The 57,671-nt window shown below is 55.7% G+C and carries 48 protein-coding genes (1 of these 48 running past the window's edge); 33 read left to right on the forward strand and 15 right to left on the reverse strand.

The genetic code is table 11. The features are described from left to right. The 3 genes from VN577_18445 to VN577_18455 all read left to right on the forward strand — a co-directional run. On the forward strand, positions 1–210 hold a 210-nt coding region (locus VN577_18445), incomplete at its 5' end, for a hypothetical protein (protein HWR16813.1). A 226-nt stretch (positions 211–436) separates the two neighbouring features. Further along, positions 437–1,882 carry a neutral/alkaline non-lysosomal ceramidase N-terminal domain-containing protein gene (locus tag VN577_18450; GenBank protein HWR16814.1) on the forward strand — a complete coding sequence of 482 codons (1,446 nt, stop codon included), beginning with the start codon at positions 437–439 and terminating at the stop codon, positions 1,880–1,882. Between the two features lie 24 nt (positions 1,883–1,906). Continuing rightward, positions 1,907–2,809 carry an EamA family transporter gene (locus VN577_18455; GenBank protein ID HWR16815.1) on the forward strand — a complete coding sequence of 301 codons (903 nt, stop codon included), beginning with the start codon at positions 1,907–1,909 and terminating at the stop codon, positions 2,807–2,809. Between the two features lie 12 nt (positions 2,810–2,821). Here VN577_18455 and VN577_18460 read toward each other — a convergent pair whose 3' ends face one another. Beyond that, on the reverse strand, positions 2,822–6,418 hold the full coding sequence (locus VN577_18460) for a polysaccharide lyase family protein (GenBank protein HWR16816.1): 3,597 nt from the start codon (positions 6,416–6,418) through the stop codon (positions 2,822–2,824). A gap of 97 nt (positions 6,419–6,515) precedes the next feature. Here VN577_18460 and VN577_18465 point away from each other — a divergent pair, with 97 nt between their 5' ends. From VN577_18465 to VN577_18480, 4 genes are all read left to right on the forward strand, one after another. Next, a complete protein-coding gene (locus VN577_18465) occupies positions 6,516–8,537 on the forward strand; it encodes an alpha-glucuronidase family glycosyl hydrolase (protein ID HWR16817.1) in 2,022 nt (673 codons plus the stop codon). A gap of 123 nt (positions 8,538–8,660) precedes the next feature. Beyond that, a complete protein-coding gene (locus VN577_18470; GenBank protein HWR16818.1) occupies positions 8,661–10,823 on the forward strand; it encodes a DUF5916 domain-containing protein in 2,163 nt (720 codons plus the stop codon). Positions 10,824–10,849: 26 nt separating this feature from the next. Beyond that, entirely contained in the window at positions 10,850–12,928 is a 2,079-nt protein-coding gene (locus VN577_18475; protein ID HWR16819.1) for an alpha-glucuronidase family glycosyl hydrolase, read from the forward strand. Positions 12,929–13,184: 256 nt separating this feature from the next. Next, the gene (locus tag VN577_18480) at positions 13,185–14,120 is read left to right on the forward strand and encodes a hypothetical protein (protein ID HWR16820.1); all 936 of its coding nucleotides are present in this window, start codon (positions 13,185–13,187) and stop codon (positions 14,118–14,120) included. A 220-nt stretch (positions 14,121–14,340) separates the two neighbouring features. Here VN577_18480 and VN577_18485 read toward each other — a convergent pair whose 3' ends face one another. Then, positions 14,341–14,517, reverse strand: coding sequence for a hypothetical protein (locus VN577_18485; GenBank protein HWR16821.1), 177 nt, complete (start codon positions 14,515–14,517; stop codon positions 14,341–14,343). A 627-nt stretch (positions 14,518–15,144) separates the two neighbouring features. On the opposite strand from VN577_18485, the gene VN577_18490 reads away from it, so the two are divergent. The 5 genes from VN577_18490 to VN577_18510 all read left to right on the forward strand — a co-directional run bounded on the left by VN577_18490 (position 15,145) and on the right by VN577_18510 (position 23,682). Continuing rightward, entirely contained in the window at positions 15,145–18,402 is a 3,258-nt protein-coding gene (locus VN577_18490) for a TonB-dependent receptor (GenBank protein HWR16822.1), read from the forward strand. A 348-nt stretch (positions 18,403–18,750) separates the two neighbouring features. Next, complete coding sequence (locus VN577_18495; GenBank protein HWR16823.1) at positions 18,751–20,724, forward strand: hypothetical protein; 1,974 nt, start codon at positions 18,751–18,753, stop codon at positions 20,722–20,724. Between the two features lie 381 nt (positions 20,725–21,105). Beyond that, entirely contained in the window at positions 21,106–21,411 is a 306-nt protein-coding gene (locus VN577_18500; protein ID HWR16824.1) for a hypothetical protein, read from the forward strand. Continuing rightward, the gene (locus tag VN577_18505; protein HWR16825.1) at positions 21,408–21,809 is read left to right on the forward strand and encodes a tyrosine-type recombinase/integrase; all 402 of its coding nucleotides are present in this window, start codon (positions 21,408–21,410) and stop codon (positions 21,807–21,809) included. The genes VN577_18500 and VN577_18505 overlap by 4 nt, the downstream gene beginning before the upstream one ends. A 988-nt stretch (positions 21,810–22,797) precedes the next feature. Next, positions 22,798–23,682: an OmpA family protein gene (locus tag VN577_18510; protein HWR16826.1), complete on the forward strand. Its 885-nt coding sequence runs from the start codon at positions 22,798–22,800 to the stop codon at positions 23,680–23,682. Between the two features lie 1,545 nt (positions 23,683–25,227). Here VN577_18510 and VN577_18515 read toward each other — a convergent pair. The 3 genes from VN577_18515 to VN577_18525 all read right to left on the reverse strand — a co-directional run bounded on the left by VN577_18515 (position 25,228) and on the right by VN577_18525 (position 28,135). Beyond that, positions 25,228–26,226, reverse strand: a complete 999-nt coding sequence (locus VN577_18515) for an NAD(P)-dependent alcohol dehydrogenase (protein HWR16827.1) — start codon at positions 26,224–26,226, stop codon at positions 25,228–25,230. Positions 26,227–26,354: 128 nt separating this feature from the next. Further along, positions 26,355–27,278 carry a DMT family transporter gene (locus VN577_18520; GenBank protein HWR16828.1) on the reverse strand — a complete coding sequence of 308 codons (924 nt, stop codon included), beginning with the start codon at positions 27,276–27,278 and terminating at the stop codon, positions 26,355–26,357. A 23-nt stretch (positions 27,279–27,301) separates the two neighbouring features. Beyond that, positions 27,302–28,135 carry an AraC family transcriptional regulator gene (locus VN577_18525; GenBank protein HWR16829.1) on the reverse strand — a complete coding sequence of 278 codons (834 nt, stop codon included), beginning with the start codon at positions 28,133–28,135 and terminating at the stop codon, positions 27,302–27,304. A gap of 146 nt (positions 28,136–28,281) precedes the next feature. Between VN577_18525 and VN577_18530 the strand changes: the two genes are divergently transcribed. The 3 genes from VN577_18530 to VN577_18540 all read left to right on the forward strand — a co-directional run bounded on the left by VN577_18530 (position 28,282) and on the right by VN577_18540 (position 29,868). Then, positions 28,282–28,665, forward strand: coding sequence for a hypothetical protein (locus VN577_18530; GenBank protein ID HWR16830.1), 384 nt, complete (start codon positions 28,282–28,284; stop codon positions 28,663–28,665). A gap of 325 nt (positions 28,666–28,990) precedes the next feature. Continuing rightward, a complete protein-coding gene (locus VN577_18535) occupies positions 28,991–29,179 on the forward strand; it encodes a plasmid partition protein ParG (GenBank protein ID HWR16831.1) in 189 nt (62 codons plus the stop codon). Further along, the gene (locus VN577_18540) at positions 29,179–29,868 is read left to right on the forward strand and encodes a recombinase family protein (GenBank protein ID HWR16832.1); all 690 of its coding nucleotides are present in this window, start codon (positions 29,179–29,181) and stop codon (positions 29,866–29,868) included. The genes VN577_18535 and VN577_18540 overlap by 1 nt, the downstream gene beginning before the upstream one ends. Positions 29,869–30,099: 231 nt before the next feature. On the opposite strand, the gene VN577_18545 is transcribed toward VN577_18540, so the two are convergent. After that, positions 30,100–31,242, reverse strand: coding sequence for an ATP-binding protein (locus VN577_18545; GenBank protein HWR16833.1), 1,143 nt, complete (start codon positions 31,240–31,242; stop codon positions 30,100–30,102). 27 nt (positions 31,243–31,269) lie between these two features. Further along, positions 31,270–32,766: an ATPase domain-containing protein gene (locus VN577_18550; protein HWR16834.1), complete on the reverse strand. Its 1,497-nt coding sequence runs from the start codon at positions 32,764–32,766 to the stop codon at positions 31,270–31,272. Positions 32,767–34,231: 1,465 nt separating this feature from the next. On the opposite strand from VN577_18550, the gene VN577_18555 reads away from it, so the two are divergent. Genes VN577_18555 through VN577_18570 form a run of 4 tightly spaced genes read left to right on the forward strand, consistent with a single transcriptional unit; the run spans position 34,232 to position 36,724 of the window. After that, positions 34,232–35,134, forward strand: a complete 903-nt coding sequence (locus VN577_18555; protein HWR16835.1) for an RNA polymerase sigma-70 factor — start codon at positions 34,232–34,234, stop codon at positions 35,132–35,134. A 40-nt stretch (positions 35,135–35,174) separates the two neighbouring features. Continuing rightward, complete coding sequence (locus tag VN577_18560; GenBank protein ID HWR16836.1) at positions 35,175–35,756, forward strand: glycine/sarcosine/betaine reductase selenoprotein B family protein; 582 nt, start codon at positions 35,175–35,177, stop codon at positions 35,754–35,756. Between the two features lie 54 nt (positions 35,757–35,810). Beyond that, positions 35,811–36,155: a hypothetical protein gene (locus VN577_18565; GenBank protein HWR16837.1), complete on the forward strand. Its 345-nt coding sequence runs from the start codon at positions 35,811–35,813 to the stop codon at positions 36,153–36,155. Then, on the forward strand, positions 36,152–36,724 hold the full coding sequence (locus tag VN577_18570) for a hypothetical protein (GenBank protein ID HWR16838.1): 573 nt from the start codon (positions 36,152–36,154) through the stop codon (positions 36,722–36,724). The genes VN577_18565 and VN577_18570 overlap by 4 nt, the downstream gene beginning before the upstream one ends. Before the next feature lie 238 nt (positions 36,725–36,962). Here VN577_18570 and VN577_18575 read toward each other — a convergent pair whose 3' ends face one another. Further along, the gene (locus VN577_18575; GenBank protein HWR16839.1) at positions 36,963–37,343 is read right to left on the reverse strand and encodes a hypothetical protein; all 381 of its coding nucleotides are present in this window, start codon (positions 37,341–37,343) and stop codon (positions 36,963–36,965) included. 741 nt (positions 37,344–38,084) lie between these two features. Between VN577_18575 and VN577_18580 the strand changes: the two genes are divergently transcribed. The 7 genes from VN577_18580 (at position 38,085) to VN577_18610 (ending at position 43,054) form a co-directional block, all read left to right on the forward strand. Beyond that, positions 38,085–38,336: a GlsB/YeaQ/YmgE family stress response membrane protein gene (locus VN577_18580; protein HWR16840.1), complete on the forward strand. Its 252-nt coding sequence runs from the start codon at positions 38,085–38,087 to the stop codon at positions 38,334–38,336. 188 nt (positions 38,337–38,524) lie between these two features. Continuing rightward, positions 38,525–38,935: a YidB family protein gene (locus VN577_18585; GenBank protein ID HWR16841.1), complete on the forward strand. Its 411-nt coding sequence runs from the start codon at positions 38,525–38,527 to the stop codon at positions 38,933–38,935. 50 nt (positions 38,936–38,985) lie between these two features. Beyond that, positions 38,986–39,711, forward strand: coding sequence for an aquaporin Z (aqpZ, locus tag VN577_18590; GenBank protein ID HWR16842.1), 726 nt, complete (start codon positions 38,986–38,988; stop codon positions 39,709–39,711). An 11-nt stretch (positions 39,712–39,722) separates the two neighbouring features. Then, positions 39,723–40,319: a hypothetical protein gene (locus VN577_18595; protein HWR16843.1), complete on the forward strand. Its 597-nt coding sequence runs from the start codon at positions 39,723–39,725 to the stop codon at positions 40,317–40,319. 65 nt (positions 40,320–40,384) lie between these two features. Further along, complete coding sequence (gene mscL / locus VN577_18600; GenBank protein HWR16844.1) at positions 40,385–40,792, forward strand: large conductance mechanosensitive channel protein MscL; 408 nt, start codon at positions 40,385–40,387, stop codon at positions 40,790–40,792. A 659-nt stretch (positions 40,793–41,451) separates the two neighbouring features. Continuing rightward, entirely contained in the window at positions 41,452–41,811 is a 360-nt protein-coding gene (locus VN577_18605; GenBank protein ID HWR16845.1) for a helix-turn-helix transcriptional regulator, read from the forward strand. After that, the gene (locus VN577_18610; GenBank protein HWR16846.1) at positions 41,753–43,054 is read left to right on the forward strand and encodes a HipA domain-containing protein; all 1,302 of its coding nucleotides are present in this window, start codon (positions 41,753–41,755) and stop codon (positions 43,052–43,054) included. Before VN577_18605 ends, VN577_18610 begins: the two co-directional genes overlap by 59 nt. A gap of 333 nt (positions 43,055–43,387) precedes the next feature. Here VN577_18610 and VN577_18615 read toward each other — a convergent pair whose 3' ends face one another. Next, complete coding sequence (locus VN577_18615; protein HWR16847.1) at positions 43,388–43,774, reverse strand: cytochrome c; 387 nt, start codon at positions 43,772–43,774, stop codon at positions 43,388–43,390. Continuing rightward, positions 43,774–44,637, reverse strand: a complete 864-nt coding sequence (locus VN577_18620; GenBank protein HWR16848.1) for a hypothetical protein — start codon at positions 44,635–44,637, stop codon at positions 43,774–43,776. The genes VN577_18615 and VN577_18620 overlap by 1 nt, the downstream gene beginning before the upstream one ends. 511 nt (positions 44,638–45,148) lie before the next feature. Between VN577_18620 and VN577_18625 the strand changes: the two genes are divergently transcribed. Next, on the forward strand, positions 45,149–45,592 hold the full coding sequence (locus VN577_18625) for an ester cyclase (GenBank protein ID HWR16849.1): 444 nt from the start codon (positions 45,149–45,151) through the stop codon (positions 45,590–45,592). A gap of 210 nt (positions 45,593–45,802) precedes the next feature. On the opposite strand, the gene VN577_18630 is transcribed toward VN577_18625, so the two are convergent. After that, the gene (locus VN577_18630; GenBank protein ID HWR16850.1) at positions 45,803–46,480 is read right to left on the reverse strand and encodes a methyltransferase domain-containing protein; all 678 of its coding nucleotides are present in this window, start codon (positions 46,478–46,480) and stop codon (positions 45,803–45,805) included. Positions 46,481–46,700: 220 nt separating this feature from the next. Here VN577_18630 and VN577_18635 point away from each other — a divergent pair, with 220 nt between their 5' ends. From VN577_18635 to VN577_18645, 3 genes are all read left to right on the forward strand, one after another. Next, positions 46,701–47,237 (forward strand): TetR/AcrR family transcriptional regulator, encoded by a 537-nt coding sequence (locus VN577_18635; protein HWR16851.1) that lies wholly within the window; start codon positions 46,701–46,703, stop codon positions 47,235–47,237. A gap of 736 nt (positions 47,238–47,973) precedes the next feature. Beyond that, positions 47,974–49,581 (forward strand): PAS domain S-box protein, encoded by a 1,608-nt coding sequence (locus VN577_18640; GenBank protein ID HWR16852.1) that lies wholly within the window; start codon positions 47,974–47,976, stop codon positions 49,579–49,581. A gap of 733 nt (positions 49,582–50,314) precedes the next feature. Next, positions 50,315–51,337, forward strand: coding sequence for a hypothetical protein (locus VN577_18645; GenBank protein HWR16853.1), 1,023 nt, complete (start codon positions 50,315–50,317; stop codon positions 51,335–51,337). On the opposite strand, the gene VN577_18650 is transcribed toward VN577_18645, so the two are convergent. After that, positions 51,334–52,290, reverse strand: a complete 957-nt coding sequence (locus VN577_18650; GenBank protein ID HWR16854.1) for a hypothetical protein — start codon at positions 52,288–52,290, stop codon at positions 51,334–51,336. The two genes, VN577_18645 and VN577_18650, sit on opposite strands and share 4 nt — an antisense overlap. 289 nt (positions 52,291–52,579) lie before the next feature. Here VN577_18650 and VN577_18655 point away from each other — a divergent pair, with 289 nt between their 5' ends. Continuing rightward, entirely contained in the window at positions 52,580–53,080 is a 501-nt protein-coding gene (locus VN577_18655) for a VOC family protein (protein ID HWR16855.1), read from the forward strand. Positions 53,081–53,110: 30 nt separating this feature from the next. Here the strand turns inward: VN577_18655 and dinB are convergent, their stop codons facing one another. Both dinB and VN577_18665 read right to left on the reverse strand, forming a co-directional pair. Further along, positions 53,111–54,178 carry a DNA polymerase IV gene (dinB, locus tag VN577_18660; GenBank protein HWR16856.1) on the reverse strand — a complete coding sequence of 356 codons (1,068 nt, stop codon included), beginning with the start codon at positions 54,176–54,178 and terminating at the stop codon, positions 53,111–53,113. A gap of 11 nt (positions 54,179–54,189) precedes the next feature. Then, positions 54,190–54,516, reverse strand: coding sequence for a DUF2200 domain-containing protein (locus VN577_18665; GenBank protein ID HWR16857.1), 327 nt, complete (start codon positions 54,514–54,516; stop codon positions 54,190–54,192). Positions 54,517–55,052: 536 nt separating this feature from the next. Between VN577_18665 and VN577_18670 the strand changes: the two genes are divergently transcribed. Together VN577_18670 and VN577_18675 are read left to right on the forward strand one after the other, a co-directional pair. Beyond that, entirely contained in the window at positions 55,053–55,427 is a 375-nt protein-coding gene (locus VN577_18670; protein HWR16858.1) for a hypothetical protein, read from the forward strand. A gap of 27 nt (positions 55,428–55,454) precedes the next feature. Further along, positions 55,455–57,278, forward strand: a complete 1,824-nt coding sequence (locus VN577_18675) for a TonB-dependent receptor (GenBank protein HWR16859.1) — start codon at positions 55,455–55,457, stop codon at positions 57,276–57,278. 123 nt (positions 57,279–57,401) lie between these two features. On the opposite strand, the gene VN577_18680 is transcribed toward VN577_18675, so the two are convergent. Then, positions 57,402–57,671, reverse strand: partial view of a hypothetical protein gene (locus tag VN577_18680; GenBank protein ID HWR16860.1) — the 3' portion only. The gene runs 36 nt beyond the window's last position; only the last 270 of its 306 coding nucleotides appear in the window; the start codon falls outside the window, past its right edge; the stop codon is at positions 57,402–57,404.

Consider the following 57,671-nt stretch of genomic DNA (forward strand, 5'->3'; position numbering starts at 1 on the left):
ATTCTGTATAAGGTCGTAATTTCTCAAACAATGATCGTTCATCGATTATTGTTTGAGGTGAGGGGATACGGTCGTTTTGAAAGCAGAGCCTTGGAACATTGCAGCAATGCGCTTCTCCTCGGGTCTTCCCTTCGGGCGTTGGCACAAAAATCAAGCTTGTGGGCACCGAAAGGAATTCATCCGGCCCTGTGTTGGCCGGAGCTGCGGTAACCGGCGCGAACGTTAATGCCGGCGAGGCTAGGAACAAGTGTTCAACTTACGATACGGTGTTGCCGACGACAATAGTAGTTGAGGTGAGTTTCGGACTTAGCCGGCTCAACCAGGTCTATCAGCAGAGAAGCGAGATGGCTGTTGCCCGAAGCGGCCGTTGCCGCGTGCCAACCAAGAAAGGGCTGCGTATGCAGCCCTTTCTTGTCACTTAGGGAGCTTATAAATCATGGACCGTTCTCATCAGCATTCGAAAAACGGAGTCGGTTTGATAGCAGGGACAGCTCGAAGGAATATCACGCCACCGGTAGGCGCTCCGTTGCTCGGCACCATTCAAAGATGTACGGGGATTCATGATGAATTGTATGCACGCGCACTTGTACTTGGGGATGAGTCGCAACTCGTCGCGTTCATAAGCTTGGATCTGATCGGAATGGACTTCGGTCTGGCAGATGAGATCCGTGAAGCAATCCGCAAGTCCGCTGGAATTTCGATGAGCCTGGTTCACTGCACCCACAACCATTCGGCGCCGTTCACGATTCCATGGAGCGTTTTAGGGCCACGCTGGCTCGCAGGCCCCGGTCGAAAGTGGCGGGATTCCTTGCCGCAGATAGTTGCGGAAGCAGTTGCAGAAGCGAAACGAACTGCCATGCCGACGAAACTTTCGGCGGGACGCGCACCGGTACAAATCGGTTCCAACAGACGGCTTCGGACCTCTGAAGGCGTAGTGATGAAGCCGAATCCCGACGGCTCGGTGATTCCGTGGGTTGACGTGCTTCGAATCGAACGAATTGATGGAACCAAGACTGTTTTGTTCAGTCACGCTGCTCATCCCGTCATCATTCACGGGTCCAGTCGATTGATCAGCGCAGAATTCCCGGGATTCGCAGCAGGGAAATTAGAAAGTGTTCTGGGCGAGGGAAGTATCGCCCTTTTTGGCCAAGGGTTCGCTGGAGACATCAATGGGAATCCTTTGCGGGGCGGAATTGATGCGGCCAAGAGCGCCGGTGAAGAACTCGCTCGTGCCACACTCGCTGCTCTAGAAGACTGCGAGCCCATTACCGAATCTTCTTTCCAGATCAGGTCTGTGCGGATCGATATTCCGCTTCAAGCGTTGCCATCCCGTAGCGAGTGCGAAAAGTCCCTCAAGGAAGCTGAGGAAAAGCTTGCTCAGTGCAATCAAGCGGATTTAGCGAGCGACGAGCGCCTCTGGGACCTACAGGATTTGGTCGGAGTTGCGAAGAGCCAGGAAGAATCCTCGGAAGCCGACGACGTCCAACCGATGGAGAAGCAACCGTGGTGGCGAATGGATACTGTGCTTTGCCTTCAGGACTTGCTGTTGAAGGTTGATGCACGGGCCGAAACGCCACTTCGCTTTGAGGCGCATGTGCTGCGAATTGGAGATGATTGGGGGTTGCTCGCGACCACTCACGAATTGTTCTCGGAATACCAGTTGCGGCTGGAAGAAAACGTTCCTACGAAACACAAGATGATGCTGGCATACACGAATGGTTGTGAAAGCTATATACCGATGGACAAAGACCTGTCGCTCGGAGGGTACGAAGCTTCCAGTTTCCCAGAAGACGGTGCTGCATTACGTTACCGGCACCGCCGTGCCGTTCGGCCAGGATGTGAGCAGAAGGTGATGGAAGCGCTGCGGGCGGTGTGGAAGTAAGCGGAAGAGCACATAGGAGGCTTGATGGTCATCGGCTATCTCTATGCAGTCCTGGCGATGTTGAGCATTGGCACTCTCGGTATTCTGAGCAAACTGGCCGATAAATGGCGCTGCACGCCGCTGAACACAACCCTGGTGTTGTTCGGGGGCTCGACTGTCTTCATGGCAGCGTATGTTGCTTTTGTTCAACAAGCATCTCTGGTACCTCCTTTTGCGGTAACGTCGACGGCTCTCTTTTTCGGGGCGCTGGCGGTCCTGGCCTTCTGGGTTTTTCTGTACGGCCTCCAGTTTGGAAAAATCACCAGCAGCTGGATTTTCATGAATCTTTCTGCAGTCGTTCCCGCCACGCTTTCGACGGTGCTTTATCACGAGAAAATCAGCGCGCTGAAAGCACTAATCCTCCTGCTGGTGGTCGCTTCCATCATTTTGCTGTGGAAAGACAAGCAGCAAGAGAGCAAGGCTGCGGAGAGCACGGCGGATGTTCCTGTGCGTTCGAATGTGAAGATTTGGATCACCGCGATGTTGGCTGCGTTCTTCCTCAACGGCATCTGTCCTTTCGGGTTGCGAGTTCTCGCAGGACGCGGATTGGCGGAGCAATATACTGCACCTTACCTGGTGTATTGGTATCTGGCAGGATTCCTGTTCGGGCTGCTTGGACTAATCCGATCGCGTTCAACGTTGTCGAGACCAAATTTGCTGATCGGGCTCGTAATGGCGGTCGCGAGTGTGGGCGGACAGTTCTTCATGGGACTTGCGCTCTCGCACGGAGTGCCGGGCAGCGTTGTGTACATGCTCGGAATGGGCGCAAGCATGTGCGTTGTGGTTTTCGGCGGCGCCATCTTCTTTCGCGAACGGATCGGAGCATTGGCAAAGGTTGGTATTACCGTTGGGCTCGCGGCAGCCATCCTGCTGGGAGCCGCGGGATAACGCTACTGCACGTTAGTTGGCAGGGCCCTTAGATAGTTCTCTCGTCGATAGGACGATGGTTTTGATCTGGTAGCGCTGCAACGGAACCGTGAAGGAATTGTCGTGCCACTCAACTGTTCCTAAGTAGTTTCCCAAAACGGATCCTGCAAACGCGCTCTTCAGGTGCACTCGTGAAAGCACAACCTTCGCAGTCACCGCTTCCGGCGTGAAATTTTGGACGCGAATCAGGTACTTCCCCGCTTCGTCCATCGGCGTCATTCCGATGATTGCCACTCCTCGCGGTGAAGCGGACATGAATCCAGTTCCCGAGGCCGGAAGGCTTGGCGTCCATCCCATGTTGTAATGGCGAAGCACAGTGAGTGGATTGCGTTCTTCGGCAGCGAGAGAAAAGGCGTCAGCCGCGACAAGATCTTTACCGCTGCTGATTGCGTAATGGAATTGGAACTGTCCACCTTGATGGCTGGGAGTGTCGGTGTACCAGTAATTGTTCATGGCGTAGGAGAAGACTGTGCTGCGATCGATTTTGATGGATTCCGGCCACAGCCCGCGATTGATGTCTTGCAGTGTGACGAGCGGCGCCTCTCTGGTTGCAAACGCAACGTTTATGTTCTTACCTTCTGCCCAGACGCCACCTTGCGTGGCGAACCATTGGCGGTTCGCGCCCGGCAACATGTCACGTTCTGGGTCGACCCAAGCCGTGGCCCCTTGATACATCATGCGAGGCTCTTCTAGCGCGAAGGGAAACGCAAAGTAAACTGCTTCTTTTTGTAACGTGTCCTCTTTCTCAATGCTGTTGTCGAAAATGATTTTCTTTTCGTTGCTCGGCAGGGTGATGGTGGTTTTGATTGCGGGCGTATTAGTGTTCTTCGCAAGGGTGGTTACAACGATGCCCCACGGAAAACGCACTGCAGTTGGTGCCCTTATTAACTTGGGCTCATGAACTTGAAGCTCGGGAAGGGGAAGCGTTATGTCAGCTGCGAGGATGCGATTGTCCTTCAGACTCCCCGGACGGAAGTTGCCAGGATCCCCGCCTGTTACGTAGAGATGCTCGTTGAGCTTATACGCCGAGGCTGGATCGACAAGGTCGGCATTCGTCGTTTTGTCGATCAGATCAACAATGGCGCCGCTGGTCGAATCCAGTTTTACACGATAGAAGTCGTTCTCAATCATTGGAGATCGCGGATCGAGGTCGAGTGGCTCGCCATTGGGAACAGAGCCCTTGGCGATCGGATAAAACCTGTACCCTACACCCGGAATGTCGCTCGCCCAGCAGCGCACCTGCTTGTATCCGAACGATTGCTGAATAGTGCCACAGGGAATCGGCCTCGAATTAGTGGGATCAACCAGCATTTCATCCATTTCGAGTTCAAAGTCGAAAAGGTCGCTTCGTGTCCAGCTTTCGCTGTTGAACACTACGGCGCCGGGCCGCCGGTCATCAATCAATTCCGCGATTTTGTCCAACGCGATTAGGCGAAGATCGCTGGAGGTCTGGTTTGCTGATTCTGCCCAGGACCGATGTGCGGCTTCGCCTCCGAGGGTTCTATAGCTGTAGGGGCGACGGAAGGAATTCGCATCGCTCCAGACGTATGAGTCCGCCAGCAGGATATTTCTCCATGTGGATTGGAACGGTTGCTCCTCGAATGTCAGATCGGGATTGAGCCACTGAGAAACACTCTCAAGTTTTTCGGCAGCAACGATCTGTGTCTGTGCTGCCCGAATTGTTGCCGCTGTGCGGGCGTCCGCTCCCGCTTCGTCTTCCCAATAAGAACCTGCGTCACCGCGGAGCGTTGTTATGCTGTCGCTGAAATTCTTGGTGATGTGGGTGAAGAAGTCGCGTTGCGTGCCCGCGATCATCTTCGGGAACTCATACTCCTTGTTCCATAGGTTCAATACATCGGCATCGCCCCAATACCGCATCGGGATCTCGTCGTTGTGGAGTCCGAACAGAAGCACGGCGTCGAACGGAAAGTCGGCGCGCTCGTACTGTGACAGGAACAGCGGTAAGGATCTCGTCATTCCGAAGAGCGAGGGAGCATATTGTCTTCGCTGCACCGATTCTTTGTTCCAGCCACCCCAGGTGATGTCGTCCACGGCCGTATAGGAAACGCCACTCCAGACGAGGATTTTGGATCCGGTGGGACTCTCCCAATAAAACGGTGACTTGAAATTCAGGAGACCAATGGGATTGAGCGCACCGCGAATGGGATCGCTGCCGTTGGTGAAGTATTTGATGCCGGCGTCGGCCAGAATCTGGGGTAGTGCCCATGTGACCGACGGTTCGTCCGTTTGCGATGCGGAATCCACGGGAAACCCATGCGTTTGGCCCGCACGCAAACCGAAGTCGAGGCTACGGAACAGTTCTTCTGCTGAGCATAATCCAGTGAAGAAGTTCGCATACAGTGCGTTGATTCCCCACTTGCCGCTTCGTAGATAGTCGAGGACCTGGCTTGATTTGTTCGCTGGCCTGGTCGCGAGGTAAGACTCAAGGTTCGCAGACGCGTCGAGCGTATATGAATAATCAGGGTAGGCCTTTTGAATCTCGAGCGTTTTGTCGATGAACCGGTTTTCCCATTCCAGGGTGCGCGCAGGGAAGTCGTTGTAGCCGAAGTCTGCCTGTTCCATCGGCAGCGCGTAAACCTTCCATTTGCGTTTTGGCTCGAAGGTGCCTTTCCAGACGGGCTGCGAATATCCAGAGAGGGTTAGCGTTGCTGCCGATGGTTTATCGAGGTCAGGTACCTCGACTGAAATAAAGACATCGCCGGGTGCACTGTGCTGGAATTGTCGTTCGACCTGCAAGGAATCTGCTTTCAGCGTGAGTTTTCTGCTTCCTAACTTTTTCTGGCTTCGAATCCGTATGTCTACCAGTTCCACCAACCCGCCCCCACTCTTCTTATAAAGCACACTCGGAGTGACTTCGGCTGTCACGACTGAATCGAGTTCTTGCGCCGAGTTGTTGGACAGTGACAGATAGTCGAAGTAGATGCCGAAGCCGTCCTCAAAACTCATCGTGAGGGTATTTCGCCCGGCTTGAAAGAGGCCTGAACGCAGTGGCAAATCTAGCGATTCATATCCGAAGTACTGAAGATTGCCGTCTCCTTCACCGCCGTTTGGCCACCACAGCTCCGGAGCTGGACGAGGGTTCAGCAGGTAAGTGCCTGCTGATTGTTCATTAATCACTAAAACGAGCCTGGGTGTGGCCGCACGCCGATACCGAAAAATCATCCCGAGGTGGAGCGTGAAAGTGCCGCGAGCAGCCGTGAGTTTGAATGTGATCGTCGACTGATGCGTGCGTCCGGTTTGTTCGTTGGCGCTCCTCGATACCCAGCCTTCCTGCATTGTGCTGGCGCGAACCTGGTTGTCCAATGATCCGGGCTGGTAAGCCGGCCAATATTTTGCCGAGTTATTCCCGACTTCGAATACAACATTCCCCTGCGGAAGGTTGGCAGTGTCGAACTCGCGAAAGGATCCGTCTTTCACGCCGATCGTGAAGACTTCGTGATTTGTCGGAATCGCGGGTTGGCTTCCAGCAAGCGAAGGGTTGCCGAGGAGAACAACCATGAATAAGATGCCGAGACTTATGCATCCGAGCCGAACACGATGATCGATCATAGATCAGATTCTACTTGCAATGTCCTGTTAAATGAAGTACAAAGTCGCCTACATCGGTTCATGATCGTTCAAACAAGAGTAGTTTGGAGCAGGCTCGATGGTCAGATCTCTTCCACGCCGTTCGTTATTCGTAGTCGTTGTCGTGTGCGGCCTCCTGTGTTGCTCATTAGAAGGACAGACGAACAGCCAGAAGTTGGTTCTGTCGGAAGCGACAGTTCGAGTGGATCCGAGCGAACCGAGCTATGTGCAATACGCAGCAAAGGACCTGACTTTGTACTTGTCCGGTATCACCGGGCAGTCTCCCAAACGCAAGAATGAGAAGAGCGGCGGCATAACGATCATTTTGGGGGAGAAAGCAGGGCGGAGTGCCGGCGTGGATCTCGGTTCACTGGATGATTTGGGCAACGAGGGGTTCCTGTTGCGGACCGTCAATCAGCGCGGCTCCAACTATCTAGTCGTTGCCGGACATGATCCCCACGGCACCAATGCCGGAATCGCAACGCTGATCCAAATGATCCGTGCCGATGGCACAGCTCCCTACGTAAATGGTGCTTTGGATGTGCGTAGCAAGCCGCAGTTTGCTGTCCGTGGTATCCACCTTAATGGATGGCCGCTGAAATACCCGTACGCCTTTCGCACATGGAAAGAAGAAGACTGGAAGCGATTTATTGACATCGCATGGGCGCAGAACGTCAACCTGTTCTATCTATGGCCTTTTATGGAAGTGATTCCTTTGCCCCTCTCCGCAGAGGACCGCGCATACCTTGAGGAAGTGAATCGTGTGGTCGAGTACGCGCAGAAGGAACGCGGAATGCAGGTCTGGATCATGCAGTCTGCAAATCGCATCGGCGTTACTGATTGCGGTTCTGCCGACCCAAGATATCGGACCTACTGGGTTGTTCCTGAATGTCAGAAGGACATGAATCCGGCAGACCCGAATGATTTCGCGTACATCATGAGTCATTTCGAGGCGCTTTATAAGGTGGTCAACAACGCCGACGGCTTCTGCATGATCGACTCTGATCCGGGCGGATGGCCAGGCAGTCCGCTGAGTGATCAAGCCAAGATCTTCAATGGGGCTCGGAAGTTGTTGAACCAGTACAGCGTTCATAGAGAACAAACAAAGTTGATCGATTGGATGTGGATAGGGTGGGGACGGCATCCGACGGGCGAGGATAGCGGCAAGAAGGCTGTCGATTTAATGCAGGACACGATTAAGAACTTTAAGAATATGGTGCCGGAACCATGGGAACTGATCGCCGGAATATCTCCGTACCTGGAATCTGCCAAGAGGGAATCGGTGTTGGATAAAACGACGTTCCTGGAGTATGGAGCGATCGAAATGGAGCCCGCGTTTCCCGCGACTAATACCGGGTTCGCGCCGGTCCAAAAAGTATTCGAAAAGGCCGCGGAGTATCCCGAGTTGAAAGGAATCATGGGGAACAACGAACTCATGGTCCTGCAACTGCCGCGAACTTTCTACTTCTTCAAAACGGCATGGGATTCCGGTTACAAAAAGCGCGATGAACGAGATGTCCTGCTCGACTTGGCTGAACAACTCTATCCCGGTCAGAAGGACCTGATCGCCGATGCCTTTGTAGGTCTGCGGGAATCCGACCCAGTAAAAGTTAACGCTGCCTTGACGGGCATTTCGGGTCTTGTGAATGCGCCCAGCGCAGTTCGCGCGGGAGCACTGAGTCGCTTCCTATTCCCGGATGCGCTGGCCGTCGCGAGAAATCTGGAAAAGCAGCTCCAGATCAGGGCCGCTCGTCAGGACTTCATCAAGGCCATGGACGGTACTCCCTCCGTACAGGAATCCAAACGCCTTCTGGAAGCGTATTTTGATCGATTGCTGGCGTGGAATCATGAGACGGGCTGGGACAAGATGATCGACATCACCATCTGGCGAACGCCGATTTACGAGCAGGGCAACGATCTCACCAAAGCGATGACGAAACTTAAGAAAGTGCTCTCGCAGGGCAAGTCGTACACAACATATACGCAGATCGATGACTTCCTCGCAGTCATAAGCGGAGATTTGACGAAGAAGTACGGTCGGGATTCGGTCATGATCGGTTGCGTTGAACCGTTCAAAGTATCGATGATTCAAGGATGGTAAGCGATGGTTTCCTGGCCTTCGAAACGCACTTTCAGTTTCCTGTTTTCTCAGAACGTCGGAGGAGTTCTGGCGACTCTCGCGTGCGTTTTTGGATGGTCTGGAACTGCGTCCGCACAGACTGAGATGCCGGCCCCAACGCTCGTCATTCCCCATGTTACTCATGCTCCAACGCTAGACGATTATGCCACTGGTAGACCGCGCGAGCGGGAGGTTGAGATCACTGAACTTCGGCAATGGACTCCGGGTGACGGCGACCCAGCAAGTCAGCCGACCAAAGTCTATTTGTCGTACGACGATAAGAAGCTCTTTGTTGCTTTCGTCGCGAAAGATGATCTCAGTAAGGTTCGTGCTCACAAAACCAGACGTGATGACATCGGGGATGATGATTACGTCTGCGTAAACACAGACACCTTTCATGATCATCGCCGTGATTATTTCTTCTGCAGCAATCCTCTGGGCATTCAGATGGATGGCATCACAACGGGTAATGAGGATGATCTTAGCTTCGACACGGTGTGGAGTAGCGATGCGCGGTTGGTTGAAGACGGATTCGTCGTCTTAATTACCATTCCATTTCGAAGCCTGCGATTTCCCGGAGTGGAACAACAGCGATGGGGCATCTCTTTGGGGCGGGCAATTATTCGGAATAATGAGACAGTATTCTGGCCTTACATCACCCAGCGCATTCCAACTTTCCAGACGCAGTTCGGTCACGTGGAGGGAATCGAGCGGGTATCGCCTGGACGAAACTTTCAAATCAATCCGTATGCGCTATTTTCCGCATCTCGAATCCTTGATACTCCACCGACCGGACCGACATTCCGCACTGGAACAGACTCCCGAATTGGAGTGGATTTGAAGGCTGTGGTCCGTGACGCGTTCACTTTAGATGCCGCGATCAATCCCGACTTCAGTCAGGTCGAATCCGATGAGCCGCAAGTCGCGGTGAACAGGCGATACGAAGTCTATTTTCCCGAAAAGCGACCGTTATTCTTAGAGAATGCCGCGTTTTTCGCTACACCAGAGCAGCTCTTTTTTTCTAGGCGAATCATAGATCCAGAAGTCGGGGCACGCTTTACGGGTAAGTACGGTCGTTGGGCATTAGGATTTCTCGGCGCGGACGACAGAGCTCCCGGCCAGTTACTGGATCGTTTGGATCGTAATTTCGGGCGACATGCTCTCAATGCGGTTGCTCGCGTTAGTCGCGAGTTCGCGTCCGATTCGCACTTTGGAATGTTCCTGTCGACATCTCAGTTTCCTGTGTCGTCGAATACGGTTGCCGCCGTCGATGCTCGATTAAAGCTGACATCAAACTGGTATTTCGACGGCCAAGTCGCACGTAGCAGTACCAGTAATTCGGGCTTACAGACTAACGGGTACGATTACGTTGCGAAGCTAAATCACGACAACCGCCACGGCTGGTCGCACACCAGTTTTTTCGATCGCAGCCCGCGTTTTCAGGCACAACTGGGGTTCATTCCACGAGTCGACGTTAGACAGATACAGCAAAGCTTCGGATATTCATGGCGTCCGGAACGCAAAGTTTTTCTTAGCTATGGCCCGCGACTGAATGCTCTCGTCAATTGGGACCACGCCGGACATTTACAAGATTGGGAAGTAGCACCAGAATTCTCCGTCGAACTACCAGGGCAAACATTGCTTGGAGCAACGCACGCCGAGGCCTTCGAGAGGTACCAGGAGGTTGGCTTTCGCAAGCGACTGACCTCGTTCTATGCGTCGACTCAAACAACGCGGTGGTTAGCGTTAAGTTCCGCATTCAGCTATGGAACCGGAATCAACTACTATCCAGCGGCTGGTCTGTCTGCATGCTCCGCGAAATCGTCCGATGGGGCCCTTCGGCTCACCGTGCGCCCGAGCGCGCAATTGAAGCTTGAGCAAACGTATCTGTACACTCGTTTGGCCGAGACTCCGTACACCACGCATGTTCCAGGGTCGCCAGCGCAGGTGGTGTTTTCGAACCACATTGTTCGTTCCAAAGCAAACTATCAACTCAGTCGAGAGATGTCTTTCCGGCTCATTCTGGACTACAACGCCACTTTGCCGAATTCCAACCTGGTGTCTCTCGAGAGATCGAAACGATTCGGGGGGGATTTCCTTTTCACGTACCTTGCCCATCCCGGTACCGCTATATACGTTGGCTACACCGATATTTACGAGAACCTGTTGATCAGCGCTGCGCAACCACAAATAACACGGCGTGCTTTTCCGGGCACCGGGGTGGAACGCCAGTTCTTTCTGAAGCTCAGCTACTTGTTCCGGATGTGATTCGCGAACTTGGGATCGCCTGCATCATGACATTAAGAAGAATCCTTTCGACTGGCATCGTTACGGCAAGCATTGTCTTTAGTTGTTTGACAATTGCAGATGCCGCTCAACCTTCTACAGCACGCATCAGTTTGGCACCCGCCCAATCCAACATTCTGGTCGATACCGCGGAACCATCGTACGTTCAGTACGCGGCGAACGATCTTGCTAATTACCTGCAAGAGATCGGCCATGTAGCTGTAGCGGTGAGGGCGAAACGCGGTACAGCCTCAAATAAAACCATTATTGCAATTGGCCGGGCGATGGCTCACCAAATCGGACAGGACGCCGGAGTGTCGTCGGAATTGGGTGACGAAGGTTACGTGATCCGATCTTTTCAAACCGATGGCACAGCGCAAATCATCGTTGCCGGATACGATCCGCACGGGACGAATGCCGGCGTCGCGGCACTCTTACAGATGATCCGTGCGGAGAAGAATGTGCCGTTCCTAGACGGTCCCGTAAATATCCGCAGCAAGCCCAGTTACCCAAAGCGCGGTATCCATCTGAATGGATGGCCGCTGAATTATCCTTATGCATTTCGATCGTGGAAAGAAGCGGATTGGAAACGATTCGTCGATATTGCGTGGGCGCAGCGGATTAACCTTTTTTATCTATGGCCGTTCATGGAGATACTTCCCGTTCCGTTATCCAAGGAAGATGAAGCTTACCTGCAGGAAGTGCAGCGGGTCGTCAATTACGCCAAGAACGAACGCGGCATGGAAGTGTGGATCATGCAATCCGCAAATCGGATTGGTACTTCAGATTGCGGAACACCTGATCCTCGGGTTCGCCCCTACTGGGTGAATGAATGTCAGAAGGATATGAACCCCGCGGACCCACAGCAATTCAGTCGAATCATGACGTCGTTTGAGGCGTTCTACAAAATCGTGAACAATGCCGATGCCTACTGCATGATCGATTCGGATCCTGGTGGCTGGCCGCAAAGCCCCATCAGCGATCAGGTGAAAATCTTGCAGGGTGCCCGCAAACTTCTGGATCAGTACAGCGTTGGAAAATCGAAAACGAAACTGGTTGACTGGATGCACGTCGGTTGGGGGCGACATAAGTTTTTCACCTCGACCGATTCTGTGGTCGCTGCTTATGACTGGACTGACAAGAACCCGGATGAAAGCGACGTCGCGTTCATGGGCGAAACGATTCGGTATTTCAAAGCTCATATGCAGGAGCCTTGGGATCTGATCGCCGGCCAACCTCCGTACTTGTCCGTGGTTCAACAGGAACATGTGCTGGGAAAAGCAGTTTATCTCCCGTATGGCGCCATCGAACACGAGCCTGCTTTCCCCGCGACGAATCTGGGCCAGGAATCAGTGAAGAAGGTGTTCGACAAGGCAAAGAGGTATCCCGGCCTGCTCGGAGTGATGGGGAACAATCAACTAATGCTGCTTCAATTCCCGCGCACCTTCTATTTCTTTTCGACGGCGTGGGACGCAGAGTACGAGAATCGGCCTGAAGCGGAAGTGATGCTCGATCTCGCCGGCCAGCTTTATCCCGAGCATCAACAATTAATTGCGGATTCATTCCTGGCCCTACGGGAAACCGAAGTCGCAAGAATCAACGCAGCATTGAAGGGTGTGGATCAACTTCTTCAAGCGGGCGACGCAGGCCATGCCGGAGCGTTGGGAAGACTTCTGATACCAGATCATCTTTCGATTTTGCGCAATTTGAAGATGCAACTCGAGATCAGAGCAGCGCGCCAAACTTTATTAGAAGCAATGCGTGGTAAGCCATCAATCGCTGAAAGCTCTGCTCTCGTGGAGGACTATCTCGACAAGCTTCTCGCCTGGAACAAAGAAACCGGGTGGAACAAGATGATTGAGATTACCGTGTGGCCTCGCCCCATCTACGAAAGCGGAAAGGATTTCACCGAGGCTATGTACCGCCTGAAACAATTGCTTGCTCAAGGCGCTCCATATACCAGCTACGCCAAAGTGGATGCATTCTTTGCAGGCATTAGCAAATCTCTCCTCGAAAAGTACGATCAAGACTCGGTGATGGTCGGATGCGTTGAACCTCTCAAGGTGGCCGTGCTCCAAGGTCAATAGTCGCCCTATGAAAAAACAATCGAACCTTATCTTTTGCAGACGCGCAAAGTGGCGGGGACGTGCAGCTTACGAACTGGGTAACGGAGCTCTTTCGTTAACCGTCCTGCGTGGTGGGGGGCATATTGCTGATTTTCGCCTTGTACACGGACCGGACGTCAGCCCTCTGTGGGTTCCTCCTTGGCAAACGATTGAACCCTACGAATACTCTGAAAGAGCGCATAAAGAGAAATATGGCACCATCACGGAAGGGAAACTGTTGTCCGGGCTTGTAGGCCACAACATCTGTCTGGACTATTTCGGTTCGCCTTCCCCAGAGGAGTCGAAACTGGGACTTTCACAGCACGGAGAAGCGCCATCATCGAAGTGGAGCGCGACAAAGGTATCCGCTACAGGGGATACCGCTGCACTCGAGATGTTTGTGAGGTTGCCGATCGCCGGCTTGGACTTCAATCGCCAAATTCGTCTTTCGAAAAGCGAAAACGTCATCTATTTCACGGAAACTGTTCGTAATCTTCGAAAATCGGATCACTTCTTTCATTGGACGCAGCATGTCACGTTAGGGCCGCCGTTTCTTTCGGCTGAAATGGCTACCACTTCAATTCCCGGCAGGAAGGCGATTACTTTTCCGCATGGATATGACGAGGGCAAGGCGCTGCTTGCGTCAGCGGAAAAGTTTGAATGGCCAAAGGCGCCCTCGATGGAGGGTCCAACGATCGACTTGGCAAAACCGTTTTCGCACGATGGTCTCGGGTTTGTAGTTGCCGTGCTGCTGAATAAGAACCGCGAGTTGGGCTTTATTGGTGCCGTTAACCATGATCTGGGCCTTTGTCTTGCTTATTGCTTCAATCGAAATGATTTTCCCTGGGTTGCGGTTTGGGAAGAGAACCTCGGCATTGAGGCCGCTCCATGGAAAAAACGAACGAAAGCACGCGGACTTGAGTTCAGTACTACACCGCTTCCAGTGCATCGCCGGGAATCCTTTCTATCGGGGCACGTCCTGGGCGAGCCGACGAACACTTTCATTCCGGCACTTGGAACAAAGACCGTAAAGTACGCAGCTCTCCTGACGCGAGTACCGCAGGGATTTGTTCAACTTAAAGATGTTGTCATAGAACGTGATCGCGCTGTCTTGTTCGGCAATGGGCAGTCCGTCAGCGTCGACGCTTTAGGTATCGACTCTCACCTGCGTTGAACGCCACTCAAACATCCACGAGGAAATCTTGCACCCAATCCGCAACGGCTTTGCTACTGAAAAACAGAGAATCGTCATCGTCCTCGGCCCACCCGGCTCGGGCAAAGGGACACAATGCAAGAGGCTCGCGCAATTTCTGAGAGTCCCTCACCTGTCTACTGGTGATCTGCTCCGTCAGCATGTCGAGTCTCGTACGAATGTCGGCAGAAAGGTCGAGGAGTTACTGAAGCGAGGTGTGCTCGTTCCGGACGAAATAGTGATGAAAGTACTGCGTGATCGTGTCACTCAGGCCGATTGCCTGGGCGGAATGGTACTGGACGGCTTTCCACGAACCGAACGGCAGGCACATCTTCTCGACGATTGCCTCCATGCGACGCGTGGCGGAACTTCTATGCATGTTTTCAGGCTGATTGTTCCAGAAGCGGTGATCATTCGGCGTATTGCGGGACGGCGAACGTGTCCAACCTGCGGGTGTATATTCAGCGATTGTTCAGACAGGATTGAGAACGATTTGAAATGTGATCGCGATGGATCTCCACTTCTCGTGCGAGAAGACGATAAGGAAGAGACCGTCAGGTATCGGCTCCAGATTTTCGAACAAGAGATTTCAGCACTAGTGGGTCACTTTGCCAAGAAGGAGAAAGTGATCGAAATCGAGGCCGATCGGGCCGTGGAGCAAGTCACTCAAGCAATATTTGCCAGATTTTGTCCGACCGCATGAATTGATCGAGGGGTCCCGACAGAACTATATGAGCGCGGCATGTTCCTTTTCAGGAGCTTCTCACAGTTTCCCAGTTGGATTCGCCTTCTACTACTTACCTTCCCCGCTCTGGAAAATAGGACCGACATCATCATCGCATGAATAATAATCTATCAATAGTATCTTAGCGCTTGACAAGATTTTCCGGTTCTGGGTAAATATTGTAGTGATTGATGATCGTTCATTGTTCATATTAATGTAATTTCCGGTTCCTGCTGATATCGGTCTAAAAATCGTGATTCTTGAACATCGAGGAGGGCTCCAATGCTCTTGGGCAAAATAGTTGTCCCCTTGTTTCTTTTGATTTGCACCCCTTTTGTTTTGCTGGCTCAGGAGGCCGGAATTGTCGGAACTGTCACCGATCAATCGGGTGCCGTGGTTTCGCAAGCTACGGTAACTGTGACGAACCAGGGAACTGGCGAGTCCCACCAGACGAATACGAACAACGTCGGACAGTACAGAATTCCCAATCTCGAGGTGGGTAGCTACGAGGTTGTAATCGACAAGGCAGGATTTCGTCGGGGCGTTGTTGAGCGAGTCCGGCTTGAAGTCCAGTTGATCAGCCGCGTTGATTTCACTTTGCAACTCGGAGAAACGACGAACGAAGTCAGGGTTACCGCCAACCCAGGCTCTCTTGAGACAGAACAATCTGCGATAGGGACGCTGCTGGATAACAAGATGGTCACCGAGACCCCGCTGAACGGTCGAAATTTCCTTCAGTTGCAGACTTTGTTGCCCGGCGTTACTCCCGGCAGGAACGGCTTCTTCTCCGCTGTGAAGATCGACGCCCAGACGACCGATATCGGAGGAGGAGCGTTCTCGGTGAACGGGCAGAAGCCAATCTACAATGACTTTCTCCTGGACGGGGTCTCTTTCCAGGAATGGGAAAACAACACCAACGCCTTCAACCCTTCCATTGACGCGATCGAAGAGTTCCGAACGCAAGGCAGTAACTACAGCGCTGAGTTTGGCATCAACGCCGGCGGTTTAGTCAATATGGTGATGAAGTCCGGCACGAACCGCTTCCACGGCAGCGCGTACGAGTTTATTCGGAATGACAAGTTGGACGCAGCCAATTACTTCACTAACTTCTTCGGCCAACCAAAACCTCCGCTCCGGCGCAACCAGTTTGGAGGCACTCTGGGTGGCCCAATTGTGCGGGACAAAACTTTCTTTTTCGCCAGCTATGAGGGCTTCCGTGAGGCACGTGCCCAGACCCTCAGTGGCACATACCCAACAGCCGCAATGAGAACGGGTGACTTTTCCGAGTTGCTGAATCTGCCGAGCCCGATTACGATCAGCGACCCAGTAACCGGTGTTCCTTTCCCAGGAAACATTATTCCGTCGAATCGTATATTGAGTTTTTGGCCGGCATTCCTGTCCAAATATATTCCCCTTCCGAATCGTCCGGGCCTCGATCAAAATTACGTTATCGCTCAAACTCATCACAACGACATCAATCAAGGGATGGCGCGCGTCGATCATCGATTGAGCGGGAAACTCTCACTGGATGGGCATTACGTCTACAACCAGGTGACGGACTTGCCGGTATCGCTCAACCCCACGTTCGGTTCGTCGCAGAACAGCCGAGCCCACAACGTCATGCTGCATGCTGCATACGTCCATAGCCCCAATACGATCATCGACTTCCGCGCCGGCTACTTGCGGTTTTGGCAGGACCTGAAGGGTAATCTCGAGGGTACAAGCCCATACATTGCGCGTGACGTGATGGGAATCCACGGAATACCGAACGATTCCCGTTCCTCCGATGCCCCGTTTTTTAGCGTAGCTGGCTTCGATGCTCTCGGATCTTCCAATATTTCGTTGCCTCGAAAATGGATTAACGAGCGGTACGAATACCGCTTCAGTGTCTATTCCCACCACAATCAGCACGACCTGAGCTATGGCCTCACAGCGACGCGGCTGCATAATACCTTTCAAGAGAGGATCATACCCAACGGACTGTATTTCTTTAACGGTATCTTCAGTGGCTACGCAATGTCCGACATGCTGCTTGGAATTCCGAACACCTGGATAGGTGCGCCGGATGAGTTTGATCCGAATTTTCGCGCGTGGTCGTTCTCGCCCTGGGTTCAGGATGATTGGCGTGTAACCACGAATCTCACCTTGAATATTGGATTACGTTATGAGTGGATTGGACATCCATACTCGGCAAATGACGAAATCTCGAACGTTCGTTTGCCACCGGGCGGAGGTCTCGCCACAGTAGTAATGCCAGGCCAATGTATACCAGAGCTTCCCAGCCACCAGTGTTATCTAGGTGGTCTAACGGTGAACAAGCCCGCAACTCGCAGCACCCTTGCTAACAACAATAAGAACTTTGCACCTCGCATCGGCTTCGCCTATCGCCTGGGTGACCGAACGGTAGTGCGATCGGCATACGGCATCTTCTTCCAAAAGGAGTTCATGGGGAGGAGCACGATATTGGCAACGAATCCTCCTTTTGTTGGCGCTTTTACCGTCAACAACACACCGGAGACGTTCCAAAACTTCAGCTTTACTGATCCCTACGCGGGCCTTTCGCAAGGTGGAAAGCTCGGGTTTGAATACATTCCAGAGCATACTCCGAACGCATACCTGCAGTCGTGGAATCTCGCTGTACAGCGCGCGTTGGGAGCGGGGATAAACGTAGAGGTAGCTTACGTCGGCAACAAGGGAACTCACCAGGAAGCAAACACCGTTCCTAACCAACCACGTCTTCCCGGTCCAGGGGACCTCGATTCCAGACGACCGTACACTAACGTATCGGGAATTGCTGGCGAGGAATCGATAGGGAACTCGTCCTATAACGGCTTACAGATCAAGGCAGAGAAGCGGTTTTCGAACGGTCTGTCTTTCTTGTCGTCCTATACTTGGTCGAAAGCGTTTGCTTCCGGTTGCGACTTCCAGTTCACTGTCACGCCTGGTGGTGGTTGTGTTTCGAATCAGTACGATCCGCAATCCGCCCGGGGGCTGGATCAGAACGATCAGCGGCATCGCTTCACGCTGAGCTGGTTGTATGCACTTCCTCTTGGCAAAGGACGGTTTTTCTTGTCGAATGCCTCGGGTGCCGTCGGCAAGATCGTCTCCGACTGGCAGCTCGGCGGAATTGTCGCGGCCGCATCTGGGCAGCCCCTCACTCCGATCCTTACCTTTGATAATCCAAATGTTGGTGCGCAAATCGCGCTCCCGGATGTCGTTAGCAATCCGAACAAAGGGCCCAAGACGATCGAGGAATGGTTCGACACGAGTGCTTTCCAGACTCCGGCCCCCTTCACGTTCGGAAGCGCTCGGGTTGCCAGCATCACTGGCCCCGGGTCGGTGAACGTGGATTTTTCGATCTTCAAAAGCATTCCCATCTCAGAAAGTTTGAAGCTTCAGTTCCGCTCTGAATTCTTCAACCTACTGAATCACACTAATCTCGGAGATCCAAACACCACGTTCGGCACACCGCAGTTTGGAAAGATCTTTGGCGCCGGACCTAGCAGGGAGATTCAATTCTCACTTCGGCTAGAGTTCTAGTGCCGTGATCGCATGATCGAGTGGATTTTGACTCGGCTTGTTGTGGATGAAATTCCACGAACCGTGTGATCGAAACGAAACTGAGCCCGAGTGTCTCTCCCAGAGAAACTCGGGCATTCATAGCGAGATTCCGACCTGCAGGCCTTTCAGCGGCTTGTATCTCCAGATTGGCAGAAGGACCAGCGTCAACAAAAACACCGGAGGATTGTGATGGACAGGACACCGTTGCTGAGACGTGTCGTACTTACATCGATTCTGGTTTTCCAATGCATCTGGAGCGTCTCCGCGGTTTGCGGTGAGGGGAGCACGTTTGAGTCCCGGATCTTTCTGGAAAGCGGAAGTATTCTGGTGGACACATCCGAACCTTCTTACATCCAGTACGGAGCCAACGACCTTGGCGCCTACTTAAGTGAGATCAGTGGAGGCAGTTTCACTGTCGTAACGACCGAACCCGGCATTCCGAAGAGCAAACTTATCATCGTGATCGGTCAAAAGATGTCCAAGAGACTGGGAATCGATTTAACACATGAGCCCGAATTGGGTGATGAAGGTGCAGTCATTCGTGCGGTAAGACGCGATGGATCGTACGTTGTTTTCGTCGCCGGATCCGGCGCGCGAGGCACTAATTTCGGGATTGCGACGCTTCTAAGGCTCGTGCATGTGGACGGTCGAGTGCCCTATCTTGAAGCCCCGTTGAATCTTCGTAGCAAGCCTAAGACCTCGGTTCGTGGGTATAACTTCTCTAATGGCGCGGGAAACCTGAAGTATCCATACGGATTTCGAAATTGGGGAGAGCAGGATTGGAAGCGGGTCATCGACATTGCATGGGCAGAGCGCGCAAATCTTATCCTTATGTGGCCCTTCATGGAGATCATTCCGGTGCCCCTGTCTGCAGAAGACAAGGCCTATCTTCAGGAAGTTCGTCGCATCGTTGATTACGCTCAGACCAAACGAGGAATCAGGGTGTGGATTATGCAGGCGGCAAACCGCGTTGGGATTTCTGATTGTCACAGCCGTGATCCTCTCAAGCGCGGATATTGGGTAAAAGGCTGCCAACAGGACATGAATCCTGCTGATCCCGAGCAGTTCGAGAGGATTCAGAAATCCTTCGAAGCCCTTTATCAGAACGTCGATAATGCAGACGGCTTCTGCATGATTGACTCCGACCCCGGCGGCTGGCCGCAAAGCCCGATAAGCGAGCAGACTAAGATCTTTCGCGCCGCCCGACAAATTCTCGACCGCTATAACGTCCACGGTAGAGAGGCGGTGTTGGTTGACTGGATGTGGGTTGGATGGGGACGGCACTTTCTTGGTCCAACCGAGGAGTTTCCAGCGGGTTACCAGTGGACGACGAAGGATCCCACCGAGCAGGACGTGGCGTTCATGGTGGAAACCATCCGTAAATTTAAGCAGGACGTTCCCGAGCCATGGGAACTTGTGGACGGTATGTCACCCTACCTCAAAGCTGTTGAGGCTGAGTCAGTGCAAGCAAAGACGACATATCACCCGTTTGGAGTGCTGGGGAACGACGTTTTTCCCGCAACTAACCTGGAATTCGCGTCGATTCGCGGGGTTCTCAAACAGGCATTCAATGTTAAAGGACTGAAGGGGCTCATGGGCTACAATCCGATTGCACTGCTTGAGTTCCCAAGCACGAACTACTTTTTCGCGAACTTGTGGGACCCGGAATATGGAAATCGTACACAAGAGCAACTCTTGGCGGACATCTCCGAGTTGCTCTATCCGGAACGCAAGGAAATCATCGCCAACTCATTTCTAGCCCTGCTGGAGACGGAGCCTGGCAAGATCAAGGACGCGCTACTGCGGCTCGAAACCCTCATCAAATCGGGCGATCTCGGTCGTCCTGGAGGTCTCGGCCGCTTTCTTTTTCCCAATCGTGCCGTCGTTGCCAGAGATCTGGCTGCCCAAGTCAGAATCCGCTACGCCCGGCAGAATTTCATCCAAGCCATGCAAGATGGCAAAGTTGACGCAAATGAGAGCTCTCAACTGGTACACCAGTTTTTTAACGAACTCTTAAGCTGGGCCAAGGAAACCGGCTGGACAAGCGGTGGCCAACCGTTCTATGACGCGGCCTTGTTGCGGGAATGCGGGTGCCAGAACCCGGAACTCATGAAAGCAATGTCTCGATTGAAACATATTGTCTTGGAGAAAAACATCGGACGAACTGAAGAGAGCAGTTATGCCCAAATCAGCGCTTTCTTTGATCCGATCGTTAAAGATCTCCTGAAGAAATATGACGAAGACTCGGTAATGATGGGCTGTGTTGAACCGTTCAAACTCGCTTTGATCCAGATACCTTAGCCAAAATCATTCCCGCACGCTCGTGCGTTCGAGGAGATTGCGTGGAATCTTCAGCCCGTCCATTTCAAGTCGTAGCCGCTTTTTGTTCAGTTCAGGGCTCCTCACGACCTCCGAGTTAGTCATATCGGGGGTCGTATTGTTTGTTTTCGTAACGTTGTAGCCGGCGAGCGTTAGTTCGCCGTCAGGAACGCAAGGAGAACGGCGATGAGGAGATGGGATCGGTAGCAGGATGCATACATGGAGGAGTACCGGGCCCGGGGATAGAGCGAATCGAGCGCGTCGTGTACGGAGTCGCGGCTTTATCGGTGGGGACGGTGGCTAAAGAAGCGGCGTCCGAGAGTTGCGATCGAGCAGATCGACGCGATAACGATCACGCGATACATGGCCAGTCGCACTAGCTTTCGTTCGAAGGCAACGGTGTACGGAACCCTGAGCACGATGCGAGGTTTTGGTGACTACCTGGTGCGACAAGGCCTCTGGAACGTCAACCCACTGCGCTGGATGAAGGGGCCGAAGGTCACGCCTTACGCACGATTGCCGAAGCGCATCGATCACGCGCACATGGAAGCCCTGTGGCGTGCCGCTGCGAACCGCGGCGGTGACTATAGTTCGCATCTGTGGCTGACGATCCTCGCGATGTTGTACGGCACGGGCCTGCGTCGCGGCGTAATGGCAACGTTGACTTGAAGGCGTTGACGATCACCGTCACCGGCAAGGGTGGACACCAGCGCACGATTCCACTGAACGAGGAACTGGCGGAAGTACTCCGTGTGTATGTGGAAGCGCGAGGTGCGGCGCCCGGCCAGGCTCCATTCTTCCGGTCACGCTTCGGACGGGCCCTTTCGCGCGGCGCTATTTATGAGCGCGTTCGCACGTGGGGTCAGCGCAGCCGCATCGGCATTCCACTGTCACCGCATCGCATGCGGCACACGTTCGCCACGCACCTGGTGCGGGCGGGAGTGGGATTGGTCACCATCCGTGACTTGCTCGGACACCGCCTCATCACCAGCACGCAGATCTACCTGCACGTGACTGCCGATGATCTGCGCAGCGACAGCCCGTCATCCGATCAGCCGGTTGCTTGACACGGTGAAACATCTGATCGTACCCGGACGCCTGCCATTCCAGAAAGCGCGGCCGTTCTACGGAAGCGGATAAAGAGTTCCGCTTCCGCAGATCGCATCTCTTCTAGTCGTTTTATTCCCACCATCAGTGCTGGTGCCGGACAGGTGTATTTCCGTGAGCGGAAGTAACTGCCCTGATAGGTAAAAGTGTTGGCTGGGAGCACTGCCGGGAGTACTGTCGGAGCGATGCTAGACTCGAAAACATTCCGTTCGACTACTGTCGGAGTTATCGCATGAAACCGCAGCAGCAACGGGCTCTGGACTCGAACTAAATATTACTATGACGAACTCGGAAACTTGTTCGAGGTCGGCCGAAGCGGGGAATTGTATTCCAGGGAAATTTTTGGGGCGGCGGCAAAGCCGAACCCCTTGCAATTGCTCGAATGTGCAGGGGACTTTCACGTATGACATGCGCGGCCGTGAACTGAGTGGCGGCGGAAGAACATTAAGTTGGTCGCAATTCGATTTGCCGGAGCAAATCAGAACAGATACGGGTGTAATCACGCAATACAGATACAACGGGAACGGTAACAGAGTACAAAAGAAACTATCGTCACCTGACGCTTCAACGATCTACTTTGGCGGTCTGTATGAACAGCGAAACGACTTCTCAGGAGAGTCCGAATTTCTTACGGTTCAGGGGGATGGATTCAGGAAGGGCACAAGATTCGCGTTCGCGAGTTCTACGGGTAACTGCGCGGGCGACAGACAGCTTGACACATGATCACTGGGCGTAAGCACCTTGATTCGCCAGACTTCTCATCCGCCTGCGACCTGTGGTAGCCCCTGATGATGAGTACACGTTGCCCCCAACACACTATCGCCGCAAGATCGCGGTCGCACTCTGCAGGGCATCACCCATGACATGCAAGAGTCCACTCGTTAAACTTAGCCTCGAAGTAGTTTCGGTTGGTTGGCTGGATTTTGACTTCCACGCTAACATTGACGGATGGATCCTTCACCCGAGGAGCGGAAGCCGGAGGGGCGTAAGCTTGGGGACGCACGCGCCAAATCGCAAGGGAAGTTGGCGCTGGCGTTGGGATTGATTGCCGTCGCGCTTAGCTTGGGGTTTGGGATTGCCTGTCTAATCTCGGTTGGTCGCCTGGAGCGGCGTCTGGATGGTCAGGTCGCACGGCTCAATCAGCAGATGGAAGACTTCGGACGCGTGATCACGCGTTCACAGGAGCAATCACAGGCGTCGGCTCAGCAGGCTTCGCAAGCGGCAGCGAACGCCCTGGCAGCCGCGCAGCAGCGCGACTTAGCCAAGCAGGATCAATCGACCGCGGAAGCACAGGCGCAACTCGCCCAGCAGCAGGCCGCCGCCGAGCAGCAAAAGGCCAATGAGGCCATACAGCAGGCAGAGCAATATCGAAAAGAGCGTGAGGCGCAACTTGCGCAAATACAAAAGGCCCTCGGGCAAATTGCCGAAACGCGTCGCACCGCCAACGGTGTGGTCATGACGCTGGACAGCAAGTCGATCCGCTTCGACTTCGACAAGGCCGACATAAAGCCGGAATATCGCGACATACTCAATCGCATTGCGGGCGTCTTGATGACCCTCAAGGGGTATTCGATCGCCATCTACGGATATACGGACAGCGTCGGCACGCCGTCGTACAACTTGCAACTTTCACAGCGTCGCGCCGAAGCTGTCCGCAATTTTTTCGAGCAAGCCGGAATTTCTGCATCCATCATGAGCACGAAGGGGTTTGGCTCATCCGACCCGCGCGTGCCGGGCGAAAGCGAACTTGCGCGTGCTGCCAACCGCCGGGTCGAGATCGCCATCATCGACTCGAAGCTCATAACGAACCGCCCTCTCGTTGTGCCCGAGTGAATCCCGCGCAAGCGGAGTTCAAGATCCGACTCGCCGCAACAAGGCGAAGCCTCAAAATGAGAACGAGCAAGACCGCGGCGCGCTCGATGTTGCTGAGTACCAGTCGGAGGCCTCAATCGCCAGTCCTGCCCAGAATTCGAAGGCTGACCGGCACTCTGACCCGTGCCGGATCCACTCCTGGTGGACCCGCTCACCTTCCTACCCTGCATGCTGGATTGATGAATGAATTGGACGGCGGCTACCCTCGAACCGGTAATCTGTTGTGTCATACGCCTGGTGTGAAATGGCGAGATCGGAGCTGTCTGCGCATTTCGGAAGCACGCGATACGAAACATCGCCGCTAACGCTGAACGGTCTTTCGCGATGAAGATGAACGCCTCCGTCCCGTAGCATCTCCCCTAACTCGCTTTGAATCCGCTTGAGATCGTAGCGGGAAAAGGTCCATCTAGTTGGCTCCAGCTCCGCGAAGATCTCTTGTGCCTGAGCTGCTTTACCCGGTTCCTTTTTGAACGCCAACAAGAAAGTTCCAAAGTATGTCTTTGTTCCAGTCGAATTTCAGATATCACCCGCCCTTATGACAGCAAACAGCGGCAGGATCAGAGTGAATTGAAGAATCACCCTCCCTCCGTCTGAGGGCGCTTCACCGGTTCACCGTTTCCTCTCCCGACAAATGCCTGCGGAACCGGAGAAGCTGCCTTGTTCCATTTCCGTTGACAAAGGGTTTTGTCGGCGGAGCCTTCCTCAACTCACTTACCGCCGTATCAGGATTAGCAGAATCGCGCAGCAGTTTACGACCGATCGGGACAACTGGAGGCGGCGCAGGAATGCCGTGGTTGGTCCAAAAGACGACACCAGGGAGTCGCCTAGTGGTTTGGGTTTGCCGATCACGCAACTGGGGAAAATGTGGAAATGAGGAGGCAACTCGCTTAGGCGTGCCTGCGGAGCTTCTCGGATTTCAATTCCAACAATCGTTTCCTCAACTTCTCTAGGTGCTCTTCAATCGCGGCTGTCGATCCTAACGGGCGGCATAGTTCCTGAAGCCGCTCTAGTTGAATTATGCGCGTGAACAAATCGGACATCTCAAGAATACGCGGGTCCATTAACTCCTCGGGGTACTCTAAGCTCGCATTCTGCGCAACTACGGCAGTAAAAGGCAGTGAGGAAAATCACAAAAACCAAAAAATGCCCCGCCGACGGGGCGGGGCAGAATCGCTGTCACTAACGAATTTCGTTAGCGAAAGGCAAACTCTAGCTGAAAAGGAGCAGGGTTTCTATCAGGCGAGTTACTTATAGGAAATTCCGATTTGCTCGAATCGAGTTACAATTTCTACGTGCGCGTCCAACAGTCTCAACGGACGATGATCCCCGTGGTTTGTTCGCTCAAGTTCATCCACGGGTATAGGTGTTCTGCTTGCACTTGGGGCAAGCTACTGCCGGAATGCTAGGCTCGTTGGAGCGTTCCTTTTTGCGCACGAACTGCTAAGAATCTGCTCCTCAGCCAATCGTTCGGCTGGCTAGCATTACCAGACGGTCTCAATCGAACGCCTAGCTCTCGAGAACGAGAGCCATCTCAACATCTCTTCTCCGGACCCTCTCGATGGCCTCGTTCACGCGAGAGAGCGGCATGATATCAACGACGGCTTCGACGCCATGCGTTGCCGCAAAGCCGAGCATCTGCTCGGTCTCAGACCGGCTACCGATGTAGTTCCCGTAAATGGATCGCCGAGAATTGCTCAATTGGCCACAGCTAAGCGACAACTGTTCCAACGGCGAGGCGACCAGGCACAACCGTCCCTCCGGTGTCAGCATTCTCACAAACAAGTCGAGGTCGAAGGGAACATTCAGCGTCGAGAGAACGAAATCGAACGCCCCTTGGTACTCCATGAGTCGCTTGGGGTCTGAGCTGTCCGCGAATGCTCCTCCGAGGCGCTCGATCAACCCTCGCTTGCGGGGCGATTGCGAGAATGCCATCACGCTGTGCCCGCTCTTGTGGAGGAACTGGATCGCCAGATGACCAAGCCCTCCTGCGCCAAGCACCGCCACTCGAGAGCCGGTAGTCAGGTGGGCGCGAACAATCCCGGCGTATACGGTCAGTCCTGACGAGAGCAAGGGGGTTGAGGTGGCCGAATCAAGCTGCGGTGGAAGCCGGAAAGCAAAACGACTGTCGACGACGATGTGTTCGGCCAGGCCGCCGTAGCGGTCGACGGCGATGACCTTTTGATTGGCGCAGAGTTGCTCGATGCCCTGTCTGCAGAAGGCACATTCGAAACACGCCTCCTGTTGATAACCGACACCGACACGGTCGCCCGTGTCCAGGTCGGCGACCTCTGAACCGGCCTCTTCGACGACGCCGACGATTTCGTGACTCGGGACTAACGGAAACCGCGTGTCACCCCAGGCGTTATCGATGAACTGAATGTCACCTCTCGCCAAGCTCCGATGCGTGATTCTCACGAGAACGTCACGGTTGCCGATTGTCGTCTCATACAGAAAGGGCTGTGCCGAACCGCCCCTCTCGTTGATCGCGTAGGCTCTAATTTGCATATATGCGGACTCCAGTTCCCGGGGTATTTCTACCGTCCATTACCGTGATGAACGCGTTCCGTGTGGGATTCAATGTCTCAATTCGTTTCAAGCAGGTCTCGACCGCTTCGACGGGCGATACTGTTTGTTCACGAATTCGTCTGCTTATTTCGCCAATGCAGTCGTAATACATTTATGGTCATCCTTTTGGGCTCGACTGCCGGTGCAGAGCGGCCCGTGGCCATGCGCGATCCGCAAAGGATCAACACGAACGATAACGCGATGCGTGCGTTGAAAGGCTCAGATAGCATCGCGACGCCCGCGGCGACGGCGACGGCCGGTGCGACGTAGGTGATCAGAACGGCACGCTCGGCGCCGGCCTCTCGAATGAGGAGAAAGAAGGATGCGAACGCGACCGCGGTGCAAACGATACCTAGGCCGAAGATCGCTGCGATGACCGACGTCGACGGCACCGAATGCGGCCAGGTCATGAACGCTGGCAGTAGGTAACACGTGGAAGCGATGGCCAGGCACGCCACCGTCATCGGAATCACGGGAACATTCTTCAACCATCGCACGGCGATGATCGATCCACCCGCATAGCACGCTGCCGCGAGAACGATCTCAGCGATCGAGCCGAGGTCGCCGCCCAACTCGGGCGCCGCCAATACGCTCACGCCGGCGAACCCTAAAGCCAGCCCTGTCCGGCGCAAAGGTCCGAGTATCTCAGTGCTACCGAACACTTTGCCCAGGATTACGGTAAGGATGGGAGTTACCGCGATGAGCAACCCAGCGGTCGAGCTATTCAGCCGGACTTCACCATGCGAGAGCAGCCCCCACGGGATGATCATTTCGACGAGCGCGAAGCTCACGACAGGAATCCAGTGACCGCGAAGGGCGGTGAAACCGCTGTCGCGAAGGGCGATCGGAAACAGCACGGCTGCACCCACAGCCGATCGTGCGAAAACGAGGAACGGAACGGAGATTTCCGCCACCGCCACCTTGATCAGCCAATAGGGAACGCCCCACACAAGGCTCAGCAGGACGAAGAGTGCCCAGGCACGACGACTCATTCGGTGGACCGACAGCTCCTCCATCATGAGGCGAGGGGAATCCACAACGTCAATCCACCCTCTCCAGTGCGTGGGTCGAAAGCTGGGTTGTGCCGCTCGATGACCGGGGCGTCAGCCACGGCTCGGCCAGTAGCAGGGATCGCCTCGTTCCAGATGCTGCGGTAGGTCTCGAAGATAGTGGAAACGTGCCCGGCGTGCTCGAACACCGCGTACTGCCGCTGAGGAATCTCGAGGTGGAGTAATTGGGGCAAGCGCTCCCCAAAGCGATGCACCTCGGCGCCACACATGTACAAGAACTGCCCGTCGTCGTCCGCGCTGTAACAGACCCCGATTGGGATGTGATCGTGCTTGTAGGGGATGGCATCGTAGCACTCCATGAATCGCTGCCATTGTGCCGGAATGCTGACGGTGGTCTCGAAGGAGCAGCGCTCCGCGAGGCCAACGACGCGCATGCTTTGACCGTCTGTGATATGAGGTGGATCGAGGCGAACATTGGCGCGGGGCCGCAGCTCAAGCGGGTCAACGAGCGCGAGGCCATTGACACTGCGGCGTTCGCGTACGCCCTCGGGCGTCTGTCCGAAGCGGTCGCGGAACGCGCGTGTGAACGCTTCGTGTGACCCGTAGCCCGCGTCTAGAGCGACGGAGAGGATGTCGGGCGCGCCGAATGCGAGCGCCCTTGCTGCGACAGTTAGACGACGTGCACGCACGTATTGCATGACAGACACGCCGGTCGCAGTCCCAAAAGCGTGGGCCAGGTGCGACCGTGCGACCCCGCACGCCGCCGCGATTCCGTCGAGCGTGAGCGGTTGGGTAGAGTTGCGCTCAATGATCCACAGCGCCTTGTCCGGTAACGACATCTTCAGTCTCCTACTCCCAGAGCCTAACAACGCACGACGGCTCGGCGCTTGATAATTCGTCCGGTAGCTGCCGTCCTGAGGATGCAAACAACGATCTCACACCCAGGGAGTTGCTTCTAGCGCTAAACCCAACCGATATCTTCCGTTTGAGTTCCAGATTCTCCCTTCCATCCTGTCACCAAACGCGCAACAGCCTTGTCACCATTTGCGCAACGCCGTTGTCACCAAACGCGCAACAGGCGTTGCTGGAGTACGGAAAATCCCGTGGGAACTGCGGCGAACTGTCGTTGCTGCTGGCGTTCCTTCCCGCGCGGGTGCGCGAGGCTTGTTCGCCAGCAAGGACGAAGAGACCGGGTCTTGCCGGTGCCGGTCGGGCCCAGGAACAGGAGGACTGCGATGGGGCGGGGTTGGGATCGTTCAACCCAGCCATGTACGACTGGATGACATTGGTGACGATCTTTGCCGCCTCGAACAGTCCTTTGACTTTATGGTTTAACGAGGCCTCGAACTCGGCCGCGTCGGTATTCTGAAGCGTGGGGTCCAACACCATGGGTGAGCCAGCGCGTCGGTTTCGCTAATGAACAGGATTATTACTGTTCTGGGGAAGGGTATGACAAGGAAGGTGGTTAAAAACAGAAAGCAAGGCTATCCGGCAGGAGGCGAGACCAGATTCACGTATTCAGGTTGCGCAGCGTTCTCCGCGTCTCGATTGCGTCAGGGCTTCGGATTTTCAACGATACAGCGCCGGGCCTTTTCCTTTTGGACGGAACATGTACGGCGGCGTTGGATCTTTGCAAGGATTGATCCTTCTAACCTCATCACTTCACCGCGCGGCGGAAAGGAGGTGAGACGGACATGCCAGCCAACGTGGCTTCCGGAAAGACAACCCGTATGAATCTGAACGTGCCTTCTGAACTGCACCATGCTTTCAAAGTGTCGACCGTTCTCCAGGGCAAGGATATGACCACCGTCCTGATCCAGTTCATCGAGCAGTACGTGGACAAGCATTACCCGAAACAACTGCCGAAGAAGGGGCGCCGCTAATGAAACGCTGCGCCTTGTATCTCCGCGTCTCGACTGTCGATCAGCATCCTGAAACGCAACTGCACGATCTGCGCAACCTGGCCGCCCAGCGCGGCTTCGAGATCGTTGCCGAGTACACCGACCGAATTAGCGGCGCGAAGACCAAGCTTCCGGGGCTCGACCAACTGATGAGTGATGCCCGTCGCGGCCACTGCGACGTCGTTCTGGTGTGGGCTTTCGACAGGATCGCTCGATCAGTGAAGCACTTCCTGGAAGTGCTCGACGAACTCACGCATCTTAATGTCGAGTTCGTTAGCTTCCGTGAAAATATCGACACCGGCGGACCGCTAGGCCGGGCCATGATCGTGATCATCGGGGCGATTGCCGAACTCGAGCGTAACCTTATTATCGAGCGTGTCCGGGCCGGCATGCGGCGGGCGAAGCTGGAAGGCCGGCGAATCGGACGGGCACCGATCCTCGTCAACCGTGTCGCCATCCTCCGGGACCGTGAACGCGGCCGTTCACTGACCGAAATCGCCCAGGCTCATGGAATATCCCGGGCGCTGGTCTCGAAGATCCTGCGCCAGGAACGAGTTGCTGGCCACAAAGGGTATGTTCCAGCCCCTCCGCAAGTCCAAGAAAACAGGCCGCCGAAAACCGAGGCCAGAACTAGTCACGAAGCATTGCCTTCCGCACTAGTGCCCAAGTAGTCGAGCCTGGACCTCCACGTATGAGCCCTCTGGACAGCAACCCGAATACGGCGAGGCTGACGAACCACCCCTTGCCGCACTAGTTTCGGCGGCGAACACTGGATGAAAAAGCGGTCTGACAGTCTCGGTTAGGTGGTCACCGGGCAACTGGTTGATTTTCGAATTGCTGCGGCAGCTTTGAAGTTGCCTATGTTGAAGAATCCTAGCGAGCAGCTGTGGGAGTGAACGGAGCTAGCTTTGTTGCTCCAAATCTTCAGGCAGAAACACGCAGAATACGGTGCCCTTGCCGAGCCGCGACTTGAAGCGAACGGAACCGCGGTGTTTGCGGACGATCTCAGAAGTGAGCCAGAGACCGAGACCGGTGCCCGTGTCCTGCTTGGTGCTGACGAAGGGTTCCATGATCTTCCCCCGAATACTTTCCGGAATCCCGGCACCAGTATCTGCGACAACGAAGCGAACGCCCGGCCGGATTCCGTTGGAACGCTCAGCGCCCCGGCCTATTCGGATATACAGTGTTCCACCGTGCGGCATCGCATCCAGCGCGTTGCCGATGAGATTCGCTGCCACTTGGCGCAGTTCGCCAGCAGAACCAAATACTTGCGACTGCGGGTCCACACTCAATGCAAGGGTTACGTTCCCGGTACGCAGCCTGCGGTCGTACAGCCCTAGCACAGAATCGAGCATGCCCTTCAGGTTGACCGGAGCGGCGACACTGGTGTCACGATGAAACCGAAGCGTGTGGGTGGTGATTTCCACTACGCGCTGAAGTTCCTGCTCGGCAATTCCAAGGTAGTGTTTAGCTTCCTCAAGAGACCTCGACGATTTGATCAAAAACATGAGGTTCATCACAGATTCGAGAGGATTATTAATCTCGTGAGCAATGCTTGCAGCCAGGCGGCCGGCGACTGCCAGCTTCTCCGACTTGCGCAAGGCGTCGGCGGCAAGCCTTTCCTGCCGCAGGTGATCGCGAAGCTGATACTGCCTTGCGCGGGCCCGGATGGCACTTTGAACGGTGCTCGCCAATGTCTCCGGGCGGACAGGTCGTTCGACGACGATGACATTGCCCAAGGGCTCGCGCAATCGCCGACGCGCTTCGCTGACTGGCGTTGTCTGTCCACCACTGGTGAGCACGATGACCGGCAAGTCGGACCAGGAGGGCTGAGCGGCGATGAATTCGGATAAGTGGTGAATAGATTCGGCGTTAAGAACTTCGTCGGAGAGAATGAATGCGCCGGCAGACTCCGTCGCTGCGCGGATGGCGGAGCTGCAATCCCGAGACATCACCGTGTTTATTCCCATGCGCTCGAGCAGGCGGCAAATTAGTTCACCATCGCGGCCTGTTGGAGCGACGACGATCACCCTGAATTCATTCATATGCCAATTAGCTACCTGTTCCTCGCGTTAGTAGCCCGCATCCTCAGTAGCTGGTTGCGGCACTCCAGTCATAATGCCTCGGTAGTCGCTCAGCGGCGGGCCGAGCGACAGCCTGCCGCTATCAAAAGTGAGTGCACGAATAGTGCGTTCGTGCTTCCCGCTGCGCTTCTTTACAACAGACAGTGCCTGACGGAGTTCGCCCTTCAGCTCGTAGAAACGGAAGAGCAAAACGGAATCAGCGAGGTAGCTGACGTCGATAGGAGAATCCATAGCTGTTCCCAAAAGCCCATGCTGAGCAAGCGTGAAGATCGTGGTGACCCCTTGCTGATTCAAGTAAGAGAGCAACTCGTGAAGTTGCAGCATGAGGAAAGTTTCGCCGGGCATGGCATTGAGGAAGCCGTTCAAGCTATCGATGACAAGGACAGAGATCCGGCCGTCTTCGACCAGCTTTCGAACCTGATGGACGAAATGCCCCGGGGCGATCTCGGCAGGGTCGACCTGGTGAAGGCTAATCTTGCCGGCGCGAAGCGGACCAGCGATCTCGATCCCGAGACCAGCGGAGCGGTGGAGATAAGTCGTGAGCGTTTCATCGAAAATGAAGATGGCGGAGGATTCGCCTCGCTCCGCGGCAGCAGCGGCATAACGCGCCGCAACGCTCGATTTACCGCACCCGGCTGGTCCCATCAGCAAGGTCGTAGTTCCGCTGTCCAGCCCACCTCCGACGAGTTGATCCAGTTCCTTGATGCCGCTGGAAACCGGAGCCATGTTGTGGCCTGGCGCATGTTCCGACGCCACCAGGCGCGGGAATACTGTTACACCCCCGGTGTCGATCGAGTAGTCGTGATATCCCTCGCGGAACCGCGAGCCGCGCAGCTTTCGCACCTCAAGGCGGCGACGTTTTACTCCAAATTCGCGATCCAAGCTCTGCATCATGATGACGCCGTGCGCAATGCTCTGCAGTTGAAGGTCGTGCCCTTCGGCAGTGCGGTCGTCAAGCAAGAGCACGGTACAGTTACGGCCCGCGAAGTAGCGCTTCAACCCGAGTATCTGACGTCGATAACGAAGAGGCTCACGAGCGAGCATGCGGAGTTCCGATAATGAGTCAAATACAACTCTCGTGGGCTGCACTTTATCAACCTGTCGCAGCACCGAAGCGGTGGTATCGGCAAGTTCGACATCGGAAGGATGGAAGACCGTGTATTCTCCCTCCGGATTGATCGCTTCGTCTTGGGGGGTCATCTCAAATACGGGAATGCGATGAAGTGTCCAACCGTGCGATTCGGCCACGCCCTCTAATTCGCGGTTCGACTCCGATAGGGTCACGTAAAGACAGGATTCCCCGAGGCGTACGCCTTCAAGGAGGAACTGCAAGGCCATGGTCGTCTTGCCAGTCCCGGGATCGCCTTCCACAAGATATAGGTGGTTGGAGGGGAACCCGCCGTTTAGAACATCGTCGAGCCCAGCAATTCCACTGCTCACTCGCAGATTCTGTCCGTCGCCGTTCGAGGCGTTAACGACTGTCATGGGGTGGTCCTGTTTGAGGTATTTAAGCGCGCCTACGAATCGATATCGTACTCCCCCGGTGAACGGGAACGTCGAATATACACCGAGATTAGATGCCGGTTTTTCGGTGAGATAGGCTCAGAAATAGTCGACTGTCGTTCGCGATTGGGGGCTCGGGGCTTATTGGAGTTTTCTGGGTGCCAGTTCGGGAGCTGGAGGAGAACAGGGTGTCACATCGAACTTTGGGCACATAGACGGTTACAACGAAGGGGCGACGTTTGCATCACGCCAAAATTGCTCTAAGCGGGAGTTCACACACCTTGACGGACAGGCATCAGCGGCAGTGGCCAGGAAGGTGCAGATTCAATCGTGCTCTCTGGGGAGAAGAGGACAATCGGAACCACGGAGATGATCCCAAACGTATTCGGAAGAGCTCGAATCTTTTCGTAGTCCGCTCCAAGTCATCCCGGGGGAATCTTTTTGCCAAATCCAAGTCTCGGAATGGCACGTATTTCAAAGCAAATTGCTCGAAGGTTCTACAGAGCGTCCGGCTGTGCGACGCGAGCCACTTGATGATACAGCTGGACCTGTTGAGATCCCGAGCCATATGGGTATAGCGCCTGATGACTTCCTGGCTTTGTCGTGCAGTGCTAAAGAACGGCTAGTTGAGCCGGCCGGATTATCACCCAGCATCGTTTGCATCCTTCCCCCCCCGGCCTCCGTTTCACCCGGCAGGTTCTATTTTTCGGGGACCTGCGTGTCATCTGTCGCCCTGCCTGTCGTTGAAAGTGCGTGAGTTGGTGGATTGGCACTCTTCGCGGAGAGGATATTCATGGCCCTTACGCCGAGACATGAGGTCACCGAAGGGCTCGGATCGAGGTGGATTCATATTCCCATCTATGCAGCGCACTTCCGGAGTTGGACTTGGAAGAGAGCTTGCGGATCCTGTGACGAGGCTCGTCCCGCCGCGATCCAGGCATAACGGGTGACTAAGGCTTCAGCCATTTGCGAACTCCTTCTAAGTCTCACAATTGCGCCGGACGTCAGTCATTAATTCGACGCCTGTCGTCAGAGTGACAATCTGTGACGCTAATGCCGATTCAAACATCAGCGCAGGGAAGCGTAGCTCTTTTGCCTCCTAATAAGCTCTTTTCAGTTCAGAGATTGAAACACAGAATTCTCGCCGGTGGGCCATTTGATGACTATTTGCGCATAGCAGAGAAATGTCTGAAGCCCGCGTACGCTCATTTGCAAGCAGTTTTGACACAGGATCGGTTCGATGCGCTTGGTCCTATCAGAACGCAACGCTTGCATTCCCCCTCCGGAACGGCCCTCGGCAAAATAAATTGTCACAAAACCCGCTGCCGATCTGTCTTTTCCAATAAGGCCCTCGAACGCTGGGGTGTCTTAAACCTGAGACGTTTGCGTTGAGGATCGGAATTTGATGCAAGAAGAACTGCGACCAGGCCGCCCGGAAACAGGACGAGTGCAACAATCTGACGCCGCAGTTCGTTTGGCGACTTTTGACCAGCATCGCAAGCTGCTGTTTTCCATCGCCTACCGCATGCTGGGCAGTGTCGCTGATGCGGAGGACATGCTGCAGGAAACGTTTATCCGCTGGCAGCAGGCGAAGGAAGAGGATGTTCGTTCACCACGAGCGTTTCTCGTCACCGTCATCAGCCGGCTCTGCATCACGCACCTGCGATCAGCTCGCGTTCGACGCGAAGAATATGTCGGCCAGTGGCTCCCCGAGCCGCTGGTGACAGAATCCGGGAATGATCCACTGCGAATTGTTCACGTGGATGAGTCGCTGTCGATGGCATTTCTCGTGCTGCTCGAACGGCTCACACCGGTCGAACGGGCGGTCTTTCTGCTGCGTGAAGTGTTTGAATATGAGTATGCTGAGATCTCGTCGATCCTGAGACAAAACGAAGCCAATTGCCGGCAAATATTGACGCGAGCGCGACAACATGTGCGCAGATTACGACCACGCTTTACCGCTTCTACACAGAAACGAAATGATTTGCTCGACCAGTTCTTGCGTGCTGCTACCAGCGGCGACATGGATGCCTTGCTGACCTTGTTGTCTAAGGATGCGGTATTGCATTCCGACGGTGGTGGTAAGGCGATTGCGGTCCCGAACGTGATTGAGGGCGCGGAGAAGGTAGCGCGCGGCGTCGTGGGGGCGCTGCGGAAACTGGTCCCCAAGGAAGTTGTGCGCCGGCAGATGGAGATCAATGGAGGTCCCGGGCTGGTGTCATATCTGGATGGAAAACCGTTTTCCGCTGTGTCGCTGGATGCGAACAACGGTCAAATTCGTGCTATCTACATCATCACGAATCCGCAAAAACTCCAACACCTGCCGAGGCTGACGGAGGAACCGGAGTAGCGTTGTCACAAATCTGGATGCTGGTCGGTCTTTCTGAAGTATGAAACACAGGAAGACGTCAGCGGTTCGAGCGGGATCGGTTGCAAACGGCGAAGGTGAGACGCGGAACCGGAGGACAGACCATCTCAATCACAGTGCCGTGCTGTTCGGCATCCTTCCAGTTGGATCGGCGATTGGGCGCTGGATCAGCAAGCTTATCGCGTTACCGCAGTTGCGCACATTAGTTGGCGGGCCGATTCCGTGGACGCCCCTGCAAAAGCCTCTCTCGGAATGCAAAGTAGTGTTGATCTCGACAGGTGGCGTTCATCTTCATCGCGACCGGCCTTTCCACGTCAATGGTGATGCATCCTATCGAGTGATTCCGAAGGATGCAGACTCCGCCGATCTCGCCATTTCACACCAGGCATACGACAAAACCGATGCATTAAAAGACATCAATCTTGTCTTCCCGATCGAGCGGTTGCGTGAACTCGCGGCAGCAGGAGTGATCGGGAGCCTCGCGGATGAGCACTACGGATTCGGTTTAATGGGAAGCGCGAAGAAGCTGCTGCCGTCGCTGAAAGAAGTTGCAAAGCGCATTCGGGAAGCCGCGGTTGATCTGGCGTTGCTGGTTCCCGCTTGACCAATCTGCACACGGTCCGTGGGACTGTTGGGAAGAGAAATCGAGGCTCAAGGCGTGACGACAGTTGCCTTGGGTCTTGTGAAGGAAGTTGCGGCAGCAGCGCGCGCCCCAAGGTTCTTGTATCTGCACTGGCCGTTTGGACACGCCCTCGGCGAGCCGGGAAATGTTCTCCAGCAAAGAACAGTGTTAGGCGACATGTTGTCGATGGCGGTGCACGCGCCACGCCCAGGCATGGTGGTTGAGCTGCCGTATCGTTGGCGACGTGAGAAGTATGAGCCGATCGCGGATTGGAGTACGCCGAGTCAGGTCCTGGTAGCAGCTTTGAAGAGCGCAAGACTGAGCGAAGAGGAAGCCCGAACGAATTTACTAGGCACAACAGAAGGGATGTTGAAGAGATGATTTCAAGCTTTACGATGGTGCTGATCGTGCATGTGCTAGCCGTGTTGGTGATGACGGCAGTCCTGGCCGCCGAAGCGGTTGCGCTCGTACATATGCGAGGAGCGACGAGCCTGGCGGAGGCGGTGCCATGGATCAACCCCGTTCCTCGACTAGGGTTATTTGCTGTGTCATCGATATTTCTGATCCTGTTCTCTGGCGGATACCTCGTGATGCAACAGGCAGAATCGCAACAGGCGTGGGGTCGTGTGGCGGCGGTGGCGGTGCTACTGATGATGTGTCTTGGAGCATTGACCGGGAAGAGGATGCGGGCGATCCGTCGAGGATTCTATCCAGGGATGGAAAAGAGCGGAGAAAGGATGACGCGGTTGCGAGGTCCTTTTCTGAAGGTGTCGCTGTGTGTTCGTATCACGGTGTTCCTCGCAATTTTTCTGCTAGTGAGTACGAAACCGGGAACGTTGGTTGCGATCGCGATGATGATTGTGGCGATCCTTCTGGGCCTACTCTTGTCGAAGCTGCGATGGAGCAGGAGCCCGGTTCTGTCAGTGGCAAGAGCGGTCGTAGGAAAATGAACAACCCGGCTGACGAAATGCGTGCGCATCGTCACATCTAGAAGGCACTCGTCGATGAAGCCTGAAGGAAGGGCAATCCGGAAGTAATCCGTTTCCAAAAGAGAGATCGCGGAGGAACAGGTCCTGGTGTTCGTAACCTCGATGAGTCGCAGTCGACTTGCCATGTCGAGAAGAGCAACGACTGCGGCTTGCGGGTTAACTCCCGTATCTCGCAGCCGCTCACGGGCAGAAACGAACGCTACGGTACCGCGCAGTCCAACCGGCTCGATCCCCTTTCGTCATTGCACCACCAGTGCACGGCCTGGATGTTGTCGGGATGATCGTCTCGCCACGCACCGTCCATGCCTTTCGAATTCCTGTGGTCGGGGACGATGTCGTTATAGTCGGTGAACTCAACCCGGCAGAGGGCGCAGATGCGGTTCTGTTCGACAATCTTGCGATCCAAAAGCCTGCGCATTTCGGCCGGCGAGCGCAATTCCCGATATCCCCGCGGATGATGTTCGTCTTCGATGCGCTGGACACCGCGGCGAATCAATTTCGGTTTGGTGGGTAGAGCTTGTCGGCCACAGCAGCAGCGGGAGCGATGGACGGGGCAAAACTGGTTGGGACGCAACTTCATAAATTCCTCCTTACTTGGCTTGGCGTGGGCTGGAACAGATACAGGGCGGATGCGCCGGAGCCGAGACGGCAACTCTTAACGGGAGAATTCAGAGTCCAGCAGGGAACAGGGGCTGAAGCGAACCGTGCATCTCAATTCGAGAGTTGCGGTGGTACGCGAGAAATTGCCGTTGCTCTTCGCGGCAGCCTCCTCCATTCACCGGCTCTCGATCGGCACTCCACGATGAACAACTAATTGCCTGCGCGATGCGCTCAGTTGCTTCAGAATCCGTGCCGCAGACAACGGTATAAATCTCTCCATTCACACGATCAGGGCGAGCCTTTCCAGAGGTTTGGGTGGTCGGCCGCGCTGGGCCTTCTGGAATACCGAAGTCAGCGACACTCGGTACAACGCCCTTCGTCCGCCCCGTACCGAACCGGTTTCCACTATCGCCGCCCAGTTGAACCCTGTTACAAAAGGCTTTGGAGTGGAGAGCGGAACTTATCAGGACCCTTACAACTGCTGATTTTCAACAGTCGCTCTACTTGGTTCGACCAAGAGCAGTAGCTTGCGAGAGGCTGTACACGTCGCATTCGTTCTGGCCACCCCAGGACGTGCTGTCCGGGGGCATCCTGCATGGAGCGGATGGAGCGGATTTGCGCCAAGTAAAGGTGTTGACGCTGGAGCGCTGGCGCCTATAATGCTGCCCGTTACGAGCCAAGCATCTCGTTCCAATCTAGTTCCCTAGATGAGGAGGCATCTATGCATTACGTGTGGGTGGCTGTCATCGGCCTGGTTGTTGGGGCTCTCGCTAAGCTCATCATGCCTGGCAAGGATCCGGGTGGAATCATCGTCACCATGCTTTTGGGGATTGCCGGATCGTTCATAGCGACGTTTCTCGGGCGTGCGGTTGGTTGGTACCAAGCCGGGCAGGCGGCTGGTTTCATCATGTCGCTGGTTGGTGCAATCGTGTTGCTGGTGATTTATCGATTCTTCAAGAAATCTTCGGCATAGGAATGATTTGCAGGGATGAACGAGGCGCCGGCGATGCGGCGCACAGCCTATGCTGAATCGCAGAAGCGCCTTGCGACAGAGAGACAAAGTAGATGATCGAGCTGAATCGTTGATCAGGGAGCAAACTCTTCACGGATTCTTCACCAGAACGTTCGCTTTCCTGACCGAAGTCAAGACAGGAGGAAAGTATGGGCCTATTGGATGAGGTTCTGAACAAAGCCGCCGGAGTCGCCCCCGCACCAGACAACCCACAAAACTCTCTCGCCTCCGCGATGCTTTCGATGCTCTGCAGCCAGAGCGGAGGCATTTCGGGTTTGGCACATCGGTTCACCGCCAACGGTCTGGGCGACATGATTCATTCCTGGATCAGTACCGGACAAAATCTTCCGATTTCACCTGAGCAGGTTCAAAATGTCCTCGGCTCCGATCAAGTTCAAGCGATCGCGGACAAAGCTGGCATTTCGCCCGAAGCAGCCCAGTCCGGACTGGCGCAGGTCCTTCCTCAGATTGTTGATCGCTTGACCCCGAACGGTGAAGTTCCGCAAGGGGATCTGATGTCGAAGGGAATGGAATTGCTGAAAGGAAAACTGTTCTCGTAATCCAAACACGGGGCCCCAGGCCCCCTCGATTCAACCCCTGCGAGGTTTCCATGTCGCTTTCGAAACGTTCCGTCGCCGAGTTTCTAGGTACGTTCTGGCTGGTGTTCGGTGGATGCGGCAGCGCGGTTCTGGCTGCCGCTTTCCCGCAGCTGGGAATCGGATTTCTAGGTGTTGCACTTGCTTTTGGTTTAACTGTACTCACGATGGCCTACGCCATAGGACATATTTCCGGATGTCATCTCAATCCTGCTGTTTCCGTCGGGCTTTGGGCGGGAAAACGTTTCCCCGCAAGGGAATTATTTCCTTACATCGTCGCGCAGGTATTCGGAGCAGTGGCCGCCGCCGGGGTCTTGTTCGTAATCGCCTCCGGTAAAGAAGGGTTTTCGACCGCTGCGGGATTTGCCTCGAACGGCTACGGTGCACACTCACCCGGCGGATATTCCTTGCTGGCCTGCTTGGTCGCCGAGGTCGTTCTAACCTTCTTCTTCTTGATGGTGATTCTGGGATCGACTGACAAGCGCGCTCCTCAAGGCCTCGCGCCCATCGCGATCGGCCTGTGCCTGACGCTGATCCACCTCGTCGGTATCCCCGTCACCAATACTTCCGTCAACCCGGCTCGAAGCACCGGTCCGGCACTCTTCGTCGGTGGCTGGGCTCTCGCGCAACTCTGGCTGTTCTGGCTTGCCCCAATCATTGGCGCCGGAATAGCTGGTGTTGTTTACGATGTCATTTCTGAAGAACCTGCGCCGAAAGCCGTTCGAGCTGCGGCACGCTAAATGAGGGCTCTATGAAAACGCGAATTGTACTGATCCTGCTACTTATGGTCGGGCTGGCCGGTATAGCCCCGGCTGCGACCGTATTGGGCAAAGGCACGAAAGTCAAAGTCCGAACCGACACGACGATTCCTGCGAAGCCTGTTGTCGGCAAGGTGTACACCGCCAGCATCAGCGAAGACGTGCTGGACAATGCTGGCCAGGTGGCGATTCCCCGCGGGTCGCAGGCGCAGTTGGTCACCGAGCCAACCGCCGACAAGAAGGATGCGGTCCTTGATCTTCGGTCGGTCGTGGTGAAGGGGAAGAAGTACAACCTCACTGCGCTGACGACCGGGAAGCAATCCGCCGAAGGCCTCGGGGCGAACAAGCGCACTGCGAAGTACGTCGGTGGCGGCGCCGCGGTTGGGGCGGTGATCGGGGCATTACTGGGCGGCGGTAAAGGAGCAGCCATCGGCGCTTTGGTTGGAGGTGCGGGTGGAGCTGGAGCGCAGGTCCTGACTGGCAAGAAGAAGGATTTGCCTGCCGAGACGGAGTTGACGTTCGAGCTTGCGCAAGATCTCCAGATGGCAGCAGTCGCAAAGAAGTCGACGACTGGGGTAAGGCCGCGTTAGGCGTTCTTGCTCCGAGCGTTGTTCAAGACGATGGAGAAGCTGTCCCAAGAGACAGGAGAACGAAGATGTTCAAGGGTTTTAGGGAGTTCATCATGCGAGGCAACGTGATTGACCTCGCAGTTGCGGTGGTAATTGGTGCGGCGTTTGGATCGGTCGTTACTTCCTTCGTCACGGACGTACTGAACCCGCTGCTCGCGGCCATCGTGGGCAAGCCCGATTTCTCGGCCTTTGTAGCCAATGTTCACGGGAGCGAGGTCAAGTACGGACTGTTTCTCAATGCTTTGATCTCGTTCTTACTGATCGCAGCCGCGGTCTACTTTGCCATGGTTGCCCCGATGAATGCTTGGAAAGCACGCCAGGCTCGCGGTCAGGCTCCGCCGAATCCGGCGACGAAGACCTGCCCGGCTTGCACGGAAACAATCGGGGTCGCAGCCCGGAGATGCAAGTGGTGCGGCGAAGCGCAGACCGCGTAGACAAAAGAACTCCACCGAATCCTCCTCGGACCTCGACTGGGGGCTGCGCCGGCAGCAGGAGCAAAGCACCAGCACGCTTTGCTCCTGCTGATCGCGATGGGGAGGAATCATGAAACGGCTTCATCTCGTCTCGTTCACCAGGACCGACCGCCGGCGGCGCTGCTCCGACAAGATGCACTCAGCGTCACAAGAAAGAGAATGCATAAAGTGGACCACCTGACGGGATCATTCGCGGTGGATCATACTGCACGTGAACAGCCCTCGGCATTTCGAGTAGCATTTGCTCTTGCAATCGGCTGCTGATTGGCGCCGAGCGCGAACCGTCGAAGGGGAGTGGTGCGTCGCGCTCACCGGCCGGGAATTGAACCTTTGCGATTGGTAAGAAAGCTTGGGTTTCCCGCAATGAGAGGTGCTGATGACCATTTTGCTATGTGTCCCACGGCGCTATTCAATCCTTGCGGCCCGAGTGCCCACCCGATTGGGAGGTACAGCATTGCCGTCGAGAGCGGCAATCGGCGGATCAGCGTGGCTCCAATCGCCATCGCGCACAGGACATAGCTCGATATGCTATTTTATATCCTAAAGCTAGATTGATATATTAAGCAATATCATTTGCAGGCTTGGTTGATATGTTTTAGCATGTAATCCGTATTGATGATATGAAAAAACATATCAGGCCCCTCCGACTGAAGGGCCTCCCCGTCGAAGTTCGCCAGGAGATCAAGGCGGCGAGAGCCGAGCGCGGCTGGAGCCAGCGGGAGCTTGGCGCGACCATCGGCCTCCCGCAGCCGCACATATCAGGGATCGAGTCAGGCGAAGTTGTGCCTCGCTTCGACACGCTGCTGGACATCGTGCGGGTCCTTGATCTGGACCTTTTGCTCGTGCCTCGAACCCTCGTGCCGGCGGTGCAAGCTCTCATCCGAGCACAGAAGGAACCCGAATCTGCCGAGAAGGCGCTCTATGCAGCTGACGAGGCAGAAGCGCCCGCCAGAGGAGACCAACCGCGCGATGGCCTTTGATCCTAAGACGCTCAACGCGCTCGCGGTCAACCTGCACCACCGCCGCATTGGTGTGATCAACCGCTTCGGCGGTGACCGCCATCTGTTTTCTTTCGAGCAGAACTATATCGACGACGAGAACCGGCCTACGCTCAGTCTATCCTTCAAAGGTCAGGCCGGCGGGCTCGTTATCCCGACGCGCGCCGTCCATGCGCGGCTGCCGGTGTTCTTCTCCAATCTACTGCCGGAAGAACATTTCCGTGATTACCTCGCCGTGCGTGCGGGCGTGAAGCCACATCGCGAATTCTTCCTGCTGGCGGTGCTCGGTGCAGATCTTCCTGGTGGACTCAGGGTCGAGCCGATGGAACTGGCAGCGCAGGCTCCCCCACATAACGCGGAAGCGGCTCGTGCTGAACGCATGCCCGAAACGGCGCTACGCTTTTCGCTTGCCGGCGTGCAGTTGAAGTTCTCGGCAGTCATGGAAGCGTCTGGTGGCTTAACCATTCCAGCTGGCGGGACGGGCGGCTCATGGATTGTTAAGCTGCCGTCCGCCCGGTTCCCCGCCGTGCCTGAAAACGAATTCACGATGATGGCGCTCGCGCGGGCAGTCGGAATCGAAGTGCCGCGGACGGAACTCATCGATATCCGGGATATTCACGGTCTGCCAGCCGATACAGGGAGTATGCAGGGCAAGGCGCTGGCCGTGCAGCGCTTTGACCGCGGCACGAAGGGCAGCCAAACGATCCACATGGAGGATTTCGCGCAGGTGTTCGGGCTTTATCCCGAGGACAAATACCACCATCGAAGTTATGCCAACATCGCTGCCGTGCTGTGGGCCGAGACAGGCGAAGCCGGCACCTATGAGTTCTTTCGGCGACTCGTCCTTTCTGTATTGATCGGCAACGCGGATATGCACCTCAAGAATTGGTCGCTGTTGTATCCGGACCGGCGCACACCCGTCCTGTCGCCCGCCTACGACTTTGTCGCCACGCTTCCTTATCTTCCGAACGATGGTCTTGCGCTTTCCTTCGGTGGAAGCCGCAGCCTGAGTGAAATCACCACCGATCAGGTGCGCCGTTTTGCAGATGCTGCCCGGCTGCCCGCGAGCCCGCTGTGGCCGATGGTGACAGATATCGCTGACCGAGCGGTTGGTGCCTGGGCGAAACTCCCAGAAAAGGATCTGCTGCAGGAGGATATGCGTAAGGCCATCGGGAATCAGATCCACAAGGTGACGAAGATCGTTCGGAGATCAGTAAGTAGTTAGAACCGCCGTTGGGCAGCAAACGAAGAGGTCATCGGCCCCGATCAAAGTCCCCAGCTTTTTCAGCTGAAATGTGTCGCTCCCGAACAACTGGCGCATGTCGTTCCGACGCCCAAGTCCATCCGTTCCCCAAGTGAGATAACGCCGAGCCACCCAAGCTCGGATCAGGTCTGCAACTGCCCGTACATCATCCGTTGCTGCAATCAGTATTGCTTAGTCAGCGCTCAACCGAACACGATTGTCGCTGTTTTTCAGGTGAGGTCCGGTGGAACCTCTTCCAGCCAGTATTGCAGCCGCACCGGGATGTTTCGGCCGATGCTCGCGGGCAGTGCAGGTTTACTTGAGCGAACGGATGTACAGGATGAGCTGCCAGCGCTGCGGCTCCGGGATGTTGCTCCACCCGGGCATACCAGTGCGGAGGTTGCCATTCGTTATCTTCCAGAACAGGGCGCCGTCGGACTGTGCCTGGGTAGCCGCAGATGCGAGGTCCGGAGCTTTGTGCGCCTCACGCCCCGCTGCATCTCCGTGGCACACGGAACAATTGCGCTCGAACACCTTTGCCCCACCGGCGGCAAGCTGCGGCTTCCCGGCGAGTGGGTTCTTGCGTGAGGCAGCGCTCGCCGGCGCTTGCCACTGCGATGATAGGTCCTGGGAGAAAGCTGGTTGCGCCGGTACAGCGACGGATCCAATCCAGAGCGAGAGCACAACCACGAGGGTCTTCATTAGTTTGCCCCAAACAGCTTCTTCACTTTCGATCCGAAGCCATTGATCTCGTACATATAGCCGAAGCGGATTAGCATGCGTGCGCTGTTGTGGGTGAGTCCAAACGCGGGCGAAACCTTCAAGGCTGAGTTCCTTGTCGTGTTCCAAACAAGCGATGGCGCGAGATAATGAGCTGTTTCTTTAAACCCGAATTCCTGAGAAGAACCGAGCCCGCCGTAAAGCTCAAGACCTGCCACGAGGTTCTCTCGACAAAAACTGCAGTTCGTGCCCGAAGCCAAGAGCGACAGTGGACGAGCGACTCCGAGCGCGTATCCGAATTCCACCCCTTCATCTTCTGTCAGGTTCTTCTCGGCGATGAAATTTTCAGAGATGTTCCAGCCTTTGGCGTTGCTCGACAGGATGAGCTTGCCCTCGATCTCGTGCATCTTTTCGCCGTGCAGTTCGCGCAAGGTCTCCTCGCTCAATTCTGCATGACCGACCACTTCCTTCTGAATTCGGCTACCCTCGCTGATGCGCTCATACTCGAAATACAACAGCGGATTGACCTTTAGCTCACGGTTGATCGGTTTCCAGCGATTCTCAATCCGATAGCCAGTGAATATCGCAGCGTCATGGTTCTGCGACGCTCCTTCCAGGTACAGGGACGAAGTCCACCAACCCGTCCAGCCATACTCCAACTCGACGAGAGGAGCCCAGTACGTAGGCAGGTTTTGCTTTTGCAACCCGATCGTCGACTGATGGGCGATCTCCAGATTGCCCGGCTCTTCCATGTGATGATCGTAGGTAACGAAGTAGGGGTTCTGTTGGGCAGCTAGTGGCAGAGTGAAGCAACTACAGAGGATGAGAAGGACCGCAGTGCGCATACGAGTTCCCAGGTAAATGAAAATGAAAATCACTTTCAACAAAGCATACCAAACGCGGAGCGCATCCCGGTGTGATGAATGTCACAGGCCGATGCGCCTGCGGGAGCGACAGAAGCAGTGAAAGGGAAGGCAAGCGCATCGCACGTATCTGCCGGAAAAACGGTCATATTACTTTTCCGATCACACGGTCAGGTGGTCAGGAGGGAACAACCCGAGCGCGACAAGCGCCAAAGGAGGGCAGTCGGCGAGTTGCGATCGAGTAGATCGATTCGACATCGATCCCGCAATATGTGGTCATTTCGAGGTGTTTTCGCTCGACAGTAACGGTGTATGAAAGCCTGAGCACGATGCGCTGGGTGAACGGTCTGAGGGCACGTCGTATCGTCGTCAGCCGAAGCGCATTGCTGTGCCATGCCCAGTTTCTCTGGCTTGATCCCTGCGGTCCGGCAGGTATAGGCTGCTGCCTATCGTCAACCGGCCAAGCCTGGAAGGCCCGTTCACTAGGGAGAGCATGAAGACAAACGAGGAACTCTTTCGAGTAATCATCGAAGACGGTTTCAGCAAGGGGAACGCTGCGGTCCTAAATGAAATTGCTGCGCCGGACTTCCTCGAGCACCAATCTGGCATCGTTCCACCCAATGCGGAGGGCGTAAAACGGGCCATTGCCACGCTTCACAACGCATTTCCGGACTTCTCGCTTACTGTTGAAGAACTAGTGAGTCACGGCGACACGGTGTGGGGACGCATGACCGCCCGGGGCACACAGCGGGGGCAGATCGGTCCGCTGTTCCCGACGGGAAAGCCCATGCAGATCACAGTCATCGACATCATGCGTTTTAGAGAGGGAAAACTCGTGGAGCATTGGGGTGTCGCGGATCGGCTTTCGATGATGGAGCAACTTGGTATGAAGCCCCCACCGAAGTTCATCATGAAGCTCCTTTCTTTTTGGCACTAAAGCGCAGAATCTCCCCCTCGGTTGCGGAGTAATCAGATGTTTGCTGATAAGAGGTCGCCCGGCGATCATCGCGATCTGCATCATGTACCAGAAGACAGGAAATAAAACCAAGCGTCATTTTTCTATCGAGATAGACATCCCCGAAAGCCTTCTTCAGCGCGCCTCCATGCTTCATGGTTCCAAACTCGCATGTTCATTCCAAGCTCGCTACTATGACGAAGGAGCTGCGGCGAGGACGAATTGCAGATCGCGGACTCCGACCGGACCACTCTCGATCGTATTAAAGCCGGCTTTACTCAGCAGAGCGACGATGTCATTCCTGCTGACGTGCCCATGCGGACGGTGGAAATGTGAGAGAAAGGTTCTTTTTTGTTCGCTGAATCCCTCGAAATCAACCACCAGTACTCGCCCTCCCGGCCTCAGAACTCTTCGAAGTTCAGCAGCGCATTTGGCCCGAGTGCTTGTCGGCAAATGATGGAGCATTACGGTACTAAGGACCGCGTCGAAGTGACCGTCGGGGAAAGGCAGCGCCTCCGCCAAGCCGTTCCGAAAGAGAACTTCCACACCGGACTTGCTCGCCTTTTGTTCTGCTCTGGCAAGCATCTCTGGAGAGGCATCAATTCCATACACCTTTCCGGAAGGGCCGACGCGCCGTTTGGCTGCAATCGCAAGCGTTCCTGTCCCGCAGCCCACATCCAAAACGCGTTCGCCAGGAGCCAGGCGAGCAAAGTTGAGCACCCGATCGCGGAATACTCGCTCTTTTCCAAAGAATGCAAGCCAGACGGTGAAGTCATAAAGAACGGGGGAATGCAACACGATTCCTGTCGTTCGTAGCGATTGCTCTTGTGTAGCGGCGGATACGGCCTTGCCTGATTCTTTATGTGCCATTCCTGTACAAACCTCCTTGGATAAATGTGCGACAATGAACATTTGTTCATAACAAAAGTAAGCTTTAAAGAGATCGATTTGAAGAACAAGAGTTGGTGCGGTGTTTCAAACCGGACAATAAAGGTGTTCATGTCCATCTTTTCGTTGCGAAATTTGAGGAGCAACCTTGATGCGAGGGAAGGCGATCAGTGATCGACGTGTTCAGAAGACACAAAACTTATTGAGAGACGCACTTGTAGCCCTGATTTCCGAGAAGCCGTACGACTCGATCGTTGTTAAGGAGATTCTCGACCGCGCTAATGTCGGCAGATCCACCTTCTATATGCATTTCCGCGATAAAGACGATCTGCTTCTCAGCGGCATACAGCAAATGTTAGGCCCTCTACCAGAAGCAGGTCTGTCCCGTGAAAAAGGAACTGAGAGAATTCTCTGGTTCAGTCTCCCCGTTTTCGAGCACCACTACCGACATGCGCACGCATGGGGCGACAGAATAGGTCCCAGGGCGAGAGCCATCCTGCATGAACATCTTCGAATGGTGCTCGCGGATGTCATCGCCGGTGTGACGAAGAAAGACTTTCGTATCGCGCGGACAGAGGCACGCCGGGTTCCTCCGGATCTGCTTTCACACTACGTAGCGGCAACATTTGTTCTTGTCTTGAACTGGTGGTTGGATAAGGGAATGTTTTTGCCGCCCAAGGAAATCGACAGTCTCTTCCGCGCGCTCACAATGCCGACACTGCACGCTCTGGCGAAGTGAAATCATTTGCTTTCGCAATATCTCCGCGATCGTTTCAACGGTGATTGCCGTCCTCTGAAGAAATTACACTTGCGGGTATTGATCAGGCAGTTTGTCTGGCCCGTATTGGATACGAGCAAACTTCTCCTGAGGCCGTGTTTTTTCTCAGCCCGGCTGAGAATAGAGCACCAAGTGCTTGGGCATTTGATTCTCTCCTCCTGACGAAGTCTCACATCAATGGCGGAAGGCGGTTCGTTTCTGGGGAGTGTCGCCCGGACACCGCTACGTCTGTCAACCGGGTCCTCGTCTTAGCCGTGAGTATCCAAAAGCCACGACAGCAATTCCGAGAAAAATGTCGGTCCAGTCGTGCCGATGGTATCCCCGCATAGCGCTCGCTAATTATGAGGAACAGCACGAACGCGATCCACTGCCGCGTTGTACGCGTGCGCGCACAAGGTTCTGTAGCTTGTGGACCTTCAAGCACAAATCCTCCTCAACATGCGCTTTCGTTTCCCTGCAACTCACGCCTTCGGGCGCAGGCAGTTCCAATAAGCAACTCACAGTTCCAGCAGAAGGACGCGACGGAAGCTGGATTGTAAGTTGCCTTTGCCGAAGTATCCGCTCATCCCCGAGAACGAGTACTCAATGATTCCTGGAAAGTCAGATGACAGCAAGTTCGGTCCTGCCCACCCATGCTTGACGGGGTCGAATCACCCCGATAGTATCTGCCGCCAATGGCTCTTTTTGCGGTGTCGCCATGCAAAGAGCGGACACTCCCAGCAACGAGGATTATCCCAGACAGTTCCGCCGCCCCGGCCGGCGAGTTACCTCGATCATCGTCGCAGCGGCAGTAGTTATGCTTCTCGTCCTATTTCGAGCCAAGCTCCAGCCTCTGGAATTGCCCTCCTTGTTGCTGGTTGTTGTATTTGCTGCCCTGTTCGTCGTGATCTTCTTCCATACCAGATTCCTGCTCCGGGCGCGGGATCAGCACGTCCAAAGTGACGAACGCTTCCAGCAGATGGCAAACAACATCCAGGAAATCTTCTGGATGATAGATGCAGGCACCAAAAGGGCACTTTACGTTAACGAGGCCTACGAGACGATCACTGGTTATTCATGCCAGTCTCTGCGCGAGAATCCTCTGTCCTACCAAGACCTGATCCATCCGGAAGACCGCGTGCGTGTTCTCGCCAAGCTCGACGAGGCAACCGGGACGGGACGCTTCCATGAACGGTTTCGTATTACCTGCGCCCGAGGTGAAATCCGCTGGGTTTCGCTGCAAGGCTTTCCGGTGCGGGATACCGGGGGCAAAATCGCACGCCTGGTCGGGACGGTGCAGGAGATTACGGCCCAGAAACAGGCCGAAGAGCAGGTAGCCAGAAATCTCACTTTGGCGGAATCCGCTCGGGCCGAAGCCGAAGCTTTGCGCAAGGCCACCCTGGGCCTGACCCAGGATCTGCGCATGGACTATGTTCTGGACGCCCTGCTCGAGTCTCTGGCGGAGATCGTTCCTTATGCATGCGCAGGGGTCTTTCTTGTCGAAGCTGACACGCGGCTTTTCCTGGCGCGCGAAAAGCTGCACCACCAAACGGGTGGAGAGGTTTCACATTATCCGTTCACTCTGGACGCGGCCGACCTTCCCCTGCTGCACCACGTCTTGGCTAAGCCGAGCAGCATTCTGCTAACCGACACCAGCGCAACGAAGGACTGGCACAGATTCACCGATCATCCCGATATCCGTTCATGGCTCTGTGTCCCGCTGGTCGCATCCCAGCAGGCCCTGGGGGTCCTCTCGATTGGTCACTCCGAAATCCATCGTTTTACCCCGGAACATCTTCGGCGGGCGCAACTGCTGGCGATTCCCGCTGCTGCCGCGATCCAGAATGCACGACTCTTTGAGTGCGCGGAAATCTATGGCGCCGAGCTCGAAAAGCGGGTGGAGGACCTGCGCCGGACGCAGAGAGCCCTTGAATACTCGGAGCAGAATCGCCGGACCTCAGAAGACAAATTCCAGAAAGTATTTCGTTCGAGTCCTATCTCGTTCTCCATAACGACGCTCCAGGATGGGCGGTTTCTCGACGTGAATGCCGCCTTCGAGCGTCGCTATGGCTACTGCCGCGCCGAGGTTATCGGCCACACCGTCCATGAACTTGGGATTTGGGAAGATTCGTCAGACCGGACGCGAATGGTGACCCAACTCCAGCGAGGCGGGCCGATCCGAAACGTGATCACGCGGCTTCGCACCAAGTCCGGGGAGATTAAGCTTACCGCCTATTCGGCGGATCGGATCGATTTTGAAGGGCAATCATGTATTCTTGCCGTTTCCGAAGATGTGCCTTCCTTCGAGCCGCGCCGGAGCAATTGAGCCCCTGGCGCCACTGCACCCGGTTCTCCGATGCCGCTCACTTCAAGGTAAGAGATCCTCGGCGCTGATTAGCGTTCTGCCCGGTGCTACGACCACAAAAAAGAAAATCCCATCCTTCTTTATAAAGTACGCCACGATAAGGTTGATCTACCCAACTTGGGTGAGGGGCTGGGTATGGGCACGCTGCTATCCATCGTGATTACGAAACTGTACGGTGACGCTCGTTGCCGAGATGGAACCGAGTCCAGGAAAAACAGTATTCGCTGGCAATCCAAAGCAAGCCAATGTTATTTGCTGATTCGAGGGCAGACTTTCTGGCTCCGATTTCTGTGGATGAAGGGGCGACGGAGCTCCGTCAGCCTGGATTGCGGACGGGAGTGCGCTAAGCGCGTTGCTCGGCAGTGCAGCCCAAAGCACCGCCAAGCCGCGCTTTGGAACCCCGTTCTGCCCGCGTTTCCGACCACATCGACACCTGGATTCGAACCACTGTTCCTTCGAGTCGACCGACTTACATCGCGAATTTGGAAAGCGCCACCGAAACCATCATGGTCCGAGCCTTCACTGCCGAAAACCCCTGAGCCAGGAGGTTGTATTGCTCAAGCATCGGCTACCCAATTCCGCCGCATTCAATGAGCAATCGGGGGTGACGTCGCTACACCATGTTCCAAGATGGTTTTTACAGTAGTTCAGAGATCTCTACCCAACCGGTTGCATATCTTTTGCGAGCTGTGCGATGTCCGACACTTTGGGGCTAAAGGCGAATCGAGCTAAGATCAACGCCAAACTTCTACCCGCCATTGATCGCCTGCTGATCGCCGGGATCAAGATGGGACCTGCCGGAAAGAGCGTGGCGATCAACAAAGTCCTGCAGCTGGTTCCGAAATGGACCCGCGGTAACTGCTGGCGCCGCCTGCGCCAACTCCGCCGACTGCCTGAGTTCGCTTCTGCGTCCGCCACAAGCGTTGCCGCCGCTGAACCGACCGAGCCAGCGCCGCGTCATCGCGGGGCCACGCGGGCGTGGACGGCCACCGATGACGATCACCTGCTGAACTGGGCCGGCTATGAGCCGGTAAAGAAGATTGCGCTTCGGCTGAGACGTTCCGAGCATGCGGTACGCTTCCGCATGGCCGCGCTGGGCATGAGCGCCAAAGTCACCGACGGCTGGTCGCTGCGTTCGTTGCGCAAGCTGTTGCGGGTTAGCCCGAAAAGAATTCGCTCCCTGATTGGCACCGGCCGGTTGCGTGTGCGCGATCCCCGCGTTACGACTGGCTCGTTCGTCGGCTTCCTGGAGAGTCGGCGCGCGAGCCTCGACGCCGGCGCCGAGGCACGATGGGCGGCCGTTCGGGAGAAATGCGAGGAAGGCTACTCCTGGGAGCGAGTGGCCAGCATCCTCGGAGTGGAGGTCGAAGAGGTCCAGAGGCTGATCTGTGCCGGCATCCTGAAGATCGTCGATCCGTTTGTAACCGACCGCCAGTTCGAGGAATTCTGCAGGAAGCATGGCAACGAGATCAGTCTTTCTCTACTTGATCCGGCAACGGGGAAATGGCTGGTCAACGAATATGGCGTTCCCCAGTCTGCCACCCGCAGCGCCGTTACCCCGCGCGCTCAAAAGCACGCGTTAAGTATTCGCGCCTGCGAGTGCGGGAAGAAGATTGCCGGCAATGCCTATTTCCGGCACGTGAAATCCTGTGAAATTGCCAAGAACGTGGCGGCGCGGCGAGCAGTGAATGGGAGAGCGCAGCAGGTATGCGCCTAGTCGGTTTTGACCTCAACGTAGGCGTCCGCATGGCTGCGCCAGTCATCGAAAGACGGATACGGCACCGGCAGGGTCAGCCCTCTGATCTCGTCGCAGTGATCCGCATATTCCATGGTGCGGATGGCGCGGGGGTGCCGCCGCACGCCGATGAGTAACACATCGAACCAACCTTCCGCCTGAGCGTCGGTGAAGAAGCGCTCGGCGATCCATGCCATCAGATCTTCCATAATACGATCACCGGGTATCTTCTCTGTATCAACCGATCGCGCGAGGAAGCTGGGACAGCGGCGTTCCAACTCTGCCTTCACTTCAGCGGGAAGGGGGAGGCCATGTTCCAATGCCGGTCGCGCCCAATACGCGAACGCCTCCCAGTCGAGGTAGCGGGTGATGGCCTCCTGTAAGCGCTCGGGACCAACCAGTCTGGCGGAGGCTTGTGCCTTTCGTTGCTCCGGAACCAGATGCGAGGCCTCGTTGCACGCCGCCGCCATTGCCTGCCATTCCTCAAACGATGGATAGCGAATCGGCCGGGCGTGCGTCCACCTGGTGACGCACTCGGACCAACAGACTTCGGCGCGCTGATAGCGCGAATCGCGAACGGCATAGAACTCGATCGCGTTAAACCATCCTTCTCTTCTGGCAAAGCCGAAGATGTGCTCGTTCATCCAGTCTTCTAGGCGTGGCCCCAAAAGGGGAATGGATGCCCCTCCCTTCTCGCCCGGGACGAAGCCCGGACAGCGCTCGTTCACAATCGTGGAGAGCCACTCGGGCATGCCCCGTTCAGCTTCGGTGATCGAGCGTACCCAAAGGCAGAACTCCAGCCACTCGATGTAGTGTGTGCGGGTGGCAGCCAGGCGCTGCCAGGGAATAGTGCGCGCCTCATCGTCGGCGCGCGCTTGCGCGAGGCGCTGGAGTGGGGCGGCAGTGCTATGGGCCAGGGGACGTTTTGCCTTCAAGCCGCGTTCTCTCCAGAGGGCAGGATGGGTTCTCGGGTGTTGACTACCGCCGGAGCAGAGATAAGTTTAGCCGATCGGATCAACCAAGGGTCAGTACATCCCTGAATAGGGCAACATTCAGTGGAACAAGATCATGCCGGCGCGCTTTCCTCCTCGGAGAGCTTCTCGCGCGGCCTGTCCTCGCCGAATCACCAGCGCGTCAAGCCAGCGAGAGCGAACCGTTTGCCAGGGACTGCGGCATGCGCCTCTTTTTCGCGCTAGAATGTCAGCCGCACAAAGAGGAGCGAGTATGGCAAAGAAGAAGATTGATCCTCTCAACCGCAAACAGTACAGCGCCGTCTCCGCAGCCCTCACGGTAGCGGATATTCCGGCAGCGGTAACCTTCTATCAAAAGACTTTCGGGTTCGCGAAACGCGGCATCATGAACGGGCCAGGTGGAAAGCCAGTTCACGCCGAACTCACCTTGCGGGGTACAACCCTGATGCTGGGTCCGGAGAATCCTGCGACCGGAAGCCGAAGCGCAAAAAGCCTTGGCGCGTCTCCGGCAACCCTCTACATATACGTGGAGAATGTAGATAAGGTCGTCGAAAAAGCGGTGAAGCTCGGCGCAACCCGCCAGGGTCCTGTACTGGACATGTTCTGGGGCGACCGCTGCGGCACCGTGGTCGATCCGGACGGTTACACTTGGATGGTCGGTACCCACAAGGCGGAGCCGACGGCGAAAGAAATGAAGAAAACCATGCAGGAGATGATGAAGCAGCAGGCGACCAGCGGTGCTGCTGCGGATTGATGCGTCTTCGCTGCCATGGTCACTGGACGATCAGGGGAAGAGTCCCGGCTGAGTGCCCGGCTTCGCCGGCTCGCGGAAGTTGCTCAAACCTACACCGACTAGCCGATAGCGCTGCCGCGCGCCAAGGTGCACTCGTGCCCGCAGCTTCAGCGCGATCTCGGTCAGCTCTTCGCAAGAGGATGGGGGAGCAACCGGCGTGTAACTGCGCGTAAGGAGCTTGAACTCGCTTGTTTTGAGCTTGAGGACCACGGTGCGCGCGACCCGCGGCTCTTTGCGCGAAACAAGCCAGAGCTTCTCTGCCAGGCTGCGGATCATGGACTCGGTTTCCGAAAGCGGCACGTCATCGTCGAACGTGTCCTCGACGGAAATCGATTGCGTGGCCCGGTCAGGAAGCACCGGATGGTCGTCAATGCCACGCGCCAGCTCGTACAGGCGGACACCATACTTGCCAAACAGATTTTCGAGGGCAGGGAGCTCTAGGCCTCGCAGTTCGCGCACCGTCTTGATTCCGAGTAACGCCAGCTTCTCTTCGGTGACTTTGCCCACTCCGGGCAGGCGCCCGACCGGCAGCGGCAGCAGAAAGGCCTCGATTTGTTCCGGCTGGATCACGAACAATCCGTCCGGCTTGCGCCAGTCCGAGGCGAGTTTGGCCAGGAATTTGTTCGAGGCTACGCCGGCGGAGGCAGTAAGCTTCAGCTCTTGTCGGATTTGTTCACGAATCGTTCGTGCAACCAGAGTTGCCGTCGCCAGGCCGGTTTTGTTCTCGGTCACGTCCAGATACGCCTCGTCGAGTGACAGGGGCTCGATAAGATCTGTGTGCCGCTTCAAGATCCCGCGCACCGCTCGCGAAACCGCCCGATAGCGCGTGAAATCCGGCGGCACCATCACGGCTTCCGGGCATACCCGCTGTGCCTGGATGGCCGGCATGGCCGAATGTACGCCGAACCGACGGGCTTCATACGAAGCAGCGCAGACGACGGAACGCTTACCCTTCCAGGCCACAATCACTGGCTTGCCGAGCAAACGCGGGTGATCGCGCTGCTCGACCGAAGCGTAAAAGGCGTCCATGTCGACGTGGATGATCTTGCGGATTCCCATCCCCACCCTGCTCACTTCCTCAGGATCTTGTCCATGGCCTTTCCCCTGGCCAGTTCATCCACCAGCTTGTCCAGATAACGGATTTGTCGCATGAGCGTATCCTCGATCTCCTCCACGCGATGACCGCAGATCACGCCGGTGATCTTGGACACGTTCGGGTTGATCCGTGGTGCCCGGCCGAAGAATGTCTCGAGGTCGACCTTGTTGTTGATTTGTTGTTGCAGCGTCGCTTCATCGTAGCCCGTGAGCCAGTAGATGATGGCATGTACCTCCTCCTTGGTACGACCTTTCTTCTCCGCCTTGGTGATGTAATGTGGGTAAACGCTCGCGAACGGCATTCTAAAAAGTCTCGGGTTGTCCATCGATTCGATGCTCCTTAACTGTACCGCTTTCGTTCCTATGCGGACCGAGCCCGCCTGATTCACTCCCGCTGCGATGAGGAAGGCGTGTTCAGGACAAGGGGAGCCGTTGCTGGCTCCGCCTCAGCAGAACCTGCACGCGCGGTTAGGGCTGGGAGTCACTGCCAGCCTCCATCAGCCCTGCGCATGAAAGCGAAGATAAACCATTCCATGAAGGAGGTGCCGGAAATCGCCGGATGAGGGATTTACTGAAGGACTCTGCTTACCAGCGATGCTATGGAGCAGCCCTTTTCTGATCGCCATGGCGTCGACCTTGCACCGTCCAGACTTCCACAAGAAAGTTGGACTCAATGGTACAAAACGCGTGCCTGGTGCGTAGTAGCTGCTAACCGACTTTAGCGAATGCCTCTCCGGCATCAAAACCGTTCGGGTGGGGCGGTATACCGCAGACCGCGGAAACGTGAAAAGTTGAGACACCGTCTTATGGCCTGAGCCGTTGACGGAGTAGAGGAGTAATGCTGATCGCCAGAGTATGGCACGGTATCACGATGGAGAAAGCTGCTGATGAATATCTGCGGCATATCGAACAGACAGCCGTCCCAAGGTACCGGGACACGCCTGGGCACGTAAGCGCCCTTGTACTGCGAAGGGTGGCATCGGGCGTTGCCGAGTTCTTCGTACTCTCCATCTGGGAATCCTACGAAGCGATCCGGTTGTTTACTGGTTCGAAGGACATCAGCAAGCCGGTCTACTATGAAGAGGACTACAAGTATTTGTGCTTTCCCGAGCCTCGGGTGGTTCATTACGAACTCGCGGTTGGAGCGGATCGGTTCTCCAATACGGATGGCGGCTGCGGCTCATACTCACCAACTGACCCGAAGCATCGCTAATCAAGATGATCTCTAGAAAGGACGGGCATGAGTCTGGGGGAACGCTCGATCAGGCTGTTCGTGTTCCTGTTGCTGTCACCGTTGGGTGCTGACGCCCAACAAAATTGCTCCACCAAGCCGGAGACCTTAACGAAAATTGCGCCGGATCAACAGACCTTCATGGTTACCGGCACCTACCAGCCCATACCCCTCGATGATTCTGAGCGCTCCCTCCGGGCGATTGACTTCGCCGAGTCCGCGGAACTTTATGGTTCCTGGGCGGACGGGGTTCGGCTTGATCCGTCGGTGGACCTCCGCCAGCGGGCGCCGGGCACCCAAGCCGATCTTTCCATCCGCGGCTCCTCCTTTGGGCAAACCTTGGTCCTCGTTGATGGACTGCGCGTCAACGATGCTCAGAGTGGCCACCACAATCTGGATCTACCACTTCCGTTTGCCTCACTTGACAGAATCGAGATCTTGCACGGAAGCGGATCCACGATGTACGGGTCTGACGCAGTTGGCGGAGCCGTCAACTTCATTACCGCAGCGCCCAGAAGGGAAGTCGTTCTGGGCACCGCCGCAGGGAACTTCGGGGTAAATGAACAGCATGGGTCGGTTGCGTATTGGCAGGGACGAGTCTCCGGGCAGATAGGTTTTACGCGCGCCTTCTCGTCGGGATTCACAAAGGATCGCGACTACCGCAACCTGGCGGTCGCCTCCGGCGCGCGTTTCGCCACGCGTCTCGGAACGACATCGCTATCGATAGGCATGAGTGACCGGCCCTTCGGCGCCGATCAGTTTTACGGCAACTTCAATTCCTGGGAGCGCACGAAAAGCTGGTTTTTGGGGAGCTCGCAGGAACTGGGGGCTCATACTCAGGCAGCTTTCGGGTATCGTCGGCACACCGACCAATTTGTCCTGCTCCGCGACCGTCCTGCGTTTTATCGGAACGACCACATCACGGAGAGCTATCAACTCGCCTTCCGCCGGGTTGACCGCTTGGCAAAGGGTCTCACGGCGTTCTACGGAGTGGAAGCTTATCGGGACGCGATGGACCGCAGCAATCTCGGCTACCACATCCGCAACCGGGGTGCGTTCTATGCGAGTCAGAACTTCGCCTCCCGCAAGCGGTTCAGCTTTTCAACCGGTCTGCGCGTCGAGATCTACGCGGACGGGAACGCCCAGTTTAGTCCGCAGATCTCATTGGGCTATCGCATCTCGGATCGCATCAAGCTCAAGAGCTCGGTCAGCCACGCTTTTCGTCTTCCCACATTTACCGACCTCTACTACCAGGATCCCGGCAATATCGGAAACCCCAATTTAAAACCGGAGCGCGCCTGGAGTTATGAACTCGGGCTCGTCCAGAAATGGAATGATCGTCTAGTTCTAGAAGCCACTATCTTCACTCGCCGGGAGCGCGACGGGATTGACTACGTTCGTGCTTCTCCCGACTCAGTCTGGCGTGCGGCCAATATGGATCGCTTGCAGTTGACCGGGGTTGAGATCAACGCGGCAATTACCCAAGGCCATCAGAAGGTGGACCTTGGATACACGGGGATCTACGGGAGGGTTGAGCCGACCGGCATGTTGATCTCAAAATACATCCGCAACTATCCAGTGCATCAGGCAACAGCGGGGTGGCTTGGCTGTCTTGGTGGGAGGGTTCGATTACGGGCGAGGATGGGTATCACGGACCGATCCGGACGAAGCGCTTATCCACTGGCGGAACTCGCCGCTTCCAGAAGCTTTGGTCATATCTCGCCGTATCTCCGAATCGGCAACATCACCAACACTGGGTACGAAGAAATCGAAGGCGTCCGCATGCCGGGGCGGTCGTATGTTGCCGGTCTGAGGTTTCGCCTCGACTATTAAACCGATCTGCCCGCGAATAAAGTGAAGGCGGAGGTACGGTCAAGTCGCGCTGAGTGCTGGGTGGTTCCGGTAGGGAAGCGAAAGGTAACTGCAGAAGCAGAAACGGAAGAGATTGCGTGGACGTTAGCTTTGCTTGCGCCGAATCCAGGGACGTTCTACTCGGTATATCGGAATCGCAGTCGGGTTCTTCAGCACCACGTGAATGAGCTTGCGCCGCTTCAGGAGTCTCACGGCGCTCTGCACGGCAGACTTCGACAGTCCCGTGCCTTCCGCGACCTCTCGGTAGCTCAGCAAAGCCTCTTTGCGGCCAATTCCGACAGTTTGTCTCCATACATATAAGTAAACAAGGAAGGCCGAGGGGCGCCGGTCGTGTTGGCTGAGATCGCGCATGAG

This window comes from Terriglobales bacterium (assembly GCA_035561515.1).
Classification (GTDB): domain Bacteria; phylum Acidobacteriota; class Terriglobia; order Terriglobales; family Acidobacteriaceae; genus DATMXP01.

Excerpts from the sequence above, each read along its gene's own strand:
- VN577_18450 (HWR16814.1), top strand. The coding sequence starts at position 437 with ATGGACCGTTCTCATCAGCATTCGAAAAACGGAGTCGGTTTGATAGCA.
- VN577_18455 (HWR16815.1), top strand. The coding sequence starts at position 1,907 with ATGGTCATCGGCTATCTCTATGCAGTCCTGGCGATGTTGAGCATTGGC.
- VN577_18460 (HWR16816.1), bottom strand. The coding sequence starts at position 6,418 with ATGATCGATCATCGTGTTCGGCTCGGATGCATAAGTCTCGGCATCTTA.
- VN577_18465 (HWR16817.1), top strand. The coding sequence starts at position 6,516 with ATGGTCAGATCTCTTCCACGCCGTTCGTTATTCGTAGTCGTTGTCGTG.
- VN577_18470 (HWR16818.1), top strand. The coding sequence starts at position 8,661 with ATGCCGGCCCCAACGCTCGTCATTCCCCATGTTACTCATGCTCCAACG.
- VN577_18475 (HWR16819.1), top strand. The coding sequence starts at position 10,850 with ATGACATTAAGAAGAATCCTTTCGACTGGCATCGTTACGGCAAGCATT.
- VN577_18485 (HWR16821.1), bottom strand. The coding sequence starts at position 14,517 with ATGCATAGAAGTTCCGCCACGCGTCGCATGGAGGCAATCGTCGAGAAG.
- VN577_18490 (HWR16822.1), top strand. The coding sequence starts at position 15,145 with ATGCTCTTGGGCAAAATAGTTGTCCCCTTGTTTCTTTTGATTTGCACC.
- VN577_18500 (HWR16824.1), top strand. The coding sequence starts at position 21,106 with ATGGCCAGTCGCACTAGCTTTCGTTCGAAGGCAACGGTGTACGGAACC.
- VN577_18510 (HWR16826.1), top strand. The coding sequence starts at position 22,798 with ATGGATCCTTCACCCGAGGAGCGGAAGCCGGAGGGGCGTAAGCTTGGG.
- VN577_18515 (HWR16827.1), bottom strand. The coding sequence starts at position 26,226 with ATGCAAATTAGAGCCTACGCGATCAACGAGAGGGGCGGTTCGGCACAG.
- VN577_18520 (HWR16828.1), bottom strand. The coding sequence starts at position 27,278 with ATGAGTCGTCGTGCCTGGGCACTCTTCGTCCTGCTGAGCCTTGTGTGG.
- VN577_18525 (HWR16829.1), bottom strand. The coding sequence starts at position 28,135 with ATGTCGTTACCGGACAAGGCGCTGTGGATCATTGAGCGCAACTCTACC.
- VN577_18535 (HWR16831.1), top strand. The coding sequence starts at position 28,991 with ATGCCAGCCAACGTGGCTTCCGGAAAGACAACCCGTATGAATCTGAAC.
- VN577_18540 (HWR16832.1), top strand. The coding sequence starts at position 29,179 with ATGAAACGCTGCGCCTTGTATCTCCGCGTCTCGACTGTCGATCAGCAT.
- VN577_18545 (HWR16833.1), bottom strand. The coding sequence starts at position 31,242 with ATGAATGAATTCAGGGTGATCGTCGTCGCTCCAACAGGCCGCGATGGT.
- VN577_18550 (HWR16834.1), bottom strand. The coding sequence starts at position 32,766 with ATGACAGTCGTTAACGCCTCGAACGGCGACGGACAGAATCTGCGAGTG.
- VN577_18560 (HWR16836.1), top strand. The coding sequence starts at position 35,175 with ATGAAACACAGGAAGACGTCAGCGGTTCGAGCGGGATCGGTTGCAAAC.
- VN577_18570 (HWR16838.1), top strand. The coding sequence starts at position 36,152 with ATGATTTCAAGCTTTACGATGGTGCTGATCGTGCATGTGCTAGCCGTG.
- VN577_18575 (HWR16839.1), bottom strand. The coding sequence starts at position 37,343 with ATGAAGTTGCGTCCCAACCAGTTTTGCCCCGTCCATCGCTCCCGCTGC.
- VN577_18580 (HWR16840.1), top strand. The coding sequence starts at position 38,085 with ATGCATTACGTGTGGGTGGCTGTCATCGGCCTGGTTGTTGGGGCTCTC.
- VN577_18585 (HWR16841.1), top strand. The coding sequence starts at position 38,525 with ATGGGCCTATTGGATGAGGTTCTGAACAAAGCCGCCGGAGTCGCCCCC.
- aqpZ (HWR16842.1), top strand. The coding sequence starts at position 38,986 with ATGTCGCTTTCGAAACGTTCCGTCGCCGAGTTTCTAGGTACGTTCTGG.
- VN577_18595 (HWR16843.1), top strand. The coding sequence starts at position 39,723 with ATGAAAACGCGAATTGTACTGATCCTGCTACTTATGGTCGGGCTGGCC.
- mscL (HWR16844.1), top strand. The coding sequence starts at position 40,385 with ATGTTCAAGGGTTTTAGGGAGTTCATCATGCGAGGCAACGTGATTGAC.
- VN577_18605 (HWR16845.1), top strand. The coding sequence starts at position 41,452 with ATGAAAAAACATATCAGGCCCCTCCGACTGAAGGGCCTCCCCGTCGAA.
- VN577_18610 (HWR16846.1), top strand. The coding sequence starts at position 41,753 with ATGCAGCTGACGAGGCAGAAGCGCCCGCCAGAGGAGACCAACCGCGCG.
- VN577_18615 (HWR16847.1), bottom strand. The coding sequence starts at position 43,774 with ATGAAGACCCTCGTGGTTGTGCTCTCGCTCTGGATTGGATCCGTCGCT.
- VN577_18620 (HWR16848.1), bottom strand. The coding sequence starts at position 44,637 with ATGCGCACTGCGGTCCTTCTCATCCTCTGTAGTTGCTTCACTCTGCCA.
- VN577_18625 (HWR16849.1), top strand. The coding sequence starts at position 45,149 with ATGAAGACAAACGAGGAACTCTTTCGAGTAATCATCGAAGACGGTTTC.
- VN577_18630 (HWR16850.1), bottom strand. The coding sequence starts at position 46,480 with ATGGCACATAAAGAATCAGGCAAGGCCGTATCCGCCGCTACACAAGAG.
- VN577_18640 (HWR16852.1), top strand. The coding sequence starts at position 47,974 with ATGCAAAGAGCGGACACTCCCAGCAACGAGGATTATCCCAGACAGTTC.
- VN577_18645 (HWR16853.1), top strand. The coding sequence starts at position 50,315 with ATGTCCGACACTTTGGGGCTAAAGGCGAATCGAGCTAAGATCAACGCC.
- VN577_18655 (HWR16855.1), top strand. The coding sequence starts at position 52,580 with ATGGCAAAGAAGAAGATTGATCCTCTCAACCGCAAACAGTACAGCGCC.
- dinB (HWR16856.1), bottom strand. The coding sequence starts at position 54,178 with ATGGGAATCCGCAAGATCATCCACGTCGACATGGACGCCTTTTACGCT.
- VN577_18665 (HWR16857.1), bottom strand. The coding sequence starts at position 54,516 with ATGCCGTTCGCGAGCGTTTACCCACATTACATCACCAAGGCGGAGAAG.
- VN577_18670 (HWR16858.1), top strand. The coding sequence starts at position 55,053 with ATGCTGATCGCCAGAGTATGGCACGGTATCACGATGGAGAAAGCTGCT.
- VN577_18675 (HWR16859.1), top strand. The coding sequence starts at position 55,455 with ATGAGTCTGGGGGAACGCTCGATCAGGCTGTTCGTGTTCCTGTTGCTG.